The organism is Massilia sp. NP310 (assembly GCF_019443485.1).
GTDB classification, from domain to species: Bacteria; Pseudomonadota; Gammaproteobacteria; order Burkholderiales; family Burkholderiaceae_D; genus Telluria; species Telluria timonae.
Genome location: NZ_CP080379.1, coordinates 3,781,118 through 3,838,145 on the forward strand (window position 1 = coordinate 3,781,118; position 57,028 = coordinate 3,838,145).

The 57,028-nt window shown below is 66.0% G+C and carries 51 protein-coding genes (2 of these 51 cut by a window edge); 22 read left to right on the forward strand and 29 right to left on the reverse strand.

The genetic code is table 11. The annotated features are described in order from the left end of the window. On the forward strand, positions 1-354 hold the end of the coding sequence (locus KY496_RS16610) for a DUF72 domain-containing protein (protein ID WP_219861619.1). Its footprint begins 519 nt before the window's first position; only the last 354 of its 873 coding nucleotides appear in the window; the start codon falls outside the window, past its left edge; its stop codon occupies positions 352-354. Positions 355-363: 9 nt separating this feature from the next. Here the strand turns inward: KY496_RS16610 and KY496_RS16615 are convergent, their stop codons facing one another. From KY496_RS16615 to KY496_RS16625, 3 genes are read right to left on the reverse strand one after another with little or no spacing between them, the layout of a single operon-like run. Then, on the reverse strand, positions 364-618 hold the full coding sequence (locus KY496_RS16615) for a DUF6587 family protein (protein ID WP_005664775.1): 255 nt from the start codon (positions 616-618) through the stop codon (positions 364-366). 1 nt (position 619) lies between these two features. After that, positions 620-2,500, reverse strand: a complete 1,881-nt coding sequence (locus KY496_RS16620) for a ferrous iron transporter B (protein WP_219861621.1) — start codon at positions 2,498-2,500, stop codon at positions 620-622. A gap of 4 nt (positions 2,501-2,504) precedes the next feature. Then, positions 2,505-2,768 carry a FeoA family protein gene (locus tag KY496_RS16625; protein WP_040775774.1) on the reverse strand — a complete coding sequence of 88 codons (264 nt, stop codon included), beginning with the start codon at positions 2,766-2,768 and terminating at the stop codon, positions 2,505-2,507. Between the two features lie 235 nt (positions 2,769-3,003). Between KY496_RS16625 and KY496_RS16630 the strand changes: the two genes are divergently transcribed. The 3 genes from KY496_RS16630 to bfr all read left to right on the forward strand — a co-directional run bounded on the left by KY496_RS16630 (position 3,004) and on the right by bfr (position 4,726). After that, on the forward strand, positions 3,004-3,213 hold the full coding sequence (locus tag KY496_RS16630; protein WP_005664770.1) for a (2Fe-2S)-binding protein: 210 nt from the start codon (positions 3,004-3,006) through the stop codon (positions 3,211-3,213). A 189-nt stretch (positions 3,214-3,402) separates the two neighbouring features. Further along, the gene (locus KY496_RS16635; RefSeq protein WP_219861623.1) at positions 3,403-4,029 is read left to right on the forward strand and encodes a response regulator transcription factor; all 627 of its coding nucleotides are present in this window, start codon (positions 3,403-3,405) and stop codon (positions 4,027-4,029) included. A gap of 226 nt (positions 4,030-4,255) precedes the next feature. Beyond that, positions 4,256-4,726, forward strand: coding sequence for a bacterioferritin (gene bfr, locus KY496_RS16640; protein ID WP_071361177.1), 471 nt, complete (start codon positions 4,256-4,258; stop codon positions 4,724-4,726). 91 nt (positions 4,727-4,817) lie between these two features. Here bfr and KY496_RS16645 read toward each other — a convergent pair whose 3' ends face one another. Then, a complete protein-coding gene (locus KY496_RS16645; RefSeq protein WP_229520298.1) occupies positions 4,818-5,744 on the reverse strand; it encodes a PfkB family carbohydrate kinase in 927 nt (308 codons plus the stop codon). 14 nt (positions 5,745-5,758) lie between these two features. After that, complete coding sequence (locus KY496_RS16650) at positions 5,759-6,373, reverse strand: glutathione S-transferase C-terminal domain-containing protein (RefSeq protein ID WP_005664763.1); 615 nt, start codon at positions 6,371-6,373, stop codon at positions 5,759-5,761. A 157-nt stretch (positions 6,374-6,530) separates the two neighbouring features. On the opposite strand from KY496_RS16650, the gene purB reads away from it, so the two are divergent. After that, positions 6,531-7,922: an adenylosuccinate lyase gene (gene purB, locus KY496_RS16655; protein ID WP_219861626.1), complete on the forward strand. Its 1,392-nt coding sequence runs from the start codon at positions 6,531-6,533 to the stop codon at positions 7,920-7,922. Positions 7,923-7,960: 38 nt separating this feature from the next. Here purB and KY496_RS16660 read toward each other — a convergent pair whose 3' ends face one another. Next, entirely contained in the window at positions 7,961-9,880 is a 1,920-nt protein-coding gene (locus KY496_RS16660) for a TonB-dependent receptor plug domain-containing protein (RefSeq protein ID WP_370662491.1), read from the reverse strand. A 188-nt stretch (positions 9,881-10,068) separates the two neighbouring features. Between KY496_RS16660 and KY496_RS16665 the strand changes: the two genes are divergently transcribed. Genes KY496_RS16665 through KY496_RS16675 form a run of 3 tightly spaced genes read left to right on the forward strand, consistent with a single transcriptional unit; the run spans position 10,069 to position 11,774 of the window. Further along, a complete protein-coding gene (locus KY496_RS16665) occupies positions 10,069-10,617 on the forward strand; it encodes a cytochrome b (protein WP_219861628.1) in 549 nt (182 codons plus the stop codon). Next, entirely contained in the window at positions 10,614-11,168 is a 555-nt protein-coding gene (locus tag KY496_RS16670) for a YceI family protein (protein ID WP_219861630.1), read from the forward strand. The genes KY496_RS16665 and KY496_RS16670 overlap by 4 nt, the downstream gene beginning before the upstream one ends. Positions 11,169-11,204: 36 nt before the next feature. Then, on the forward strand, positions 11,205-11,774 hold the full coding sequence (locus KY496_RS16675) for a YceI family protein (RefSeq protein WP_219861631.1): 570 nt from the start codon (positions 11,205-11,207) through the stop codon (positions 11,772-11,774). Between the two features lie 146 nt (positions 11,775-11,920). On the opposite strand, the gene KY496_RS16680 is transcribed toward KY496_RS16675, so the two are convergent. Then, positions 11,921-13,243, reverse strand: a complete 1,323-nt coding sequence (locus KY496_RS16680; protein ID WP_005664751.1) for a hypothetical protein — start codon at positions 13,241-13,243, stop codon at positions 11,921-11,923. Positions 13,244-13,544: 301 nt separating this feature from the next. Here KY496_RS16680 and KY496_RS16685 point away from each other — a divergent pair, with 301 nt between their 5' ends. The 4 genes from KY496_RS16685 to KY496_RS16700 all read left to right on the forward strand — a co-directional run bounded on the left by KY496_RS16685 (position 13,545) and on the right by KY496_RS16700 (position 18,872). Continuing rightward, entirely contained in the window at positions 13,545-13,814 is a 270-nt protein-coding gene (locus KY496_RS16685; RefSeq protein WP_005664749.1) for a GlsB/YeaQ/YmgE family stress response membrane protein, read from the forward strand. 82 nt (positions 13,815-13,896) lie between these two features. Beyond that, positions 13,897-15,162 carry a cardiolipin synthase gene (gene cls, locus KY496_RS16690; protein ID WP_005664746.1) on the forward strand — a complete coding sequence of 422 codons (1,266 nt, stop codon included), beginning with the start codon at positions 13,897-13,899 and terminating at the stop codon, positions 15,160-15,162. A 294-nt stretch (positions 15,163-15,456) separates the two neighbouring features. Beyond that, complete coding sequence (locus tag KY496_RS16695; protein ID WP_219861633.1) at positions 15,457-17,616, forward strand: S46 family peptidase; 2,160 nt, start codon at positions 15,457-15,459, stop codon at positions 17,614-17,616. 161 nt (positions 17,617-17,777) lie between these two features. Further along, positions 17,778-18,872, forward strand: a complete 1,095-nt coding sequence (locus KY496_RS16700; protein WP_005664742.1) for an alpha/beta fold hydrolase — start codon at positions 17,778-17,780, stop codon at positions 18,870-18,872. Here the strand turns inward: KY496_RS16700 and KY496_RS16705 are convergent. Continuing rightward, entirely contained in the window at positions 18,835-19,509 is a 675-nt protein-coding gene (locus KY496_RS16705; protein WP_219861634.1) for a CatA-like O-acetyltransferase, read from the reverse strand. The two genes, KY496_RS16700 and KY496_RS16705, sit on opposite strands and share 38 nt — an antisense overlap. Position 19,510: 1 nt before the next feature. Next, positions 19,511-20,992, reverse strand: coding sequence for an APC family permease (locus KY496_RS16710; RefSeq protein ID WP_005664739.1), 1,482 nt, complete (start codon positions 20,990-20,992; stop codon positions 19,511-19,513). Between the two features lie 258 nt (positions 20,993-21,250). Here KY496_RS16710 and KY496_RS16715 point away from each other — a divergent pair, with 258 nt between their 5' ends. After that, positions 21,251-22,441: a globin domain-containing protein gene (locus tag KY496_RS16715; protein ID WP_219861636.1), complete on the forward strand. Its 1,191-nt coding sequence runs from the start codon at positions 21,251-21,253 to the stop codon at positions 22,439-22,441. Here the strand turns inward: KY496_RS16715 and KY496_RS16720 are convergent, their stop codons facing one another. The 10 genes from KY496_RS16720 to KY496_RS16765 form a co-directional block, all read right to left on the reverse strand. Then, positions 22,442-23,302, reverse strand: coding sequence for a head GIN domain-containing protein (locus tag KY496_RS16720; protein ID WP_005664734.1), 861 nt, complete (start codon positions 23,300-23,302; stop codon positions 22,442-22,444). 123 nt (positions 23,303-23,425) lie between these two features. Further along, positions 23,426-24,538, reverse strand: coding sequence for an NADH:flavin oxidoreductase/NADH oxidase (locus KY496_RS16725; RefSeq protein ID WP_005664732.1), 1,113 nt, complete (start codon positions 24,536-24,538; stop codon positions 23,426-23,428). A gap of 101 nt (positions 24,539-24,639) precedes the next feature. Further along, on the reverse strand, positions 24,640-25,626 hold the full coding sequence (locus KY496_RS16730; RefSeq protein ID WP_005664730.1) for a succinylglutamate desuccinylase: 987 nt from the start codon (positions 25,624-25,626) through the stop codon (positions 24,640-24,642). Between the two features lie 3 nt (positions 25,627-25,629). Continuing rightward, positions 25,630-30,321, reverse strand: a complete 4,692-nt coding sequence (locus KY496_RS16735) for an NAD-glutamate dehydrogenase domain-containing protein (RefSeq protein ID WP_219861638.1) — start codon at positions 30,319-30,321, stop codon at positions 25,630-25,632. 100 nt (positions 30,322-30,421) lie between these two features. Then, positions 30,422-31,762: an N-succinylarginine dihydrolase gene (gene astB, locus KY496_RS16740; RefSeq protein ID WP_219861640.1), complete on the reverse strand. Its 1,341-nt coding sequence runs from the start codon at positions 31,760-31,762 to the stop codon at positions 30,422-30,424. A gap of 2 nt (positions 31,763-31,764) precedes the next feature. After that, positions 31,765-33,261, reverse strand: a complete 1,497-nt coding sequence (astD, locus tag KY496_RS16745) for a succinylglutamate-semialdehyde dehydrogenase (RefSeq protein WP_219861641.1) — start codon at positions 33,259-33,261, stop codon at positions 31,765-31,767. Beyond that, entirely contained in the window at positions 33,254-34,306 is a 1,053-nt protein-coding gene (gene astA, locus KY496_RS16750) for an arginine N-succinyltransferase (RefSeq protein WP_005664722.1), read from the reverse strand. The genes astD and astA overlap by 8 nt, the downstream gene beginning before the upstream one ends. Next, positions 34,297-35,358 carry an arginine N-succinyltransferase gene (locus tag KY496_RS16755; RefSeq protein WP_005664720.1) on the reverse strand — a complete coding sequence of 354 codons (1,062 nt, stop codon included), beginning with the start codon at positions 35,356-35,358 and terminating at the stop codon, positions 34,297-34,299. The genes astA and KY496_RS16755 overlap by 10 nt, the downstream gene beginning before the upstream one ends. A gap of 115 nt (positions 35,359-35,473) precedes the next feature. Beyond that, the gene (locus tag KY496_RS16760; RefSeq protein ID WP_005664719.1) at positions 35,474-36,715 is read right to left on the reverse strand and encodes an acetylornithine/succinyldiaminopimelate transaminase; all 1,242 of its coding nucleotides are present in this window, start codon (positions 36,713-36,715) and stop codon (positions 35,474-35,476) included. A gap of 133 nt (positions 36,716-36,848) precedes the next feature. Beyond that, on the reverse strand, positions 36,849-37,787 hold the full coding sequence (locus tag KY496_RS16765) for a GlxA family transcriptional regulator (protein WP_005664717.1): 939 nt from the start codon (positions 37,785-37,787) through the stop codon (positions 36,849-36,851). 218 nt (positions 37,788-38,005) lie between these two features. On the opposite strand from KY496_RS16765, the gene KY496_RS16770 reads away from it, so the two are divergent. The 5 genes from KY496_RS16770 to KY496_RS16790 all read left to right on the forward strand — a co-directional run bounded on the left by KY496_RS16770 (position 38,006) and on the right by KY496_RS16790 (position 42,515). Then, complete coding sequence (locus KY496_RS16770) at positions 38,006-38,440, forward strand: MarR family winged helix-turn-helix transcriptional regulator (RefSeq protein ID WP_229409737.1); 435 nt, start codon at positions 38,006-38,008, stop codon at positions 38,438-38,440. Next, entirely contained in the window at positions 38,437-38,718 is a 282-nt protein-coding gene (locus KY496_RS16775; protein ID WP_005664713.1) for a hypothetical protein, read from the forward strand. The genes KY496_RS16770 and KY496_RS16775 overlap by 4 nt, the downstream gene beginning before the upstream one ends. Before the next feature lie 88 nt (positions 38,719-38,806). Continuing rightward, positions 38,807-39,640: an HDOD domain-containing protein gene (locus KY496_RS16780; protein ID WP_005664712.1), complete on the forward strand. Its 834-nt coding sequence runs from the start codon at positions 38,807-38,809 to the stop codon at positions 39,638-39,640. A gap of 264 nt (positions 39,641-39,904) precedes the next feature. Beyond that, positions 39,905-40,702, forward strand: a complete 798-nt coding sequence (locus KY496_RS16785; protein WP_005664711.1) for a glucose 1-dehydrogenase — start codon at positions 39,905-39,907, stop codon at positions 40,700-40,702. Next, positions 40,695-42,515: a glycoside hydrolase family 15 protein gene (locus KY496_RS16790; protein ID WP_219861643.1), complete on the forward strand. Its 1,821-nt coding sequence runs from the start codon at positions 40,695-40,697 to the stop codon at positions 42,513-42,515. The genes KY496_RS16785 and KY496_RS16790 overlap by 8 nt, the downstream gene beginning before the upstream one ends. A 381-nt stretch (positions 42,516-42,896) precedes the next feature. Here the strand turns inward: KY496_RS16790 and secF are convergent, their stop codons facing one another. The 5 genes from secF to queA all read right to left on the reverse strand — a co-directional run bounded on the left by secF (position 42,897) and on the right by queA (position 48,546). Beyond that, positions 42,897-43,919, reverse strand: a complete 1,023-nt coding sequence (secF, locus tag KY496_RS16795; protein ID WP_219861645.1) for a protein translocase subunit SecF — start codon at positions 43,917-43,919, stop codon at positions 42,897-42,899. A 15-nt stretch (positions 43,920-43,934) separates the two neighbouring features. Then, a complete protein-coding gene (gene secD, locus KY496_RS16800; RefSeq protein WP_219861647.1) occupies positions 43,935-45,809 on the reverse strand; it encodes a protein translocase subunit SecD in 1,875 nt (624 codons plus the stop codon). A gap of 56 nt (positions 45,810-45,865) precedes the next feature. Further along, the gene (gene yajC, locus KY496_RS16805) at positions 45,866-46,195 is read right to left on the reverse strand and encodes a preprotein translocase subunit YajC (RefSeq protein WP_005664704.1); all 330 of its coding nucleotides are present in this window, start codon (positions 46,193-46,195) and stop codon (positions 45,866-45,868) included. Positions 46,196-46,373: 178 nt separating this feature from the next. Then, positions 46,374-47,513 (reverse strand): tRNA guanosine(34) transglycosylase Tgt, encoded by a 1,140-nt coding sequence (gene tgt / locus KY496_RS16810; RefSeq protein ID WP_184239844.1) that lies wholly within the window; start codon positions 47,511-47,513, stop codon positions 46,374-46,376. Between the two features lie 10 nt (positions 47,514-47,523). Further along, positions 47,524-48,546 carry a tRNA preQ1(34) S-adenosylmethionine ribosyltransferase-isomerase QueA gene (gene queA / locus KY496_RS16815; RefSeq protein WP_219861649.1) on the reverse strand — a complete coding sequence of 341 codons (1,023 nt, stop codon included), beginning with the start codon at positions 48,544-48,546 and terminating at the stop codon, positions 47,524-47,526. A gap of 105 nt (positions 48,547-48,651) precedes the next feature. Between queA and recG the strand changes: the two genes are divergently transcribed. Together recG and KY496_RS16825 are read left to right on the forward strand one after the other, a co-directional pair. After that, a complete protein-coding gene (recG, locus tag KY496_RS16820) occupies positions 48,652-50,712 on the forward strand; it encodes an ATP-dependent DNA helicase RecG (RefSeq protein ID WP_005664700.1) in 2,061 nt (686 codons plus the stop codon). 31 nt (positions 50,713-50,743) lie between these two features. Beyond that, positions 50,744-51,127: a hypothetical protein gene (locus KY496_RS16825; protein ID WP_229520300.1), complete on the forward strand. Its 384-nt coding sequence runs from the start codon at positions 50,744-50,746 to the stop codon at positions 51,125-51,127. A 16-nt stretch (positions 51,128-51,143) separates the two neighbouring features. Here the strand turns inward: KY496_RS16825 and KY496_RS16830 are convergent, their stop codons facing one another. Further along, the gene (locus tag KY496_RS16830) at positions 51,144-51,881 is read right to left on the reverse strand and encodes an NYN domain-containing protein (protein WP_005664697.1); all 738 of its coding nucleotides are present in this window, start codon (positions 51,879-51,881) and stop codon (positions 51,144-51,146) included. 182 nt (positions 51,882-52,063) lie between these two features. Here KY496_RS16830 and KY496_RS16835 point away from each other — a divergent pair, with 182 nt between their 5' ends. Beyond that, positions 52,064-52,810 carry a hypothetical protein gene (locus KY496_RS16835; RefSeq protein ID WP_219861653.1) on the forward strand — a complete coding sequence of 249 codons (747 nt, stop codon included), beginning with the start codon at positions 52,064-52,066 and terminating at the stop codon, positions 52,808-52,810. A gap of 12 nt (positions 52,811-52,822) precedes the next feature. Here KY496_RS16835 and KY496_RS16840 read toward each other — a convergent pair whose 3' ends face one another. From KY496_RS16840 to pyrC, 4 genes are read right to left on the reverse strand one after another with little or no spacing between them, the layout of a single operon-like run. Then, on the reverse strand, positions 52,823-53,179 hold the full coding sequence (locus KY496_RS16840) for a glyoxalase superfamily protein (RefSeq protein WP_005664693.1): 357 nt from the start codon (positions 53,177-53,179) through the stop codon (positions 52,823-52,825). A gap of 10 nt (positions 53,180-53,189) precedes the next feature. After that, entirely contained in the window at positions 53,190-54,179 is a 990-nt protein-coding gene (locus KY496_RS16845; RefSeq protein WP_219861655.1) for a Gfo/Idh/MocA family protein, read from the reverse strand. A 14-nt stretch (positions 54,180-54,193) separates the two neighbouring features. Continuing rightward, positions 54,194-54,985, reverse strand: coding sequence for a DUF3025 domain-containing protein (locus tag KY496_RS16850; RefSeq protein ID WP_219861657.1), 792 nt, complete (start codon positions 54,983-54,985; stop codon positions 54,194-54,196). Positions 54,986-54,993: 8 nt separating this feature from the next. Continuing rightward, positions 54,994-56,043 (reverse strand): dihydroorotase, encoded by a 1,050-nt coding sequence (gene pyrC / locus KY496_RS16855; protein WP_071361144.1) that lies wholly within the window; start codon positions 56,041-56,043, stop codon positions 54,994-54,996. 310 nt (positions 56,044-56,353) lie between these two features. Between pyrC and KY496_RS16860 the strand changes: the two genes are divergently transcribed. Continuing rightward, a protein-coding gene (locus KY496_RS16860) for a dicarboxylate/amino acid:cation symporter (protein WP_219861659.1) crosses the window boundary here: on the forward strand, positions 56,354-57,028 show its 5' portion. Its footprint extends 594 nt past the window's final position; only the first 675 of its 1,269 coding nucleotides appear in the window; its start codon is at positions 56,354-56,356; its stop codon lies off the right edge, out of view.

The window sequence follows — 57,028 nt, forward strand, 5'->3', positions numbered from 1 at the left end:
TTTCGCGACCCCGCCTTCATCGCCCTGCTGCGCAAGCACAAGGTGGCGCTGGTGGTGGCCGACACCGCCGGGCGCTGGCCGCAGATCGAGGACGTGACGGCCGACTTCGTGTACGTGCGCCTGCATGGCGACAAGGAACTGTATGCGAGCGGCTACGACGACGAGGCCATCGAGAACTGGGCAAGGAAGATTCGCGCCTGGCGCGATGGGGGACAAGCGCAGGATGCCTGCCTGGCATCGAGCAAGGCGCCGCGCAAGCGCGGCAAGCGCGACGTCTACTGCTACTTCGACAACGACATCAAGGTGCATGCGCCGTTCGACGCGCAGCGCCTGATCGCGGCGCTGCGGGATTGAAGAGAAAACTCAATGCTTCTGGTGCAGCCTGATCACGCGGTGCTTGCCGGGCGGGTCCGGTTGCTTGGGTGTGCAACCGCTGCCGCAGCTGCCGCCGCCGCAACCGCCGCCGCCCGACTTGTCCAGCCAGCGCGCCAGGACGGACTTGCGGCCGCCCCGGGTCAGGTGCATGACCAGGCGCGCGCGCAGGCCGGCCGACATGTATTTCGCGCCCAGGTACAGCGCGGAGGCAAGCACGATAACGATGACGGCCAATTCCTGCATATCAGGCTCCAGTGATGGCGAGGGTGACGCGGTAGACGATGAAGGCCGCCACGTAGGCCAGGCCGAACATGTAGCCGGCCATGATCCAGGCGTACTTGCGGCTGCCGGTTTCGCGGGCCACGGTGGCCAGGGTCGGCAGGCAGTGCGGCGCGTAGACGTACCAGGCCAGCAGCGCCAGGCCGGTGGCCAGCGACCACGATTGCGCGATCAGCGGCGCCAGCGTGTCGCCGACTTCGTCGCCGCCCGACAGCGCGTACACGGTGCCCAGCGCGCCGACCGCCACTTCGCGCGCGGCCATGCCCGGCACCAGGGCGATCGCGATCTGCCAGTTGAAGCCGATCGGCGCCAGGATCACTTCCAGCGCGCGGCCGATCATGCCGGCCACGCTGTAGTAGATCGGCGGCTCGGCCGCGCCTTCCGGCGCGCCCGGGAAGCTCGACAGCAGCCAGAGCAGGACCATCATGGTCAGGATCAGCGTGCCGACCCGCATCAGGAAGATCTTGGTGCGTTCCCACAGGCCCGAGGCCAGGGCGCTCAGCTGCGGCCAGTGGTAGGCCGGCAGTTCGAGCATCAGCGCGTGCTGCTTGTAGGTGCTGCGGCGCTTCATGAACCAGGCCACGCCCATCGCCGACAGGATGCCGGCCATGTACAGGATGAACAGCACCAGGCCCTGCAGGTTGAGGATGCCGGCCACGGTCTGGTCGGGGATGAAGGCCGCGATCAGCAGCGCATACACCGGCAGGCGCGCCGAGCATGTCATCAGGGGCGCGATCATGATCGTCACCAGGCGGTCGCGCGGATTCTGGATCGTGCGCGCGGCCATCACGCCGGGGATCGCGCAGGCGAACGAGGACAGCAGCGGCAGGAAGGCGCGCCCCGACAGGCCGACGCTGCCCATGATGCGGTCCAGCAGGAAGGCCGCGCGCGGCAGGTAGCCCACGTCTTCGAGCAGCAGGATGAAGAAGAACAGGATCAGGATCTGCGGCAGGAACACCAGCACGCTGCCGACGCCGGCGATGATGCCGTCCACGATCAGGCTGTGCAGGATGCCTTCGCCGAGCAGGTCGCCGACGAATCCGCCCAGGGCGCCGACGCCGGCCTCGATCATGTCCATCGGCGTGCCGGCCCAGCTGAACACGGCCTGGAAGATCAGGAACATCAGCGCGGCCAGGATGACCGGACCCGCGATCGGATGCATCACGACGTTGTCGATCTTCTCGGTCAGGTTGCCGGTGTCCTTCGCGGTGGAGACGGCGGCGGCCAGGATGCGGCGCACCTCGCGCTGGGTCTCCTCGACCGGCACCGCGTCGATCGCCGACAGCGGATTGGCCTTGACCGGCGCGTCGAAACGCATGCGATCCAGCTCGGCCAGCAGGGCCTGTTCGCCGCCCGACTGGATGGCGACGGTCTCCACCACCGGCATGCCCAGTTCCTGCGACAGCTTCGCGGTGTCGATCTCGATGCCGCGCTTTTTGGCGACGTCGACCATGTTCAGGGTCAGCACCATCGGCAGGCCGAGACGCTTGAGCTCCAGCACCAGGCGCAGGTTCAGGCGCAGATTGGTCGCATTGACCACGCACAGCACCGCGTCCGGCGGCTGTTCTCCCGCGCGCAGGCCGGCCACCACGTCACGCGTGATGCCTTCGTCCGGCGTCTGCGCATTCAGGCTGTAGGCGCCCGGCAGGTCGAGCACGCGGAACGCCCGACCGGTCGGCGACTTGAAGCTGCCTTCCTTGCGCTCGATGGTGACGCCGGCGTAGTTCGCGACCTTCTGGCGCGAGCCGGTGAGACGGTTGAAGAGCGCGGTCTTGCCGCAGTTGGGGTTGCCGAGCAGTGCGACCAGCGGGGTGCGGGCAGCCACTTGTTGTTCCATCACTCCCATGCGCTCAGTCCGCCTTGATCGAATTGATCGAGACGAGCGCCGCTTCGAAGCGGCGCAGCGCGAAGGTCGACTCGCCGACCTTGACCGCCAGCGGACCGCCCAGCACCCGCTTGAGCACGCGGATGCGCTCGCCCGGCACGAAGCCCAGCTCCATCAGGCGGCGCTGAATGTCGACGCCGCCCTGCGCATGCGGCGCCAGCTGGACTACGGTGGCACTCTGGCCCGCTTTCAGCGAGTCGAGGGTGGACAGGGTGGGGGCTAGGGTCATGGCAGCTTCCAGATGGTTGTTGCGCTTATGAGACAGCGACAGGAATAATGCCGACATCATAGCTCTAAATGCGAATTATTTCTATTTGCAGCTTGTCATTGCCAGATCGAAAAGCTCAAAAATAGTGCACACGGCACGCAGAATTCGCTTGATTTCGCGGCCGAGTTTACAGAAAATAGCAACGCAAATGAGAATGATTCGCATTTTTGTAGCATAAACAGCAAGGGTAGTTTCGATGATCGTCTGTGTCTGCAACAACATCTCCGACCGTGAAATCCGCCAGGCGGCCGACCTGGGCATCTCCTCCATCGCAGAACTGCGCAAGGAACTGGGCGTCGGCACCATGTGCGGCAAGTGCGTCAGCTATGCGCGTGAAGTCCTGCACGAGCACATCGACAGCAAGACCACGATCACCGAAGTGCGCCGCATCCCGCAAGCGGCCTGAATTTCCGGATCTCCTCTCTCCTGCCCCGCCACGTCGCGGGGCTTCTTTCGTCCGCGGCCTGCGCTTAAAAAGTCGTTCATCGCGGCCGCTATACTGGCCGGTCAACGACTCCCGGGTACGCCCCATGAACATCCTGCTCGTCGAGGACGACGCCATGCTGGCCGCCGCCATCCGCGAACGCGTGCCCAGATGTCCGAGCGCATCGCCGGCCTGGATGCCGGCGCCGACGACTACCTGGTGAAACCCGTCGAATTCAGCGAGCTGTGGGCGCGCATGCGCGCCGTGACCCGGCGCAGCGTAGGCAAGACGGTGCCGACGCTCGCCTGCCGCAACGTGGTGCGGGACGTGGCACGCCAGGCCGTCACCTGCGACGGCCAGCCGGTGACCTTGAGCGCCTGCGACTACCGCACCCTGCTCGCCTTCATGGAGCGGCCCGGCCACATCATCGCGCGCAGCCACCCAGGCGTCGCGCGAGACGGCGGCCAGGGCCCGCGACAGGTCGGTCACGGTGACGCCCAGCGCCGCCATCGCCGCCGGATCGACCTCCACCCGCACCTCGCGCTCCACGCCGCCCATCAAGACGCGGCAGGGTGGCGTCGAAGCGCGCCAGCAGCGCGCCGCCGCCGTGCCTGTGCCGATGGCGAAGAGACGCCGGGTGGGTGTGTGGAAAAGAAACCTGGGACGTGGAGGCATCGGCGACATGGACGCGGGAATACGGATGACGCCGGCCGCAATCGACGGGCGTACCGCGGCGAACCATGGAAGGGCGAATCATGCCAAGCAACGATTAATGGTTTTTTAATGGATGAGGGATGATAAAAACAGATGCGCACGATGAAATGAGAAGCGCTTTCATTTTCATTTTCGCGGTAGCGAGAAGCGTTTTCAACATGGAGTGAGAACGGTTTCTATTACGGCGTATTTCGTGGCTTTTTCTTCGATTTAATGCGCTTTTTTCGCGAAATTTCTCTCTTTTGAGGGCATATCGTGGCGGCTTGTTTGCTATCATGGAGCCCATTCAAAATCATCAGGGGCACTCCAAATGAAAGGCGATCAAAACGTCATCCGTCTGCTGAACGCACAGCTGACCAACGAACTCACCGCAGTTAATCAGTATTTCCTGCACGCGCGCATGTACCGCCATTGGGGCCTGGAAAAACTGGGCAAGAAAGAATACGAAGAATCGATCGGCGAAATGAAGCACGCCGACAAGCTGATCGACCGCATCCTGATGCTGGACGGCCTGCCGAACCTGCAGGCGCTGCACAAGCTCCTGATCGGCGAATCGACCCAGGAAATGCTGGAATGCGACCTGAAGCTGGAACGCGCCGCGCAAGTGACCGTCAAGGAAGGCATCGCCGCCTGTGAAGCGGCCGCCGACTACGTGTCGCGCGACCTGTTCCTGATGATCCTGGAAGACACCGAAGAGCACATCGAGTGGCTGGAAACCCAGCTCGACTTGATCGTCAAGGTCGGCATCCAGAATTACCTGCAGAGCCAGATCGCGTCGTGATCACGCCTTGATCGCGTCGTGATCAACCGAGGGCCGGCTTGCGCCGGCCCTTTTGCATTGGCGCTGCATTGCGCGCCCTCCAGCCCGGTCTTCAGCGCCAGCGCGTCATCCACTTGTCGTAGAACCCCATATCCCTCGGCACCGCGCCGGGAATCGCGCAGATCGCGCCGGCGAATTCGTTCGCGCGCGACAAGGCGGTTTCCAGCGGCCAGCCACGCATCCGTCCCAGCAGGAAGATCGCCGCGAAGGCGTCGCCCGCCCCCACCGTATCGATCACGAACGGCGGCGCGGGATGGTCGCGCTGGGTCAGGACCCGGCCCTCGCTGTCGAAGTACACCGAGCCGCGGTGACCCAGGGTGACGATCAGGGCGTCGAGCGAGAACATCTTGAGCAATGCCTGGCACGAGGCATGCACCTCGCCGGCCGCCAGCGGCGGATCGTCGGGCTTGATCTGGAAGTACCAGCCGAACAGCGCCTGCAATTCTTCTTCGTTGACCTTGACGATGTTCGCCGCCTGCAGCGAGCGGGTGACGCCGCGCTCGTCGTACTGGCCGTCGCGCAGGTTCAGGTCGAGGAAGCGCACAGCCGTGCCGGCGGCGCCATCCAGTACGGCTTCCAGCGCGCCGCGCGACACCTCGTTGCGCTGGGCCAGCATGCCGAAATAGACGATACCCGGGGTGACGCCTTCGGCACTCGCCACGGCCGCGGCGCGGTCGATGAAGTCGTAGGCCTGGTTCGGCAGGATGGTAAAACGGTGGCCGCGCGGGCCGCGCTCGACCAGCACGCGGCCGGTTTCTTCCAGCGGGTCGATCTGCAGCCCGGCCTCGCTCATGGCGAAGCGCTCGAACTCGGCGCGCACCAGCTGGCCGCTCTTGTCGTCGCCGATGCGGGTGATGCTGAGCACCGGCGCCATGAAGGCGGCCAGGTGGCGCGCCACGTTGAACGGCGCCCCGCCGACGACCTGCTCGGCCTGAAAATCGTCGACCAGCGCTTCGCCGAACACCACGGCGGTGGACATGCCCGGCGTGCCGCTCATGCGAGGAAGGGGACGGTGTCCTTGAACGACTGGCGCTCGGACAGCTTGTCGAACAGGCGGGCCAGGTTCGGGTAGTCGCCGCGCCAGTCGATGTCGGGGAAGCGGAAGGCGATCCAGCCCAGGGCGCAGCCGACGGCGACGTCGGCCAGCGAATAGTGGTTGCCGGCGCTGAAAGCCGACTCGCCGAGGCGCTCGGACATCACGCGCAGGCCGGCGTGCACCTTGCCCCACTGGCGGGCTATCCATTCGGGGCTTTGCTGGGCTTCGGGGCGCAGGGTGGTTTCCAGGCGCACCAGCACGGCCGCATCGAGCACGCCGTCGGCCAGGGCTTCCCAGACCTTGACCTCGGCCCGGTCGCGCCCGTTCGGCGGCAGCAGCTTGCAGACCGGAGTGAGCGTGTCGAGGTATTCGGCGATCACGCGCGAGTCGTACAGGGTGCTGCCGTCTTCCATCACCAGGCATGGAACCTTGCCCAGCGGATTCGTCTGCTGGATGGTGGTGTCGGCGGCCCAGACGTTCTCCTGGATGAAGGAATAGTCGAGCTTTTTATCCGCCATCACGACACGGACCTTGCGGACGTAGGGGCTGGTGACAGAACCGATGAGTTTCATGGGAGGTCGCAGTTGGGAATCGAAGCCCAGTATAGCATCGGGCCCTGCCGCAAAACCTGCGCTGTCGCCGCCCCAACACACTCCCGCACCGCGGCATGCGCAAGGGCTCGCCGCCCGTCCGGTGGTAAAATCCGCGTTTTTGACCGGACCGCCCGCCATGACCTCTACCGCCCTGTCCCCCGCAGTTTCCCCGACATTGTCGGCCCTGTCCCCGCTCGACGGCCGTTACGCTTCGAAAACCGACAAGCTGCGCCCGATCCTGTCGGAAACGGGTTTCATGCACCACCGCGTGAAGGTCGAGATCGCGTGGCTGCAGGCACTGTCGCAGGCTGGCTTTGCCGAGATCAAGCCGTTTTCAAGCGAAGCGATCGCTCACCTCGACAAGATGGCCTCCGAGTTCGGCGAAAAGGATGCCGCGCGCATCAAGGAAATCGAGGCGGTCACCAACCATGACGTCAAGGCGGTCGAATACTGGCTCAAGGAGCAGGTCAAGGACGTGCCTGAACTGGTCGCGGCCAGCGAGTTCATCCACTTCGCCTGCACCTCGGAAGACATCAACAACACCTCGCACGGCATGATGCTGAAAAGCGCGCGCGACAGCGTGCTGCTGCCGGCCCTGCAGGCCATCATCGCGAAACTGACCGAGATCGCCCACGCCAACGCGGCGCTGCCGATGCTGTCGCGCACCCATGGCCAGACCGCCAGCCCGACGACGCTCGGCAAGGAATTCGCCAACGTGGTCGCGCGCCTGCAGCGCGCGGTCAAGCGCATCGCCGACGTCGAAATCCTGGGCAAGATGAATGGCGCGGTCGGCAACTACAACGCGCACCTGTCGGCCTATCCCGAATTCGACTGGCCGGCCTTCTCGAAGAACGTGATCGAACAGCGCCTGGGCCTGACCTTCAATCCGTACACCATCCAGATCGAGCCGCACGACTACATGGCCGAGATGTTCGACGCCATCGCGCGCACCAACACCATCCTGCTCGACCTGAACCGCGACATCTGGACCTACGTCTCGCTGGGCTACTTCAAGCAGAAACTGAAGGCGGGCGAGATCGGTTCGTCGACCATGCCGCACAAGGTCAACCCGATCGACTTCGAGAACTCGGAAGGCAACCTGGGCCTGGCCAATTCGGTGCTGCGCCACATGGCCGACAAGCTGCCGGTCTCGCGCATGCAGCGCGACCTGACCGATTCGACGGTGCTGCGCAATATCGGCGTCGGCTTCGGCTACGCCCTGCTGGCCTACGACAGCTGCCTGCGCGGCCTGAACAAGCTGGAGGTGAACGCCGCCCGCCTGGAGCAGGACCTGGACGCGAACTGGGAAGTGCTGGCCGAGCCGGTGCAGACCGTGATGCGCCGCTACGGCATCGCCAACCCCTACGAGCAGCTGAAGGAACTCACCCGCGGCAAGGGCATCACCCGCGACGCGCTGCGCGAGTTCATCGAGACCCTGGCCGTGCCGCAGGAAGCCAAGGACCTGATGCTGGCGATGACGCCGGCGAACTACACCGGCCTGGCGGCGAAGCTGGCGGCCGACATCTAAGCCGTATCATGCGATGCCGCCGCTCCGGCGGCATCGCCTCAGTAATCCCACCTCAGCTTCACGCCCACCCGGCGCTCGAACTGCGCGCGGTACATCGCCGTGCCGAACTCGGCGTGCCCGCCATTCAGGTTTTCGCCATACACCGACAGCGCCAGGCCCGGCCGCAGGCGCCAGCCGAAGCGCGCGTCCAGCGCCGTATACGCAGGCACGCCGACCGCCGCCAGCTCGGCCACCCGGCGCAGGCTGACGTCGATCTCGCGCGCATCGTCGATGTTGTAGCTCGAACGCAGTTGCAGGGTGTACGTGGGGTCGCGCCGCGCCTCCAGCACGCTGCCAATGTCGTTGCTTTCCGGCTTGGTGTACAGGCGCTGGTGCAGCGCCGTCCAGCCGGCCGACAGGCGCCAGCGCGGCATGGCCTGCCAGCTGCCCCAGGCTTCCACGCCAGTGCCATAGCCTTCCATCAGGCTGGCGAACACCAGGTAAGTGCGGGTCGGGTCGAATTCTTGCGTGCGCAAGTGCTCGTAGTCGTGGTGGAACAGCGTGACCGAATACGACAGCGCCGGCGTCGGCTGGCCGCGGTAGCCGAGCTCGATCACGCGCGCCACTTCGCTGCGCACCCGCGACCCGCCCTGCAGGATGTAGGGCGGCTGGCCGGGCACCCAGGCGTCGACGTCCAGGCGCGACGGCGCGCGCACCGTGCGCGCCAGGGCCGCCCACAGCGCATGCTGGGGCGACAGCCGCCATGACAGCCGCGCGCTGGGCAGGAACTCGGTGCCCGTGTAATGGTTGTACTCGGCCCGCCCGCCCAGCACCAGGCGCCAGTCGTCGCGTAGCAGGATCTCGTCCTGCACGAACAGGCTGCCCCAGCGTTGGGTGGTGCGCCCCGGCAAGAAAGCGACGTAGGGGCTGTTGTCGACCCGGTCGCGCGAATGCCGGTAGTTGGCGCCCCAGACGACGCCATGGCGGCCGTGCGCCGGCAGCGTGTGCTGGAACTGCAGGTCGGCGGTGGTGAGGCGCTCGGCGAACAAGGGCGGCGCCTCGCGCAGCGTGTGGTCGAGATAGGCCTGCACGTCGACGCTGCCGCCATCGTCCAGCACCCGCTGCCAGCGCGCCGTGAGGTTGGCGCCATCCGAATGCACCCGGCCGAAGCGGTTCGGTCCGCCCGGGGTGGCGATCTCGCCCGGCGCCGGCTGGTCGAGCCGGCCCTGGTAGACATTGCCCAGCACCGTGAAGCGGTCGGCGCCCCGCTCCCAGTCGGCGCGCACGCCGGCCATGGCGCGGCGATAGCCGTCGTCGATGCTCCCGCCGACGCCATCGCCGTCGGCGCGGCGCGTGAACTTGCCGAAGGCGCGCCAGGCGACGCCGTCCCCGCTGGCGCCGCCCTGGCGGAAGGCGGCGCCGGCGTCGCCGTCGTTGGCGCCGTGCGCCGCCACCATTGCGCCCTGCGTATCGCGCGCGGAGCGGGTGGTGATGTTGATGACGCCGTTGACCGCGTTCAGGCCCCACAGCACCCCGCCCGGCCCGCTGACCACCTCGATGCGCTCGACGTCTTCGAGCAGCACGTCCTGCGCGTCCCAGAACACGCCCGAGAACAGCGGCGTGTACACCGAGCGGCCGTCGATCAGCACCAGCAGCTTGTTCGACACCGCGCTGCCGCCGCTGTTGAGCCCGCGCGCACTGATGGAATAGGCATAGCCGTTGATGCGCGCCACGTGCAGATTGGGCGCCAGGCGCAGCGCCTCGGGCAGCGAATCGGCGCCGGAGCGGCGGATGTCGTCGGCCGTGATCACGAACACGGCCGCCGCCGCATCCTGCAGGCGCTCGGGCCGCTTCGAGACCGAGGTGACCTGGATATTGGCCAGCTCCTCGATCGACAGGTCGGCCAGGTCTTGCATCTGCCCGCCAGGCGCCGCCGTGGCGGGCAATGCCAGGCAGGCGGCTGTGCCCGTGGCCAACACAAGGTTCCGGCAGCAATAAGTAATAAACGCGCTCATGACCGGATTTTACATTCGGTCGAGCCGAATGGTGCATGATTTACAAGTCCGTGCTAGTGTTTGCGACAGAAATTCAAGCCCGGCAGCACGGGTGATCGCTTTTTTGCTATAGTTGGTTAGTTCTAACTCGTACTAGTTACCTGAATACAAACATGCGCCGCTATACGATGCCCGCAATCGTGCTGCACTGGCTGATCGCCATCGCCATCATCGGCACGTTCACGCTCGGCCTGGTCATGACCGACATCCAGGGCATCAGCATGGCCAAGATCCGCTACACCAACTGGCATAAATGGGCCGGCGTCACCGTGCTCGGCCTGGCCGCGCTGCGCCTCCTGTGGCGCCTGTTCAACCATCCGCCGCAATACGCCGACCAGATGCCTGCATGGCAGCGCGGCGCCGCCCACGGCCTGCACGTCCTGCTGTACGTGCTGATGTTCGCGGTGCCGCTGTCGGGGTACTTCTTCAGCCTGGCGGCCGGCTTCCCGGTGGTGTATTTCGGCGAAATCCCGCTGCCGGTGCTGATCGGGCCCGATCCCGAGCTGCGCGCCGTGCTGCGCGGCGTGCACTACTGGCTCAATATGCTGCTGGCCGGCCTGGTCGCCCTGCACGTGCTGGCCGCGTTCAAGCACCTGCTGGTCGACCGCGACGGCGTGATGCAGCGCATGCTCCCCATCCCTACCCCGAAGGAAAAACGATGAAACCATTCAAGGCCCTGCTGGTGGCGACCCTGGTCGGCGCCAGCGCGATCGCCGCCGCCGTCCCACTGAAGACCGATGCGGCCAAGAGCAGCGTCTCGGCCGTGTTCAAGCAGATGAACGTGCCGGTGGAAGCGCCGTTCCGCAGCTTCAGCGCCGCCATCGACTACGACGCGGCCAAGCCGGCCGCCTCGAAGGCGAACGTCGAGATCAATACCGCCAGCTTCGACATCGGCGACCCGATGTACAACAAGGAAGTCGCCAAGAAGGAATGGTTCAATTCGGCGCAATTCCCGAAGGCCAGCTTCGTGTCCACCAGCATCGTGCCAAGCGGCGCCGGCAAGCTGAACGTGTCGGGCAAGCTGACCCTGAAGGGCAAGACCGCGGACGTCACTTTCCCGCTGGCGGTCAAGGCCGAAGGCGGCAAACAGGTATTCGAAGGACAACTGCCGATCAAGCGGCTGGCCTTCAACATCGGCGAAGGCGAGTGGAAGGACACGAGCATGGTCGCCGATGAAGTCGTCATCAAGTTCCGCGTCACCGCGGCGCCTTAAACTTCACCACCACACCTATCAAAGGGACATCACCACATGAAGATCAAGCACCTGATCGCGGCCGCCGCCGCCCTCGCCGCCAGCACCGCCTTCGCCGCGCCGGTCACCTATGACATCGAACCGAACCACACCTATCCGAGCTTCGAAGCCGACCACATGGGCCTGTCGGTATGGCGCGGCAAGTTCAACAAGTCGAGCGGCAGCGTGACCCTCGACCGCGAAGCCAAGACCGGCTCGCTGGACATCACCGTCGACATCAACAGCATCGACTTCGGCCACGAAAAGATGAACGAGCACGCCAAGAAGCCGGACATCTTCGACGCCGCCAAATACCCGACCGCGACCTTCAAGTCGAAGTCGATCAAGTACACCGGCGACGTGCCGACCTCGGTCGACGGCGAGCTGACCCTGCACGGCGTGACCAAGCCGCTGATCCTGCAGATCAACAAGTTCAAGTGCATCATGCACCCGATGCTCAAGAAGGAAGCCTGCGGCGCCGACGTGGTGGGCACCTTCAAGCGCGACGACTTCGGCATCAGCTTCGGCCTGCCGAACTTCTCGCCGGAAGTGAAGCTGGCGATCCAGGTCGAAGCCGTCAAGCGCTGATCATTAGGTAAACGCTAGCTGTAAACAACGTCGTCCCCGCGAAGGCGGGGACCCAAGTGCTGCATGCGTCGTCGATACGCTTGCAAACTTAGGTCCCCGCCTGCGCGGGGACGACGTGCTTCTAGCGGTGCTTCTTACCGAGGCAATTAACGCCCGTCGCGGTCGAAATCGCCCGGAATCGCGCGCTCGACGCGGTGCCAGCCGGCGCGGGTGGCCGACTTGGCCTGCTCCCACTTCAGCCGCGAGTTGCCCTTCGAGCGTTCCCACTCGCCGGCCAGGTGGCTTTCGTTGGCGTCATAGCCGCCATCGTACTTGCCATAGCTGTTGTAGCCCAGCGCATAGGCCGGCGCGTAGTCGTCGTAGGTGTAGCCCGGCGAGTAATAAGGCTGGGTCTGGTACTGGGTGCGCCAGTACTCGTTTTCCTCGTGCGGATTGACCATGTGGCCGACGCCCTTGCCGGCCGCGCCGCCCGCCAGGCCGCCGATCGCCGCGCCCGCCGCCACGCCCAGCGGGCCGGCCGCGGCGCCGATGATCGCGCCCGCGGTGGCGCCGCCACCGGCGCCCACGCCCTGCGCCAGGTTGTGGTCATGCAGTTCGTCGGTGGCCTTCGGATTGACGACCTCGCCGGCGCCACGGCCGGCCGCGCCGCCAGCCAGGCCGCCGACCACGGCGCCCGCCGCCATTCCGATCGGGCCACCCACGGCGCCGACCGCCGCACCGGCGGCTGCACCGGTGCCGGCGCCCACGCCCTTGGCCAGGTGGTGTTCGGCGAGATCGTCGCCGGCCTTCGGATTGACCACTTCGCCCACGCCCTTGCCGGCGATGCCGCCCGCCACGCCGCCGACCACGGCGCCGGTCACGGTGCCGATCGGACCGGCCACGGTGCCGACCGTGGCGCCCAGCGCCGCACCGCCCGCGATGCCCAGGCCGGCGCCGATCACGTGCGAGCCGCCCTGCTTGGTCCACGATTCCTGGATGTGGGCCGCGTCTTCGTCGGAGCGGGTATGCACGCCCATCACGATGCCGCCGTTCTTGATGCCTTCTTCATAGTGCTTGGCGCGTTCTTCGGGGATGCCGGCGCCGATCAGCGCGCCGATCAGGCCGCCCGTGATGCCGCCCGCGCCGGCGCCGGCCAGGGCCGCCGCCAATGGACCGGCGACGACCACGCCCAGGCCCGGCAGCACCAGGGTGGTGCCGACCGCTGCGATACCGGCCAGCACGGCGCCGATGGTGCCGCCGATACCGGCGCCGATGCCGGCGCCTTCGGCCGCCTTGCTGCCCAGTTCCGTATCCTTATCGGCGAAGTGGGTCTGGCGGGTGGTGTCGGACATCATCAGGTTGACGTCGTCGCGGGTATAGCCGCGATCGGACACGGTGCCATAGGCGCGCTCGGCGCTGGCGCGGTCCGGGAACAGGCCCGTGACCATGCGCTGGTTCTGGTTCTGACGAGTGGTGTCGTAGCTGCTCATGACGAATCCTTTCTGGTAGTTGGGGTGGCCAGGCGCTGTGAAGCGGCGCTGCCAGGGACATCCACCTTATGCCGCTCGTCTTTATGGCTCTGTTCGTTCACGCACGCTTGCGCGCTGACCCGCCGCATTCCCCGGTGGAGCCTGGCCGACAACGGACCGGTGCATGAACAGCGATGCAAAAACGCTATCTAACGTGAGTTGCCGCACCGACCTGATGGGGGAGCATCTCTAGACTTTTTCCCATGGTCACGGCAATTGTTGGGCCTGGGGGTATGTCTTTTTACTTGAGGAGGAAGCAACCATGTTATTCATCATCTGGATCGTCGTCGGCGGCATCCTGGGCTGGCTTGCCAGCATGGTCATGAAAACCGACGCAGAGCAAGGCATCATTCTTAACGTTGTCGTAGGTATCGTTGGCGCCTTCCTGGGCGGCTGGCTGCTGTCGCCGCTGTTCGGCACCGGCACCATCAACTCGGACGACTTCAGTGTCGCTTCGCTCCTGGTCTCGTTCCTGGGCGCGGTCATCCTGCTGGCCATCGTGAATCTGCTGCGTCGCGGTCGCGTTCGTTAATGAGTGCGAAACACCGCTCCTAAAAACCAACGCCACGCGCGTTGGTTTTTTTTCCTTCGTGGTTTTATTGATGAGCCCAAAAATGTTCTGGACAGTGTTGATCACGATCGCCGCCACGCTGGTGCTCGGTGTGCTGGCGCTGAATTTCATGCCGAGCGAGAAACAGATCGAGCGGCAACTGACACGGCAGTACGACACCCACGACCCGCAATTTCGCCGCTCGATGGGTGTGCTGCTCGGTCCCCCTATACTTGAAGGAAACAAGGTCGAGGCCTTGATCAATGGGGACCAGATCTTCCCCGCCATGCTGGCCGCGATCCGCCAGGCGGAAAAGTCGATCAACCTGGAAACCTATATCTACTGGTCGGAATCGATCGGCAAGGAATTTTCCGAGGCGCTGTCCGAGCGCGCCCGCGCCGGCGTGAAGGTCCATGTCATGCTCGACTTCATGGGCAGCATGAAGATGGACAATGCGCTGGTGGATGACATGAAGAAGGCCGGCGTGCGCGTGCAGCGCTATCACAAGCCGGTCTGGTGGAAGCTGGCGCGCATGAACAACCGCACCCACCGCAAGCTGCTGGTCATCGACGGCAAGATCGGTTTTACCGGCGGGGTCGGCATTGCCGACCAGTGGCGCGGCAATGCAGAAGACGAGAATCACTGGCGCGACAGCCACTTCAGGATCGAAGGCCCGGTGGTTGGCCAGATCCAGGCGGTGTTCAACGACAACTGGACCAAGGCTACCGGCATGGTGCTCGATGGTCCCGACTACTTCCCGGCCCTGGAGCCGAAAGGCACGATGCCGGCCCAGATGTTCTCGAGCTCGCCGACCGGCGGCAGCGAGAGCATGCACCTGATGTACCTGATGTCGATCACCGCCGCGCGCGAGACGATCGACCTGTCGGCGGCCTACTTCGTGCCGGACGACCTGACCATCCGCACCCTGATCGCGGCCGCGAAACGCGGCGTGCGGGTGCGCCTGATCACGCCGGGCCCGATCATCGATTCCGACCTGGTGAAAGCCGCCTCGCGCGACCGCTGGCCCGAGCTGCTCGACGCCGGCGTGCAGATCTCGGAATACAAGCCGACCATGTACCACGTCAAGACGCTGATCGTCGACAAACTGCTGGTATCTGTCGGTTCGACCAATTTCGACAACCGCTCGTTCAGCATCAACGACGAGGCCAACCTGAACGTGCTGGACGAAGGCTTCGCGGCGCAGATGAGCGAGATCTACGAACAGGACTGGGCGCGCGCCACGCCGGTGACCGAACACAAGTTCGCACAGCGCCCGTGGTGGCAGCGCATGAGCACCTGGGCGGTGTCGCTGATCGACAAGCAGCTGTAGTAAACACGGCGAAACGAGGCTAAAACGGAATTTGCTTGCGCGGCCGAAATAGCGGTTGACGATCCTGCATGGGATTACCATACTCATGGACGCTCCAGAACCTGTTTCGGCAGGTGGGGGGAAGCTGATGGCGATGCATGGCAAGTGTGGGCAAGGCGCGAGGAGGCCGCATGGCGGCGCCATGCAACGACGAGCAACGCCGCCCACGCTTGCCAGGCGCGCCAGCAGCGACTCCTACCTACCGAGACAGGTTCTTAGTTCATGAGTTTCCCTTCCCAACCAGATCACACGCGCATGAAACAGACTCTTCTCTCGCTCGCCATCCTGAGCAGCTTCGCCGCCCACGCGGACGAAGGCATGTGGATGCCGCAACAGCTGCCACAAGTGGCCAAGCAACTGAAAGCCGCCGGCCTCAAGCTGGATCCAGCCAACCTGACCAAGCTGACCGAGTTCCCGATGGGCGCCATCGTCAGCCTGGGCGGCTGCTCGGCTTCCTTCGTGTCGCCGCAAGGCCTGGTGGTCACCAACCACCACTGCGTCTACAACAGCATCGCCGTCAATTCGACGCCGGAGCGCGACCTGCTGAAGAACGGCTTCCTGGCCAAGACCATGGCCGAGGAACTGCCGGCATCGCCAGGCAGCCGCATCTTCGTCACCGACGAAGTCACCAACGTCAGCAACCAGGTCATCACGCCTGAAGTGGCCAAGCTGACCGGCAAGGCCCGCATCGACGCCATCGAGAAGAACCAGAAGACCCTGGTGGCGGCCTGCGAACAGGATGCCGGCTACCGCTGCACCGTGGCCAGCTTCTACGGCGGCCTGGAGTTCTACCGCCTGAAGCAGCTCGAGATCCGCGACGTGCGCCTGGTGCACGCGCCGGCCGACGGCGTGGGCAAGTTCGGCGGCGACACCGACAACTGGATGTGGCCGCGCCACACCGGCGACTACGGCTTCTACCGCGCCTACGTCAGCAAGGACGGCAAATCGGCCGAGTTCTCGAAGGACAACGTGCCGTACAAGCCGAAGCACGTCATCAAGCTGGCGCAAGACCACGCCAAGGAAGGCGACTTCGTGATGGTGCTGGGCTACCCTGGCCGCACCAACCGCCACCGCCTGCCGTCCGAAGTGGCCTTCACCTTCGACTGGAACTACCCGGCCTTCGTGCAAGCATCTAGCGAGACCCTGGCCATCATCGACCGCGAGACCAGGAACGACCCGGCCGCGCGCCTGAAATACGCCGGCCAGATCGCCGGCGTGAACAACTACTACAAGAACCGCAAGGGCATGCTGGTCTCGTACCAGAACAGCGACTTCTTGCAGCGCAAGACCGCCGAGCACAATGCGCTCAAGGCCTGGGTGAACGCCGATGCGTCGCGCAAGGCCCAATACGGCGCCGACATCGAAGCGGCCGAAAAGCTGATCGCCGAACGCGACGCCGGCACCAGGAAAGGCTTCTTCCTGACCTACGCGCAGCCGAAGTTCCTGAGTTCGGCGCGCACGTTGTACCGCCTGGCCAACGAGCGCGCCAAGCCGGACACCGAGCGCAAGACCGGCTACCAGGACCGCGACCTGCCGCGCCTGACCTCGGTCATCGAAGGCCAGGACCGCACCTACGACGAAAAAGTCGACAAGGCGCTGGTGCTGAACTTCCTGAAGCAGTACAACGCGCAGCCGGCCGCCGAGCATGACGCGGCCTTCGACGCCGCCCTCGGCATCAAGCCGGGCATGAGCGAAGCCGAACTGAAGTCGGCGCTGGACCGCATCTATGCCGGTTCCAAGCTGGCCAGCAAGGAAGAGCGCACCGCGTGGCTCAAGAAATCGCCGGCCGAGTTCAAGGCCTCGAACGACAGCTTCATCAAGGCCGCGGTCGCGATGTACGACGCCGACATCAAGGACGAGGAAAAAGGCGAGGAAGCCGCCGGCAAGATCCAGCAAGCCTACGGCAACTACATGAAGGCCAAGATCGCCTACATGAACAGCCGTGGACAGGCGGTCTACCCGGACGCCAATTCCACGCTGCGTGTTACCTTCGGCAAGATCGCCGGCCGTGACGTGGGCGCCGACGGCACCACCGGCTGGACCGCCTTCACCACCGTGGCCGGCGTGACCGCCAAACACACCGGCGAAGGCGAGTTCGATGCGCCGGACAACCAGCTGGCCGCGATCCAGGCGAAGAACTTCGGCAAGTATGCCGATCCGAAGCTCAAGACCCTGCCGGTCAACTTCCTGGCGACGCTGGACATCACCGGCGGCAACTCGGGTTCGGCCGCGCTGAACGCCAAGGGCGAGCTGATCGGCCTGGCCTTCGACGGCACCCTGGATTCGATCATCTCGGACTGGGACTTCAACAAGGCCATGACCCGCTCGATCCAGGTCGACACCCGCTACATGCTGTGGAATATGAAGGAAGTCGACAAGGCGGATAATCTGCTGAAAGAGATGAACGCGCTGTAATCGTTCTTTCTTCCTTCAAGGGCCGCGTCACCGCAAGGGGCGCGGCCTTTTTCATGGCGTTTCGCGCAGTCCATTCCGCCGTTTCGCCCGCCTGTCGCGCACGCCGCGACGCGCCGCGGGCCGCTCGCTACACTCGGTTCAAACAGTTTCGGGAGAGCGAGATGAAGAACACCCTGGTGTGCTGCCTGGCCGCGCTGGGCATGCTGTGCGCGGACGCCTCGGCACAGGACAGTAGCGATGCGAAGCGGCTGGCCGGCGCCCGCGCCGCGGTCGAAGACCTGCAGCGCATCGTGGCGCCGCACGGCGTGCAGGAATCCTATACAACCCGCATCGGCGGCATCGACCAATGGATCAATGTGCGCGGGCAGGACCGCGCCAATCCGATGATCCTGTTCGTGCACGGCGGCCCGGCTTCACCCATCACGCCGACCATGTGGCAGTTCCAGCGCCCGATCGAGGAGTTCTTCACGGTCGCCAACTACGACCAGCGCGGCGCCGGCAAGAGCTATGGCGAGACCGATCCCGCCATCGTGGGCGAGACGATCCGCATCGAGCGCTACGTCGACGACCTGATCGAGGTGGCCGAACACCTGCGCGGGCGCTACGGCCAGCAGAAGCTGGTGCTGATGGCGCACAGCTGGGGCACCGTGATCTCGATGGCGGCGTCGTTGAAACGCCCCGACCTGTTCCACGCCTACGTCGGCATCGGCCAGGTGATCAGCGTGCGCGAGAATGAACGCATCAGCTTCGAATATGCGCTGGAGCAGGCGCGCATCCACGACGACAGGCAAGCGTTGAAGGAGCTGCAGGCGATCGCCCCCTACCCCGGCAAGCGGCCGATCACGCGCGAGCGCATCGTCGCCGCGCGCAAGTGGCCGCAGCACTACGGCGGCCTGTCGGCCTGGCGCAGCGAATCGACCTATTTCTTCAAGGGCCCGCTGCTTTCGCCCGACTACACGATGGAGCAGGTCAAGGCCATCGACGCCGGCAGCCTGCTCACGCTGGGCCGGCTGCTGCCCGAATTCGTCGAGGTCGATTATTCAAGCGTGAAAGCGTTTCCGATCCCGGTCGTGATGTTCCTGGGCCGGCACGACTACACGACGCCGACCGCGCCGCTTGAGTCCTGGCTGGCGCAGGTGAAGGCGCCGTCGAAGCGCGCGGTCTGGTTCGAGCGTTCGGCCCACATGGCGCCGTGGGAAGAACCGGGCAAGACCCTGGTCAGCCTGCTGGAATACGTGCGGCCGCTGGTGAAGTAGAGGCCATCATCGCGGCCAGCTCGGACACGATCTGCTGGCCCAGCTGGTAGATGTGGAAGCCGTCGACGAAGCCGTGGTGGGCCTGCACCGAGAACGGCAGCACGAGCTTGCCGTCCGCCCCGTCGCGGAAGCGTCCCCAGGCCAACGAGGGAATATCGGAGCGGCCGACGCGGGTGGTCGGATGCTGGATCGCCGTGAACTCGAGCCACGGGATGCAGGTGACGAACACCTGGTCCTTGGCCTCGCGCGGCGACAGCGTGGCGTAGCGCTGGTTCAGCCCGGTCACGTTCGACGCGGCAATGCCGGCCGCACGGCCGCGCGCGACGAATTCGCGCAGGTCATCCGACCAGTCGAAGGTCGCGAAATTGAGGTCGTCGTCGAGGTTCTTGACGGTGAACGACGGGATCAGGCGCTCGATGCGGATCACTTCGTCGTCGTGGATGCGATAACGGAAGTTCTCGATCTTCAGGACCGAGCGCAGCACCGCGCACAGCAGCACGTGGAACGGCGCCAGGTCCTGCTGCTTGCACCACGGGCGAAAGTCCGGCAGCTCGAGCGGAAAGCACAGGTTGACCGACGGGCTGTCCATGCCGTCGAACAGCGCGAAACGGTCGCGCCGTCGTTCGAACTTGTTCATCCTACTTTGCCTTGTTCAGGCGGCTGTTGCGCATGCCGTATCCGAAATAGGCCACGACCGCCACTGCCATCCAGATGAAGAACACCCGGAAGGTCGCGGGCGACAGGTCTTTCATGATGTACAGGCAGGCCAGCACCGACAGGCCCGGGATCACGTAGGGGCCGAACGGCACGCGGAAGCCCGGCGGCGCGTCCGCGCCCTGGCGCTTGCGGATCACCGGCACCGCGATCGAGACCACCATGAAGGCGGTCAGGGTGCCCATGCTCACCATATCCCACAGGAAGGTGGAGTCGACGCTGCCGGCCACCAGGCCCACCACCACGCACACGATGATGGTGTTCTTCACCGGCGCCTGGGTGCGCGCGCTCACCTTCTGGAACACTTGCGGGATCAGGCCGTCGCGGCTGATCGCGTACAGGATGCGGGTCTGGCCGTAGATCGTCACCAGGGTCACCGAGAACACCGAGACCACGGCGCCGGCCGACAGCACCAGCGCCGGCCAGGCCTGGCCGGTCACGTTCTGCAGGATCACCGACAGGCCGGCCTGCTGGCCTTCGAACATATGGGCCGGCTGGGCGCCCATGGCGGCCACCGCGACCAGCATGTAGAACACGGTCACGATGATCAGCGCGGCCAGGATCCCGATCGGCACGTTGCGGCGCGGGTCCTTCACTTCTTCGCCGGCGGTGGCGATGGTGTCCAGGCCGATGAAGGAGAAGAACACGGTGCCGGCGGCGGCGGTCACGCCGGCCATGCCGGCATAGCCCGAGGCCTCGTTCATATTGAAGAAGGGCTGGAAGTTGTTGGCGTCGAATCCGGTGAAGGCGATCGCGGCGAAGAACACCAGGATCGCCAGCTTGATGATCACCATGATGGCGTTGGTGGTGGCCGACTCCCTGGCGCCGCGCACCAGCAGGAAGCCGCACATGATCACCAGGAGGATCGGCGGCAGGTTGATGTTCCCCGGATGGAAGGTCACGTTATGGTGGTCCGAGACGAACATCGGCGAGCGCAGTTGCTCCGGTATCTGCCAGCCGAACGCGTTCATCAAGAAGTTGTTCAGGTAGTCGGACCAGCCGATCGAGGTCGCGCTGGCCGCCAGCCCGTATTCGAGCAGCAGGCAGGCGGCGACGATGAAGGCCGCGAATTCGCCGACGGTGGCGTAGGCGAAGGAATACGAGGAGCCCGAGGCCGGCACGCGGCCGGCCAGTTCGGCGTAGCACAGCGCGGTCAGGCCGGCGGTCAGCGCCGCCAGCAGGAACGACAGCACGACCGCAGGGCCGGCCTTCGGCACCGCTTCGACCATCGTGAAGAAGATGCCGGTGCCGATCGTGGCGCCGACGCCGATCATGGTCAGGGGGAACAGGCCGAGCGAACGATGCAGGCCGGGCACGGCGCCGGCGACGCCGACGCTGGCGGTTTCCTCGTGATGGCGTGCTGCCGATTTGGTACGTAACAGCTTCTGGCCCAGGGTCTGGTTCACGGCGAGTCCTTCGATGCGCGGTAGTGATCGCGGCGACGGCCGCAGCTCAACAGTCTCAAAAACGAAGTTGCGATTATAGGTGAGTCCGCCTCCCTCGCAATAATTAGTTTAAACAAGGAGTTTAAATAAGCTGCATTTGCAGAGCATCTTTGATAGAATTCTTCCGTCGACTTGCCGTTGCCCGCACGCGAAGACCCACAGGCGGGCTTTTTTCAGCCTTCAAACATGCGTTTAAATTGCATCTATTAAGGAACTTCCATGATTTCCGCCGCTTCCCGCCCCTATATCGACGCTTCGGTTCCCGTCCTGCGCCAGCACGGTCCTGCCATCACGACCACCTTCTACGCCAGTATGTTCAAGGCCCACCCGGAACTGCGCCAGCTGTTCAATATGGGTAACCAGGCCAGCGGCGTGCAGCAGCAGTCGCTCGCCTCGGCGCTGTTCGCCTATGCCGCCAACATCGACAACGCCGCCGCCCTCGGTCCGGTGGTCAGCCGCATCGTGCACAAGCACGTCTCGGTCGGCCTGACCGCCGACAAGTACCCGATCGTCGGCTTCCACCTGCTGGGCGCGATCAAGTCGACCCTGGGCGACGCCGCCGTCGAACCGTTGATGAAAGCCTGGGAAGAAGCCTATGGCTCGCTGGCCAAGGTCTTCATCGACGCCGAAGCCAGAATGTATGCCGACGCCGGCATCGAGCCTGGCCATCTGCGTCCGATGCGCGTGACGGAAGTGGTACGCGAAAGCGAGAACGTGCTGTCGATCCGCTTCGTGCCGCAGGATGGCGGGCCGCTGCCGCCGTTCAAGGCCGGCCAGTACGTGAGCGTGGAAGCGATCTTCGACGACGGGTTCAGGCAGCTGCGCCAGTACAGCCTGTCGGATGCGCATGGCGTCGATTCGATGCGCATCTCGGTCAAGCGCGAGGAAGGCAAGGCCGACATCCCGGCCGGCGCCGTGTCGAACTGGCTGCACAGTAAGGTGAAAGTGGGCGACATCCTGCAGGTCAGCTACCCGTTCGGCGACTTCCTGCCGGATACCGAGTCCGACGAGCCGGTGGTGCTGCTCTCGGCCGGCGTGGGCATCACGCCGATGATCGGCGCGCTGAACCGCATCGCCCTGGTCAATCCGCAGCGCCGCGTGATCTTCGCGCACGCCGCGCGCTGCGCCGCACACCATCCGCACCAGGCCGACGTCGCGGCGGCCCGGGCGCGCATGCCGAACCTGGAAGTGGTGACCTTCCATGAAGAGGGCGACGCTCCCGGCACCCTGCCCGGCTTCATGGACCTGGCGCGCCTGCCGGCGTGGCCGCGCAGCGAGACCAATGTCTATATGTGCGGCCCGCTGCCGTTCATGCAGGCGCAGTGGAATGCGCTGCTGGAAGACGGCGCCCCGGCCGAACGCCTGCACCGCGAAGTGTTCGGCCCGGACCTGCTGGACAACCTGATCTGATCAATCCAGCAGGTGCACCCGGTCGCCGGTGATGCTGCGCTGGGCCGGGTGGCCATACACGCGGATGCCGCCCGAGCCCGAGGTGCGGGCGAACAGCGACTGTTTCACCGTGGCGCGGATGCCACCCGAACCGCTGGCGCCGAGGTCGGCGTCCTCGGTTTTCAGGTCGGCCAGGTCGACGCTGGCCGAGCCGCTCACGCGGGCGCTCAGCGAGCGCACCGCGCCGCTGGCGTCAAGCGAGCTCGATCCGCTCAGATCCAGGCGCGCATGATCCCCCTTTACCTGCCCCAGGCGCATGCGGCTCGATCCCGACAGGGTCGCGTCGATGCCGTCGCTCTGCAGCCGGCTCGCGTCGAGCAGGCCCGAGCCGCTGGAGCGCGCATTCAGGTTGCCGACCTTGCCGCTCAGGCGCACTTCGGACGAACCGCTCTTGCGTACGTCGAGCGGCGTTCCAGCCAGATCGCTCACTTCGACGCGGGTCGCGCCGGAAGCGCGCACCTCGGAAAGGCGCGGCACGGTGTACACGATGCGCAACGGAGTCTTGCTGCGCAGGCTTTTTTCGGAATAGATGCGCAGGGTGTCGCCCTCGGTCTCGGTGCGGATCAGCGGCAGCAGGTTGCTATCCGCCTCGACCACCAGCGACGGCGCCGGGCCGACACGTACCTCGACCGGCAGCGAGCCGCTCACGCTGATGGCCGGCAGTGCGCCAATCGCGCGCTGGTCGCGCGCGGCGACGCCGTTGCCTTCCTTCGCATCGCTGCTCCACGCGGTATGCACGCGGGTCTCGCCGTCGCCCGGAGCGACGATGATGGCGCAGCCGGTGAGCGCTGCAAGGGAGGCAAGGGCGATAAGGGTACGCATGGCAGTCCAATCAGGTTGTTGTTCGAGTGATGGCACTCTAGCAAGCCCCCTGCCCCGTCGCCATCTGCATGCGACGAACTGCGATAAAGCCGCGCTGGACTGCAAAAAAACGGCGTGAACGGATCAGCGCTGGCGCAGCCGCGTATCGCCGAACAGTTCCTTGTGCTCGCGCGGCTGCGAACGCCAGTACTGCGGCGGCGCGAACACCTGGTCGCCCAGCTCGGCCGCCGCATGCCACGGCCAGCGCGGGTCGTACAGCATGGCGCGCGCCAGGCCGATGACGTCGGCCTGGTCGCGCTGCAGCATGTCCTCGGCCTGGCGCGCCTCGGTGATCAGGCCCACGCCGATGGTCGGCAAGCCGGTCTCGCGCTTGATGCGTTCGGCGAATTCGATCTGGTAGCCCGGCCCCAGCGGGATCTGCTGGAGGGGCGAGACGCCGCCGGTCGAGACGTGGATGAAGTCGCAGCCCTGGGCCTTCAATGCGTGGGCGAAGCGCACGCTCTGCTCCAGGTCCCAGCCGCCCTCGACCCAGTCGGTGGCCGAGATGCGCATCCCCACCGTCATCCCCGGCACCGCCCCGCGCACGGCGGCCAGCACCTCGAGCGGGTAGCGCATGCGGTTCTCCAGCGAGCCGCCATACGCGTCGTCACGGTGGTTGGCCAGCGGCGACAGGAACTGGTGCAGCAGGTAGCCGTGGGCGCCATGCAGCTCGATCGCGTCCAGGCCTAGCGCCTGGGCGCGGCGGGCGGCGGCCACGAAGGCGTCCTTCACCCGCACCAGGCCGTCGGCGTCCAGCGCCAGCGGCACGGTCTCGCCGTCGGCATGCGGCGCCGCGGACGGGGCCTCCGTCTGCCAGCCGCGCGGCTGGTCGGGCGGGATGTTGGCGCCGCCTTCCCATGGCACTTCGCTCGACGCCTTGCGCCCGGCGTGGGCCAGCTGGACCGCGACCTTGATCGGGGAATGGCGGCGGATCGCGGCGATCACCGGCGCCAACGCGGTGGCGTGATCATCGGACCACAGGCCCAGGTCGTCCGGAGAGATGCGGCCTTCTGGGGTGACGGCGGTGGCTTCGATGATCAGGAGCGCGGCGCCGGACAGGGCCAGGTTGCCGAGGTGGATCATGTGCCAGTCGGTGGGCAGGCCGTCGACGGCCGAGTACTGGCACATCGGGGCGATGGCGATGCGGTTGGACAGCTCGAGAGTGCCCAGGGAATAGGGAGAGAACAGCTTGCTCATGGTGCCTCCTGCTTTTCAAGGAGGTCCAGTCTAGCCCGCCGGAAGGATTCGTGCAGAAGGCAAGAGAGCGAGCCGCGGCCCGCTCTTCTGTGCACTGCGCTTCAGTGAATGCGCACCACCATGATCCCGGCGCGCAGTCCTACTCGCACGTCGGGGTTGGGGAACACGACCAGTTCCTCGTCATGCTCGACCGTATAGACCGTGTCGCCATCCAGCGCGATCACCTCCCCACGTTTCATCGGCGTGAAGTTCCAGGTCTCGCGGCCCACGCGCATGCTGAACGCATCGGACAGCTTCATGATCGAGCGCGCCGTCGCGAACACGTGCGGCGCCGCCTTCGCTTCACCGGCAGGCTGCCCGCGCAGCAGGCGCTCCAGCGCCTTGGCCGCATCGGCGAACTGCGACAGGTCGTTCTGTCCCAGCGTGCCGACCCGCCCCAGCTCGACCGTGGTGCCGGCCGCGCCGAGGTGCTCGGACGTGAAGTAGCTGTAGGTGCCGGCGGAAGCCGGATTCATGATGATGGCCTGGATCCCGGCCTCGCCCATCCACGCGATCAGGCTTTCGCGGGCCCGGTCTGCGATCAGCTCGGGCACGATCGCGAACATCGGATAGTGCGAAGGCCGGATCGCCGTGTGCAGGTCGAGATGCCAGCGTTGCGGTCCGCTGCCTTCGAAGAAGGCGCGCGTGACGTCGATCAGCACGTCGGCGCGGCCGGCCTCGAAGGTCCCGGCCAGCGCACCGCGCTCGGCACGGAACATGCGGTTCAGGTCCGCATCGACGAAGCGCTTGGCCAACCGGATGGCATCGATGTTCCCGACGCACAGCATCAGGTCCACCGCCAGCGCTTCCGGCGTGCGCGACAGCGCCTCGACCAGCCAGGCGACCATCTCGATCGGCCCGGTCTCGTCGCCATGCACGCCCACCGACACCAGCACGCTGGGACGGCCGGCATCCGGCGTCGCCGCCTTGACGGTCAGCACGCCGGACGCCGGCTGCGCGACCGCAAAGCCGGCGCTTTCGAAGCGCTGCGCGACCGAGGCGAAATCCGCCTCGGCCAGCGCGCGCACTGCTTCAGGCAATGCGCTCACGATTCAGGCCGCCAGACGTTCCGGACTCAGGCCTTCGGACAAGGCCCACACGTCCAGCATCGCCTGCTCCAGGTCGGCCGGCTGGGCGAAGCCGGTCAGGCCGCGCGCGGCCATCACTTCCTCGACCGCCGCTTCCATATTGCCATCCTGGCCCGCACGCTCGATCACCTGCAGCAGCAGGCGCTGCTGGGCGCGGCGCAGCGACTGCAGCGCATAGTTGCGCAGCTGTTCCTGCGACTTGCTCTGCGCCGGCAGCTTCAGGCCCAGTTCCAGCGTATCGATGCCGACCTTCTGGCGCAGCACGGTGCCGATCTGCAGGAACTGCAGCAGGGTCATGCCGCCAGGGCGCTGCACCGACACGGCGGCGAACAGGAACGAGGCCTGCGATTCGATGATCTCGACCGCCTTCCAGACCGCCGCGAACGGCACCGGCAGGCCGGTATGGCCGTCGGCTTCGGAACGGATCTGCGGCGCCTGGCTCTGATCGGCCTCGGCGAACAGGGTCGACAGCTCCTTCAGGCCTTCCGAGTTGGCCGGCAGCGACAGCACGCCTTCGACCACGGCGCGCAGCATGGCGCGGCTGCGGTTGTCGACCGCGACCGAGACGTCGCGCGGCACCACCAGGGCGTCTGCGTCGAGCGCCTCGAATACCGGCGCCAGGTGCAGCGCCGCCCAGGCGCGGGCCCAGGCCTTGACCACTTCGGTCTCGTCGATGCGGTGTTCCAGCGCCAGGTCGCGCAGCATCAACGGGCCGCAGCGGTTGACCGCCTCGTTGGCCAGCACGGTGGCCAGGATGGTGTTGGCCAGCGGATGGTCCAGCGGATCGCGGGTCGCCACCAGCTGGGCCGGGAAGTAAGGACGCAGCAGCGAGTCGGCCCACACCTCGTCGGTCAGCGGCAGCGCCGCCAGCGTGCGCTTGAAGCGGTTCTTGACGTTGGCGATCACGACCGCCAGCTCCGGCGCCGTCAGGCCCAGGCCCAGCGACTTGCGGCGCTGCAGTTCGGCATCAAGCGGCAACTGCTCCAGCTCGCGCGAGACCGCGCCTTCGGCTTCCAGGTTGCCGATCAGGGCCATGTAGCCGTCGACCACCGCGCTATTGGCCTGCGCCTGCACTTCGCGCGTCAGCAAATGGGTCTGCAGCGTATTGTCGCGCAAGACCAGGCGCTCGATCTCGCCCGTCATCTCGTTCAGGATGCGGTTACGGTCACTTTCCGGCAGCTTGCCGGCGTTGACTTCGGTGTCGAGCCAGATCTTGACGTTGACTTCGTGGTCCGAGCAATCCACGCCGGCCGAGTTGTCGATCGCATCGGTGAAGATGCGGCCACCGGCGAGCGCGAACTCGATGCGGCCGGCCTGGGTCGCGCCCAGGTTGCCGCCCTCGGCCACCACCTTGCAGCGCAGTTCATTGCCGTTGACGCGGATCTGATCGTTGGCGCGATCCTTGACTTGCGCGTGGGTTTCGGTCGAGGCCTTGATGTAAGTGCCGATGCCGCCGTTGTAGAACAGGTCGACCGGCGCCTTGACGATGCGGTGCATCAGTTCCTGAGGCGGCAGCGAGGTCTCCTCGATGCCCAGCACTTCGCGGATCTGCGGCGACAGCTCGATCGAGCGGGCATTGCGCGGGTACACGCCGCCGCCAGCCGAGATCAGGTTCTTGTCGTAGTCTTCCCACGACGAGCGCGGCAGCGCAAACATGCGCTCGCGCTCCTTGAACGACACCGCCACGTCCGGGGTCGGATCGAGGAAGATGTGGCGGTGGTCGAAGGCCGCCACCAGCTTCAGCTGGCGCGACAGCAGCACGCCGTTGCCGAACACGTCGCCCGACATGTCGCCGACGCCGGTCACGGTGATCGGGTTGTTGGCCAGGTCGTGGCCCAGTTCGTAGAAGTGGCGCTTGACCGCTTCGAACGCGCCCTTGGCGGTGATGCCCATCTTCTTGTGGTCGTAGCCGTTCGAGCCGCCCGAGGCGAAGGCGTCGCCCAGCCAGAAGCCACGTTCCACCGCGATGCTGTTGGCGATGTCGGAGAAGGTCGCGGTGCCCTTGTCGGCAGCCACCACCAGGTAGGGATCGTCGCCGTCATGGCGCGCGGTCGCAGCAGGCGGAACGATCTCGCCCTGCACGCGGTTGTCGGTCACTTCCAGCAGGCTGGCGATGAACAGGCGATAGACTGCCTCGCCCTCGGCCGCCACCACGTCGCGCGGGGCGCCGGCCGGCATCTGCTTGCACACGAAGCCACCCTTCGAGCCGGCCGGCACGATGACGGCGTTCTTGACCATCTGCGCCTTCACCAGGCCCAGCACCTCGGTGCGGTAGTCTTCCATGCGGTCCGACCAGCGCAGGCCGCCGCGGGCGACCGGGCCGCCGCGCAGGTGCACGCCTTCGAATCGGCGCGAGAACACGTAGATTTCGCGGTAGGGACGCGGCTCCGGCGCCAGCGCCAGGTTGCTGGTGTCGACCTTGAAGATGATCTTCTCGCCGCTGTTCTGGAAGTAGTTGGTGCGCACGGTGGCCAGCGCCAGGTCGACCAGCGCGCCCATGATCTCTTCGGTGTCGGCGTGGTTCACGCTCGGCAGGCCGGTCTTGAGGGTGGTCAGCTTGCTGCTGCCTTCGTTGCGCTGTTCATCGCTCAGGGCTGGATCGAAGCGCATGATGAAGCCGGCGACGAATTCCTTCACCAGGGCCGGCTGGGTGCGCAGGGTCTCGGCCATGTAGCGCACCGAGAATTTCGAGCCCAGCTGGCGCCAGTAGCTGATGTAGGCGCGCACCAGCTGCACTTCGCGCAGCGACAGGCCGCCTTCGATGGTCAGGCCGTTCATGCGGCCGTCTTCGGCTTCGTCGTTGAACAGGGCACTGAACAGCTCTTCGGCCACGTGGGCGATGCCCGGCTTGGCCAGCTTGGCGGCGCTCTCGGCGTCGACCGTCAGCGCGGTCACGTAGCGGCGCACGCCGTCCAGGCCGGTGTGGCGGTAGGTCTGCTCGCGGTCGACCGCGATGCCGGCGTTCTGCAGCGCCGGCAGGATGCGCGACAGCGACGGCACGGTCTCGCTCGAATACAGGCGGATCGAGGCGCCGGCGGCGTCATCGTTCTCGATGCGCGCGGTCACGCGGTCCGGACGGCATTTGGTGAGCAGCGCATGCACGTCGCGGAACGCGGTTTCGGGCGCGGTCGCGGTGACGAAGTTGACCGGCAGGGTCGGCACGATCTTGCGCATCAGGCTGCGCTGGCGGCTTTCGTCGACCGAGTTGATCAACTCGGCGAAGCGGTCGTGCCAGCCATCGAGCACGCCCAGCAGCGGACGCTGGATGTCGGTTTCCAGGTCGAGCGGATAGCGCGCGGCGTGCGCGATCAGGTAGACGCGCGCCAGCGGGCCGTCGGCCACCAGGGTCTGGACGTCGACGTCGCGCGCGCCCGAGCTTTCCTTCAGGGCGCCGGCCAGGCTGGCGGCCACCGCGGCGGAAAAGCGCTCGCGCGGCAAGTAGACCAGCACGTTCAGGTGGCGCTGGTAGACGTCGCGGCGCGCGAACACCTTCGCGCGCGGCTGCTTGTACAGCGAGACCACGGCGCTGCAGACTTCGGCCAGCCATTCCGGCTCGGCTTCCAGCGCTTCGGTGCGCGGCAGCGATTCGAGGATCTCGATGAATTTCTCGGCGCGGAAGCCTTCCTGGCGCACGCCGGCGATCGACAGCACGCGCGCCACGCGGCCGCGCGCGAACGGCAGGCGCGCCAGCGGGGTCGAGGTGGCGGCGCGGGTGAACAGGCCGATGAAGCAGTGCTCGCCCAGGATCTTGCCTTGCGCATCCAGGTCGCGCACGCCGATGAAGTCCAGCGGCGCGTCGCGGTGCAGGGTGCCGGCCACGTCGGCCTTGACGATCGACAGGTTCTCGGCGCGCAGCGACAGGGTTTCGAAGTCGCCCGGAATGCTGGCCAGGCAGGTGCCGTAGACCGGGTGCGCGGTATCCTGCAGCACGCCGATGCGGCTCGGGATGTCGCGTTCGAGTTCGCGCGCGCCCGGCTTGACGACGTAGTAGGCGTAGCCGAACGGCTCGTAGCCTTCGTTCTTGGCCCACTCGAGGAAGGCCGCGACTTCCTGGCCTTCCGGGGTGCCGGTGGCAGCGGCGGCGGCGGCCACGGCGGTCATGCGGTCGCCCATGGCGACGGCGTCGCGCTGCACGGTGGCGGCGTCGTTGGCGACCATGCGCAGGCGCGCGGTCAGCTTGTCCAGTTCTTCGAACTGCAGTTCATCGTTCAGCAGGCACAGGACGATCGATTCCAGCGGGCTGCCGGCTTCGCCGACCGCCACCACCACGCCCTGCCCGTCGCGGCGCACCGGCAGCACGGCGTTCATCACGCCGGCGGCGGTCAGGCGTTCGCGGCGCAGCGCCATGACGAAGGAGTCGACCAGGTAGGGACGGTCGTCGTTCAGAATCAAGAGTGCGGTGGCGATGCCGCCGCGGCCGTCCGAGTAGCGCATGGTGGCGATCTGGGCGCCGGGGCCGCTGCGCTGGGCCAGTTGCGAGAACCCTTCCACCAGCACCGGCGCCAGGCTTTGCGGCGCGGTGCCGGCCAGGTCTTCGTCGTCGAGCGATCCGATCCAGGCGGCGGTCAGGGCATTGACCTGGGCGCTGTCGGCGGACTGGTTGGCGTTGACCAGCGCGAGCGTCTGGTTGCGCAGATCGTTGGGCATGTCTTTCATCTTGCTTCTCCAAAGTTGTGTGCCTGGTGCGCCGCAAGCTCGTGGCCCAGCGCTGCCCTGCTTATCTAGGGCAGGGATCTCCCGCCCGAATACTACATCGTTACCAATCGTACAGCCCCGGCAATCCGAGGATGCGGGTGAGTTCTTCCAGCGCCGTCGCGCATTCGATGGCCAGCTGCGGATCGGCCAGGTCCTTCGGCTCGATGCGGTCGCGGTAATGTTGCTCGACCCAGCCCACCAGCCGCGCATACAGCGCCTCGGTCATGATCACGCCCTGGTGCATGGCGGCGGCTTCTTCGTCGGTCAGCACCACGCGCAGGCGCAGGCAGGCCGGTCCGCCGCCGTTGCGCATGCTCTGGCGCAGGTCGAATTCGACCAGCTCGTCGATCGGGCCGCCGCTGGACACCAGGCCGGCCAGGTAGTTGGACACGGCCGGGTTCTCGCGGCACTCGTGCGGCACCACCAGCGCCATGCGGCCGTCCGGCTTGGACAGCAGCTGGCTGTTGAACAGGTAGCTGGCCACGGCGTCGGCCACCGGCACCTGGCCGCTCGCCACGCGCACCGCCTGCAGCTCGGTATCGACGCCGGCCAGGGCCCGGCGCAGCGCGTCCAGGGTGCCCTCTTCGTCGGCAAACGCCTGCTCATGGTAGAACAGCACGTTGCCGTTGCCGACCGAGATCACGTCGTTGTGGAACACGCCCTGGTCGATCACGTCCGGATTCTGGGCGGCGAACACGGTGCGCGCCGGGTCCAGGCCGTGCAGGCGCGCGATCGCCTGCGACGCCTCGAGCGTCTGGCGCGCCGGGTATTTCCTCGGGGCCGGGGCGGATGGGTCGAACTCCACGCGGCCATAGACGAAGAATTCGACGCCGGGCGCGCCATGGCTGGCGGCGAAGCGCGTGTGGTTGGCGGCGCCTTCGTCGGCGAACGCCGGTACCGACGGCAGGGTGTCGTGCACCACGAAATGGTTGCTGTCGGCGAAGATCGCGCGCAGCGTGCGCGTGGCCTGCAGGTGCTCTTCGGAGCGGTGCAGCTTGTTGTTCAGGTTCGCTGCGGTAAAGTGCACGCGGCCGTCGAGCGAGTCGGCCGAGGGGCTGACGGTGCCGGCGTTCGCGGTCCACATCGGCGCGGCCGACCAGGCGCAGGCCAGGATCACGGGCGCTTCGCGGTAGGCGCGCGCCAGGACGTCGGCATCGGTACCGGAGAAGCCCAGGCTGCGCAGCAGGCGAAAGTTCGGACGGCCCTGCGGCGGCATCACCGCCTGGGCGAAGCCGCGCGCTGCCAGTTCGCGCATCTTGGCCAGGCCCTGCAGCGCGGCCTGGCGCGGGTTCGAGGCCGAGCGCACGTTGTTGAACGAAGCGACGTTGCCGAACGAGAGGCCGGCGTAGTTGTGCGACGGGCCGACCAGGCCGTCGAAGTTGAATTCACGGGCGTCACGCATGCTCAGGCTCCTTGCGCCGGGAAGGCCAGGCCGGGCGACAGCTTGGCCGGCATTTCCAGTTCCGCAGTCTCGATCGAGGCCACCGGGTAGGCGCAGTAGTCGGCCGCGTAATACGCGCTCGGACGGTGGTTGCCCGACTTGCCGACGCCGCCGAACGGCGCCGAGCTGGCCGCGCCCGTGGTCGGACGGTTCCAGTTGACGATGCCGGCCCTGGCGCGCACGGCAAACCGCTTCCACAGTTCTTCCGACGGCGACAGCAACGCGGCAGCCAGGCCGAATTCGGTGGCGTTGGCCACGCGCAGGGCTGCGTCGAAGTCGTCCACGCGGATCACCTGCAGCAGCGGGCCGAACCATTCTTCGTCGGGGATGCCTTGTGCATCGGTGGTGTCGACGATGCCGGCGGTGACGAAGCCGGCGTCCTTGTCCAGCTGGCGCATCTGCAGCAGGATTTTTCCACCTTTCGTCGCCATGTCGGCCTGCGCCTGCACCAGGCGCGCCGCGACGGCGCTCGAGACCACCGGTCCCATGAATGGCTGCGGCTCGGCATTCGATGGACCGACCTGCAGGTTCGCCGCGACGTCGACCAGGCGCTTCAGGAAGGCCTGGCCCGCTTCGTTGTCCTGGATGACCAGGCGGCGCGCGCAGGTGCAGCGCTGGCCGGCCGAGATGAAGGCCGACATCACGGTGTGGTGGACGGCGGCGTCGATATCCAAGGGGTTGTCACTGAGATCCCACACCACCAGCGGATTGTTGCCGCCCATTTCCAGCGCCAGCATCTTGCCCGGCTGGCCACCGAACTGTTTATGCAAGGCGGAGCCGGTCTGGCTGCTGCCGGTGAACAGCACGCCATCGACCAGCGGTTCCTGGCCCAGCGCGATGCCGGTCTCGCGGCCGCCGTTGACCAGGTTCAGCACGCCCTTCGGCAGGCCGGCCTTCTCCCACAGTGCGACGGTCTTCACCGCCGTGCGCGGCGCATACTCGCTCGGCTTGAACACGACGGTATTCCCGGCGATCAGGGCCGGCACGATGTGGCCGTTCGGCAGGTGGCCGGGGAAGTTGTACGGGCCATACACGGCGAACACGCCGTGCGGACGGTGGCGCAGCACGGCATTGCCGTCCGCGACCTTGGCCAGGCTTTCGCCGGTGCGCGCGCTGTAAGAAAGGACAGAAATGTCGATCTTGTTGGCCATGGTCGCAACCTCGGTGCGCGCTTCCCACAGCGGTTTGCCGACTTCCTCGGCGATGGTCGCCGCCAGCTCCTCGGCGTTTTCCTTCAGCAGGTCGCGAAAACGGATGGCGACGGCGATGCGTTCTTCGAGCGGGCGCAAGGCCCAGGCTTCGAAGCTGTCGCGCGCCGCCTGGGCCGCGCGCGCCACGTCTTCCTGGGTCGATTCGCTGCTGGTCCAGGTCTGGCGGCCGGTCGACGGATCGACGGTGGCCAGTTCGCGACCGCTGCCGGCGAGCCACTCGCCGTTGATGTAGTTCGAGAGATTAGCCATGGGAAGTCTTCCTGGTATTGAGTGTCAGGGTGCGCACGTTGTCGCCCGCGCTGCAGCCCAACTGGGCCAGTTCCTCGGGCTTGAGGACCACGCTGGTGGCGCCCGGCACGGCGCGGGTCAGGATCATCCGGAAATCGCCGAGGCGGGTGTTCGACACCAGCATGTGCTCGGTGTCCGGGGCAGCGTCATGGTCTTCGACCGGCAGCCCTTCGGCCGCCACCGCCAGCACGCTGTCGCGCACCGCGCGCAGTTCGGACACGCGGCCCTGCAGCACCGGACCGGCGTCGAAGATGTCGACGTAGCCCTCGTAATGCATGCCTTCCTGCTCCAGCAGGCGGCGCGCCGGCTGGGTCGAGGTGTGCACCTTGCCGATCACGTCGATCGCCGATTGCGGCAGGTAGTCGACGTACAGCGGCTGGCGCGGCATCAGCTCGGCGATGAAGGACTTCTTGCCGATCGCGGTCAGGCCATCGACGTGGTTGAAGTCCATCTTGAAGAAGTGGCGGCCCAGGCCTTCGTAGAACGGCGAGTCGCCCGCCTCGTCCTGGTAGCCGCGCATCTCGGCGATGATCTTTTCGGTGAACAGGTGCTGGAACTGGGCGATGAACAGGAAGCGGCTCTTGGACAGCCACTTGCCGTTGAAGCCGGCGCGGTACTGCGGCAGCAGGAACAGCGAGCACAGTTCGGTCGAGCCGGTGAGGTCGTTCGACAGGTACAGCGTCTCCATCCGGGTGAACACGTTCAGCTCGCGGCTGCAGTGCACCAGGGTGCCGATGCGGTAGTTGTAAAACGGCTCGGTCAGGCCGACCGCGCCCTTGATCGCGCACACGCCGGCGATGCTGCGGTCCTGGGTGTGCTCGAGCACGAACATGTAGTCGCGCTGCTCGGGCGGGATGGTTTGGGCGAACGAGGCCTCGGAGGTGGCCAGGCGCTGGCCCAGCATCTCGGGATCGGGCTTCAGCGTCGTCATGCCGCTGCCGGCCTGGCGCGCCATCTCGATCAGGGCGTCCAGGTCGGAGGTCTTGGCGGAACGGATCACGAGCATGCGGGTTCTCCCTGGATGCGCACGCACACCACTTCGTCGCCCGGCGCCACGCCCAGCGCCTGCTGGACGTCACGCGGCAGCGCGATGGTGTGCGCATGTTCGATCGGCGCCGTGCGCACGGTCACGGCGCGGAAACCGTTGTCGACGGTGGCGACGGCGTAGTCGACAGGCGCCACATCGGGAGCAGGTTCATGCCCCTGAGCAGGCCCCGCGCCCACGCGCAGCTTGTACGAGGCGCAGAACGAGCGCAGCGCGTTCTTGTGCGCCTGCAGGATCGGGCCGCCGTCGAAGATGTCGATGTATTCGTCGGCTTCGAAGCCTTCTTGCGCCAGCAGGTCGAAGGCCATCTGGCCGCCGGGATGGATCTGGCCCAGCGCGGCCTGGGCGTCGCCCGGCAGCAGCGGCACGTAGACCGGATAGTGCGGCATCAGCTCGACGATCAGGGTGCGGTTGCGGGCGCCCTCGATCAGGCGCTCGGCCTCGAGGAAATCCATCTTGAAGAACTTGCGGCCCAGCGCATTCCAGAACGGCGACTGGCCGTCGGCATCCAGGCGCCCGGCCAGCGGCACGAAGAAGCGGTCGCCGAAGCGGTGCGGCGCCAGCATCGCATACAGCAGGCGCGCGCGCGACAGCAGCGCGGCCTCGACGCCGGCGCTGTCGCGGTGGCGCAGGAAGAAGCCGGACAGCTGCGAATAGGCGGTCAGCTCGGAGCACAGGGTCAGCGCGTGCACGCTGTGGCTGATGTTCAGGTCGCGCGAGACCTGCTGGATCACGTCGTTGCGGAACGCGAAATAGGTGCCGTTCGAGCCGGCCGAGGCGTGGATGATGGCGGTGCCGACCACTTCGCGCGAACGCAGGTCTTCCAGCACGAACAGGTACGACTCTTCGCTCGGGATATCGACCTGGGCCGCGAACGAGGCGATCGAGCGCTCGACCGCCGCGACTATGCCTTCACGCGTGCGCGGGAGCGTGTGCACGCCCGGCATCGAGATGGCCGCCATCGCTTCCAGCGCGCCGATATCGGCGCGATCTACCGGACGGACAACATACATGTGTACTCCCTGGTGATACGTAAGTGGAGGCAATCAGTGAAGACAGTAAGTAAGGACAATGCCCGCAGCCGGCCCCGCCCTTCCGGGCGGGCCGGCCGCGACCGGGGTGTGGCGATCAGGCGCCGGCGAATTCCGCCACCGCCGCGCGCATCAGGCGGTCGGCTTCGACGATCTGTTCGTCCGTCACCACCAGCGCCGGCGCCAGGCGCACGACGTCGGGACCTGCGATCAGCAGCATCAGGCCCAGCTTCTCGCACAGCTTGGTGTAGTCCTTCGAGCGGCCCTTGAAGCCTTCGGCCATCGGCAGGCCGATGAGCAGGCCCATGCCGCGCGGCTGGCCGAACACGTTCGGATAATCCGCCGCCAGCTGCTGCAGATTGGCCATGACCTTGGCGCTGGCTTCCTTGACGCGGCCCAGGAAGGCCGGCTGGTTGATCAGCTCCAGGACCTTGAGGCCGACGCTCGACGCCAGCGGGTTGCCGCCGTAGGTGGTGCCGTGGGTGCCGACCGCCAGGTACTGGCCGATCTCGGTGGTGGTCAGCATGGCGCCGATCGGATAGCCGTTGCCCAGCGCCTTGGCCGAGGTCAGCACGTCCGGCACCACGCCCATCTGTTCATAGGCGAACAGCGAGCCGGTGCGGCCCATGCCCGACTGCACTTCGTCGAACACCAGCAGCGCGCCGGTCTTGTCGCAGAACTCGCGCAGCGCCTTCAGGTAGTCCGGGTTGCCCGGGATGACGCCGCCTTCGCCCTGGATCGGCTCGACGATCACGGCCGCGACGTCGTCGGTGATGGCGGCGCGCGCCGCCTCGATGTCGTTGTACGGGATGTGGGAGAGGTCTTGCGGCAGCGGCTCGAAGCCTTCGGTGTACTTCGGCTGGCCGCCGACCGAGACGGTAAACAGGGTGCGGCCGTGGAACGACGACAGGCAGGACACGATGCGCGACTTGTGCGGGCCGAACTTGCCGTGCGCGTACTTGCGCGCCAGTTTCAGGGCCGCTTCATTGGCTTCGGCGCCCGAGTTGCAGAAGAAGGCGCGTTCGGCGAAGGTGGCATCGATCAGGGCCGAGGCCAGGCGCAGCACCGGCTCGTTGGTGTAGCCATTGCCGATATGCCACAGGGTGTTGAGCTGCCTGGTCAGCGCTTCGTTCACTTCCGGATTGGCGTGGCCCAGGGCGGTGACGGCGATGCCCGAGGTGAAGTCGAGGTAATGCTTGCCTTCCTGGTCCCACAGGTCCAGGCCCGACGCGCGTACCGGCACCATCGCGGCCGGAGCGTAGGTGGGGACCAGGACCTCGTCGAAGGTCTGCCGGGTGACAGGCAGCGTGGCGATACCCGAATCAAGCTTTGCGTTCATGGCTTCTTTTCCTCATCCAATCAGTGTGGGTGGTGCGGGGTGAGTTCACCGCATGATCGGGCCATTATAGAAACGCTTCCTGACAACTTCTTTTAGAAGTGCGACAGGCATTTTCATTTTTGACGCTGCTTGACTATTGAGCAAGTTTCCGCTGGCGTTCTTCCCTTGGTGTATTACCAAACAGCGCGCCGAATGCCGTCGAGAAATGCGATCCGGAAGAAAAGCCGCACATCAGCCCGACCTGCACGATCGAGTGATTGGTGTCGAGCAGCAACTGACGCGCGCGGCGCAGGCGCAGTTCGAGGTAGTAGCGCGACGGCAGGCTGCCCAGGTATTGCTTGAACAGGCGCTCCAGCTGGCGCCGCGAAATGCCGGCCAGCTGGGCGATCTCGTCGGTCGAGAGCGGCTCTTCGATGTTCGCTTCCATCAGCGCCACCGCCTCGGACAGCTTCGGCTGCAGGGCGCCGAAGCGGGCCTGCAGCGCCACCCGCTGGCGTTCGTCCGGGCCGCGCACCCGGTCGATGCACAGGGTTTCCTTTACTTGCGCCTGGGCCGTGGCGCCGAACAGCAGCTCGACCAGGGTCAGGGCGAAGTCGATGCTGGCCGCGCCGCCGCAGCAGGTGAGGCGGTTGGCGTCGAATTCGTACAGGTGGGGCGTGAGCAGGGCCTGCTCGGCCTGGGCGTTCACGTCCGGATACAGGGCCCAGGGCAAGGCGGTGCGGGCGCCATGCAGGACGCCGGCGTCGGCCAGCCACAGCACGCCGGCGCCGACGCCACCCCAGTATGGCGCGGCGCGGCAGCGTTCGATCAGCGCGCGCAGGTTGGCCGGGCGCAGGGCCGCCTCGGACTCGTCGGCCACCAGCAGCACCAGGTGCCAGTGGCGCCCGGCATCGCCCATGAATTTATCGGGACCGCGCACGTCGACGTGCAGGCGCTCCGGCCCCAGCACCTTGGCCGCCAGCCGCAGCGGCTGGTACAGCCCGGACCAGGTCAGCGCATCGGGCTCGCCGGCGTTCACCAGCAGGATGCGCAGCGGCCGCTCCTGCGCCAGCAGGGACAGGTCAGGCTGCATCGCGGCGGGTGACGGATGCCATTGGAGCGGTGGATGCGCGGCGGGCGTGATGAAAGAACATGGTCGTCTATCATACCGGAGATCAACCAGCGCGTTTCGAGCCAGCTATGCCTCCTGCAGAATCTTGCGTAGCGGGCAACGGAAGGCGCGGCGGACGGCTATAATCCCGGCCCATGGGGGAACGATATCTAAAAAGCGTCCGGCTGCTGGCCGAGTGCATGCAAGGCTTCGAGCGGGTCTCGGGCGACGCGGTGCGCCAGAACGGGTTGACGCATGCGCAGTTCGATATCATCGCCACGCTGGGCAATACGACCGGCATGAGCTACAAGGAACTGGGCGAACGCACCCTGATCACCAAGGGCACCCTGACCGGCGTCATCGAACGCCTGGAGCAAAAAGGCCTGGTGCTGCGCGAGCGCAGCTGCGACGACAAGCGATCGTTCTTCGTGCGCCTGACGCCTGCCGGCGACCAGGTGTTCTGCGATGTGTTCCCGAAAGTGATTGCACGTGGAAAAGAATTGTTCACCGCCTACAGCGATGCCGACTTCGCCGCGCTCGAAGACGCGCTCGGCCTGCTGCGCGCGCGCATCCGCGGCAACGACGATGGCGACAGCCCCACTCCCTCCCCATTCCACCTGAAGGAAACGCCTTGAAAACCTCTCTCATCGACGGCAAGAAGCCAGCCCATTTCGACAAGCACATCATCGGCAACATCCTGCTCGACGTCGCCCCACTGGACGAAGTGCGCGAGGAACCGATGCTGATCGGCGTGCGCAACGAAGCCGGCGAGATCTATCGCCTCATCGGCGCAACCAAACTCAACAGCTACATGAACGCGGTCGAGGAACTGCTCGACCTCGGCCTGGTCGACGAACTGGAAAACCTCGAAGAACAGAAGGAAGGCTGCGACGCCATTTTCGGCGAAGAGTAAGCACCTGGATGCCACGGCTCCATTGAAATCGATACCGTAGGGCAATATTTTTGCAAGCAAGGTGTTGTGTTAGGGGTATAATTTTTTCATGGACCAGGTCTCCGCACTCGACAGCATCGCCGCCGAAGCCAGCCGCGGCGAACTTGCTTTCCCCACCAGCGTCAACGCCACGCTGACCCTGCAGCGGGCGCTGGGCGAACCCGACTGCCATATCGACGCCGCCGCCCGCCTGGTGCAGGCCGAGCCGCTGCTGGCGGCGCGCACGGTCGCGATCGCCAACTCGGTGGCCTATAACCGCAGCGGCAACGACGTCACCAATGTGCGCGCGGCGGTCCAGCGCGTGGGCTTTCGCACCCTGGGCGCCCTGGCGGCCTCGGTGATCGTGCGCCAGCTGGCCAGCGAGATCCGCGATCCCGGCCTGCGCCACAAGGCCGACCAATTGTGGGCCCACTCGGCCCACGTGGCGGCCCTCAGCCAGGTGATCGCGCGCCGCGTGTCCTTCGTCGATCCCGAAACGGCGCTGTTCGCCGGCATCGTGCACGAGGTCGGCGGCTTTTATCTGCTGTCGCGCGCCGAAGCCCTGCCCGGCCTGCTGGACGACAACCTCGATGCCTGGCTCGACCATGGCGAAGCGGCCATCGGCCGCGGCGTGCTGCACAAGCTGGGCGTCCCGGCGCCGGTCATGAGCGCGATCGAAGCGCTGTGGGACGGCATGCGCGCGCTGCCGCCGGAAACCCTGGGCGACACCCTGTTGCTGGCCAACGACCTGTCGCCGCTGCCGTCTCCGCTGTTCGCGCCGCCTGGCGCCACCACCCATGCCGCGGCCGCGACCATCGACTTCGTGTTCGGCGAAGGCACGCTCAAGGGCGTGCTGGAAGAGTCGGGCGAGGAAGTGAAGAGCCTGACGTCGGCGCTGCTGTAAGCGAGCAAAAAAACGCCCGCTCGGTGAGGAGCGGGCCAAGTCCAAAACTAGGGATGTCCTGAAAGAGACAGGTCCATCTTATGCTTGCGGCGTAGCGCACTCCGTACGTTCACGCACACTATCGAACAAGCGCCGCATTCCGTTTGCCTTGCACCAGACGCCCGTCCAGGCGTGCATGTTCCATCCCTGCTTTCTGCTAAGGTCGTCCAGCCAGGACGCGACCGCAGAGCGCGTCCGGCGCAATCACGCTCTGGAGGACATCCCATGCAAATCAGCCTGAACGACCAGGTGGCGCTCGTGACCGGTGGCGACTCCGGCATCGGCCGCGCCATCTGCATCGCCTACGCCGCGGCCGGCGCCAAGGTGGTGGTCAACTACAACAGCAGCCAGGACAAGGCCGACGAAGTCGTACGCCAGATCAAGGAAGCCGGCGGCCAGGCGCTGGCGGTGCAGTGCAATGTGTCCAGCGAGGACGACGTCGAGCGCCTGTTCGCGCAGACCGACCAGGCCTTCGGCGGCCTCGACATCCTGGTCGCCAACGCCGGCATGCAGAAGGATGCGCGCATCGCCGACATGTCGCTGGACGAGTGGAAGGCCGTGCTCGACGTCAACCTGACCGGCCAGTTCCTGTGCGCCCGCGCCGCGGTGAAACGCTTTCGCCGGCAGGGCAACCGTGGCCGGATGCGCGCCAACGGCGTCATCCTGTGCATGAGCTCGGTCCACGAGACGATTCCCTGGGCCGGCCACGTCAACTATGCCGCGTCCAAGGGCGGCATCGGCATGTTCATGCGCTCGCTGGCCCAGGAAGTGGCGCAGGAACGCATCCGCGTCAACGGCATCGCGCCCGGCGCCATCCGCACCCCGATCAACGAAGACGCCACCGAAGGCGAGGCGGGCAAGAAGCTGCTCGAGCTGATACCGTATGGACGCATCGGCGAGGTCGACGACGTGGCCAGCCTGGCGTTGTTCATGGCCTCCGACCTGGCCGACTACATGACCGGCGCCACGGTCTATGTGGATGGCGGCATGGCGCTCTATCCAGGGTTCGAAGACAATGGCTGAACCCAACGCAACGCGCCCGCCACGTCCGATCGGCGAGCATGGCGCCATCGGCAATATGGCCACGATCGCGCTGGTGGCGCTCGATGGCACGGTCGACTTCCTGTGCTGGCCCGACTTCGACAGCCCCAGCATCTTCGCCGCCCTGCTCGACCCCGAACAGGGCGGTCACTTCACCATCGCGCCCGAGATGGATGACATGCGCGTGGTGCAGACCTATGTGCCCGACACCAATGTGCTGCTGACCCAGTGGCTGGGCGAGACGTGCAACGTCGAACTCATCGATTTCATGGTCGGTCCCGAGGAGCTCGGCCATGGCGCGGCGCGCCTGGTGCGCCGGGTGCGGGTCAGCAGCGGCGAAGCCCGCATCCGGGTCGATTGCCAGCCGCGCTTCGACTACGCGCGCCAGCGGCCCGAAGTCACGGTGGGGCAGGACCACGTGCTGTTCGCGGCCAGCGGCGCGCCGCGCCTGCGCCTGTCGGCGCCGGTCGAATTCACCGCGACCGACGGCGGCGCCGGCGCCTCCATCGTGCTGCGCGACGGCGACGTCATGGATTTCGTGCTCGACGAAGATGGCGACTCGGCGCTCGATGCCGGCGCGCGCGACGCCCTGCTGGCCGAGGTCGTGCGGCGCTGGCAGGACTGGACCCGGCGCTCGACCTATAAAGGCCGCTGGCGCGAGGCGGTCAACCGCTCGGCGCTGGTGCTCAAGCTGATGACCTCGTGCCGCCACGGCTCGATGGTCGCGGCCGCGACCTTCGGCCTGCCCGAGGTGCTGGGCGGTTCGCGCAACTGGGACTACCGCGCCACCTGGATCCGCGACGCCTCGTTCACCGTGTACGCGCTGATGCGGCTCGGCTACGTCGCCGAGGCCAAGGCGTTCACGCGCTGGTCGGCCGAGCGGCCGAAGCACGATTCGACCGACGCCCACCTGCGCATCATGTATGCGCTGGACGGCAGCCCGGTAGGAGAAGAAATCGAGCTCGACCACCTGGCGGGGTACGCCGGCTCCAAGCCGGTGCGCATCGGCAATGCCGCCGCCACCCAGCTGCAGCTCGATATCTTCGGCGCCCTGCTCGATTCTATCTATCTGAGCAATAAATATGGCGAAGCGATTTCGCATGCCGACTGGATCGGCGTATGCGAGGTCGTCAATTACGTCTGCGAAAACTGGCAACGTCCAGACGCCGGCATCTGGGAAGGCCGCGAGGCGCCGCGCGAACACCTGCATTCCCAACTCATGTGCTGGGTGGCGGTCGACCGCGCGGTGCGCCTTGCGAGCAAGCGCTCGCTGCGGGCGCCGTTCGAGCGCTGGATCGCGGCGCGCAACGAGATCTCGCGCTACATCTGGGACACCTTCTGGAACGAAGAGCTTGGCCACTTCGTGCGCAGCAAGGGTTCGCGCGACCTGGACGGCGCGCTCCTGATGATGCCGCTGGTGCGCTTCATCGGCTCGACCGACCCGCAGTGGCTGGCCACCCTGGACGCGATCGGAGACCAGCTCGGCGACGATGCGCTGGTGCTGCGCTACGACCGCGACGACGGCCTCGAAGGCCAGGAAGGCGCGTTCGCGGCCTGCTCCTTCTGGTACGTCGAATGCCTGGCGCGCGCCGGCCGCATCGACCAGGCCCGCAACAATATGGAAAAGCTACTCGCCTACGGCAACCACGTGCACCTGTATGCGGAGGAATTCACCAATCAGGCCGAGCTGCTCGGCAACTTCCCGCAAGCTTTTACTCACCTGGCCCTGATCAGCGCCGCGACCTATCTCGATGCGGCGCTCGACGGCAAGATCGAGCATCCCTGGCAGTTATAGATACTGCGGACAAAAAAAACCCGCGCCGTTGCCGGTGCGGGTAAAGTCCAAAACTAGGGATGTCCTGAAAGAGACGAGTCCATCTTATGCGAGCGGCGCCCCACCCTCGGTGCGCCATTTCACATTTAACATGTCTTTTTTACATTTCGGTTTCCAGGGCTGGAAACGCCGGGCAAAAAAAACCCGCCTCGTTGCGGAAGCGGGTGAAGTCCAAAACTAGGGATGTCCTGAAAGAGACAGGTTCACTATAGGGGTGCGCGATAGCCTACTCCGTGCGCTGCCACACACAACACTGTCAAATTCGCCGCGCAACGGATCCGCATCAAACAAAATGCCGCCGCAGCAGGGCCGGGGCGGCATTTTTCATGCGGAGCGGGTAGCTCAGACCACCGCGCCGTCGGTCTCGTCCTTTTCCTTGATCGGCTTGATCAGGTCTTCGCGCTTGACGCCCAGCCACATGGCCACGGCCGCCGCCACGAACACCGACGAATAGATGCCGAAGCAGATGCCGATGGCCAGTGCGATCGCGAAGTAATGCAGCGCATAGCCGCCGAAGAACAGCATCGACAGCACCATCATGAGGGTCGAGCCGTGGGTGATGATGGTGCGCGAGATGGTGCTGGTGATCGCGTGGTCGATCACTTCCGAGGTCGACATCTTGCGCTGCCTGCGGAACATCTCGCGGATACGGTCGAAGATGACGACCGATTCGTTGACCGAATAGCCCAGCACCGCCAGGGTGGCCGCCAGCACCGTCAGCGAGAATTCCCACTGGAAGAAGGCGAAGAAGCCCAGGATGATGACCACGTCGTGCAGGTTGGCGACCACGGCGGCGACGGCGAATTTCCATTCGAAGCGGATCGCCAGGTAGATCATGATGCCGACGATCACCATGATCAGTGCGTTCAGGCCGTTTTGCGCGAGTTCTTCGCCGACCGACGGACCGACGAATTCCACGCGCTGCAGGCTGATCAGTTCTTCACCGGAAGCGCTGGCGCAGCTGGTGTGGTTGACGACTTCACCCTTTTCGGTCGTGGTCTGGCTCTGCTTCGGCGCACCGCCGTCGGCGGCGCAGATGGCGTTGAAGACGCGCCCCGAGGTACTGGCCGCTTCCGTGCCTTCCAGGATCGGCAGGCGCAGCATGATGTCCTGGGCGGTGCCGAAGCTGGCCACCTCAGGGTGCGAATAGCCCATGCCGCGCAGCGTGTCGCGGATCTTTTCCTGGTTGGCCGCATGCGGATAACGCAGCTCCATCACGGTACCGCCGGTGAACTCCACCGAGAAGTTCAGGCCTTTGCTGAACAGGAAGAACACCGCAGCGACGAAGGTCAGCACCGAGATCGCATTGAGGATCAGGGCGTGACGCATGAACGGGATGTCCCGTTTGATCTTGAAAAATTCCATGTCAGTCTCGAGTCCTTACTTCTTGGTGGGCGACATGCCCGGCTGCCAGACCGTGCCGATCGAAATCTTGGTCAGTTTCTTCTTGCGGCCGTACCACAGGTTGGCGAAGCCACGGGCCACGACAACCGCCGAGAACATCGAGGTCAGGATGCCCAGGCAGTGCACGACGGCGAAGCCGCGCACCGGACCGGAACCGAAGATCAGCAGCGCCAGGCCGACGATCAGGGTGGTCACGTTGGAGTCGACGATGGTGTCCCAGGCGTGCTTGGAACCGGCCGCGATCGCCGCCTGCGGCGGGGCGCCGGCGCGCAACTCTTCGCGGATGCGCTCGTTGACCAGCACGTTGGAGTCGATCGCGACGCCCAGCGCCAGCGCGATGGCGGCGATGCCCGGCAGGGTAAGCGTAATACCCAGGATCGACAGCAGGGCCAGCAGGAACAGCACGTTGGCCGCCAGCGCCAGCGCCGAGAACACGCCGAACAGGTGGTAGTAGACGATCATGAAGACCGCGATCGCCACGAAGCCCCAGATGGTCGAGTGCAGGCCGCGTTCGATGTTCTCGGCGCCCAGCTGCGGGCCGATCACGCGTTCCTCGACGAATTCCATCGGCGCCGACAACGCGCCGGAGCGCAGCAGCAGGGCCAGTTCGTTGGCGTCCTGCGAGGTGCCCATATTGGTGATCTGGAAGGTCGAACCCAGTTCGCTCTGGATGGTCGGGGCCGACAGCACGTTGTAGACGCCCTTCTCTTTCAGCAGGATCGCCATGCGCTTGCCGACGTTGTCGCGGGTCGCCTGGCGGATGCGGCGGCCGCCGTCGCCGTTGAGGTCGATCGAGACGGCGGGCTGCTGGTTCTGGTCGAAGCTGGCGGTGGCGCTCGAGATGTAGTCGCCGGTCAGGATGATGTCGCGCGACAGCACGACTGGGGCGCCGCGGCCTTCGGTGAACAGCTCGGAATTGAGCGGGATGGCGGCCGACAGCTCGGTGCCCGGGGTCACGGTCTGGTCGACCATGCGCAGCTCGAGGGTCGCGGTGCGGCCGATGATGTCCTTGGCGCGCGCCACGTCCTGCACGCCCGGCAGCTGGACCACGATGCGGTCGGCGCCCTGCTGCTGGATGATCGGCTCGGTGGTGCCCAGCTCATTGATACGCTTGGACAGGGTCACGATGTTCTGCTTGACGCCGTCTTCGACGCTGCGCTTGATCGCGTCCGGCTTGAGGCTGACGACCAGCTTCTGGTCGGCGCCGTCGGCGGCGTCGGCGAAGTTCAGCTCGTTCGAGCGCGAGGTCAGCACATTGCGTGCGGCGGAGCGGGTCGCGGCGTCGCGGAAGCGCACTTCGATGGTGTCGCCCACGCGCTCGATGCCGGCGTGGCGCACGTTCTCGTCGCGCAGGTTGCTGCGCACGCTGGCCTGCAGCGCCTTGACCTTGTTGTCGATCACGTCCCTGGTATTGACCTGCAGCAGGAAGTGCACGCCGCCGCGCAAGTCGAGGCCGAGGCTCATCGGGCCGGCGCCGATCTTTTCCATCCAGGCCGGGGTATTGGTGACCAGGTTGACGGTGACGATGTAATCGGGGTTGGCCGGGTCGCGGTTCAGTTCGCGTTCCAGGGCCAGCTTGGCCTTGAATTGTTCTTCGGTGCCGGCGAAGCGCACACGCACCGACGTCGTGTGACCGGTGCCTTCGAGGGAGAGTCCGGTATGGGGAATGCCGGCACGCTTGAGCGCATCCTCGACCAGGGTGGTGGAGGCGCTGGTGATGTTCAGGGTCGAACGGCCCGATGTCACCTGCAACGCCGGCGTTTCGCCGAAGTAGTTAGGCGCCGTGTACAACGCGCCGAGCAGCAGCGCGATGACGATCATTAGGTATTTCCAGACGGGATAGCGATTCATAGTGTTCCGGCGTTCAGGTTGGGCAGTGCGGCTCGCGGGCCGCACGGAGCTTGCTCTTACAGGGCTTTCAGGGTGCCCTTCGGCAGCAGGGTGGTCACTGCGTTCTTCTGCACGGTGATTTCGGTGCCGGTGGCGATCTCCAGGGTCACGTAGGCGTCGGTCACTTTCGAGACGCGGCCCACGATGCCGCCAGCGGTGACGACTTCATCGCCCTTGGTCAGTGCATCCATCATCGCTTTCAGCTCGCGCTGGCGTTTCTGCTGAGGACGGATCATCAGGAAGTACATGACCACGAACATCAGGATCAGCGGCAGGAAGGTCGTCAGGCTGCCCATGATGCCTGGGTCAGCGGCGGCGGTTTGCGCGTAAGCGTTGGAAATGAACACAAGAACTCCGATTGTGAAGTTAAAAAAATAAGCGGTGTATTCTAGCATCGGCCAGTCGCCGAAAACCAAATCTGGAGGTAGGTGATCTTGCTTTTCGGTATTGCAAGAGCTTGCTAGAAATTAAATTCCGGCGCCGCCGTCAATACGGCAGCGCCCGGCTCAGCGGGTAAGCAAGTGCTTACACGCCGCGCGCGCGGCCCGCATTGAACTCGATGCGGAACTCGTTGAAACGGTCGGCATCGATGGCATCGCGCATTTCCTGCATGAGTTTGAGGTAGTAATGCAGGTTGTGGATCGTGTTCAGGCGCGCGCCCAGGATTTCGTTCGAGCGGTGCAGATGGTGCAGGTAGGCGCGCGAGAAGTTCTTGCAGCAATAGCAATCGCAGCTCTCGTCCAGCGGCGCCTGGTCGTCCTTGTAGCGCGCATTCTTGATCTTGACGTCGCCGAAGCGGGTGAACAGCCAGCCATTGCGCGCATTCCGGGTCGGCATCACGCAGTCGAACATGTCGACGCCGTTCGCCACGCCGTCGACCAGGTCTTCCGGAGTGCCGACGCCCATCAGGTAGTGCGGCTTGTTCTCGGGCAGGCGCGGGCCGACGTGGGCCAGGATGCGCTTCATGTCTTCCTTCGGCTCGCCCACCGACAGGCCGCCGATCGCCAGGCCCGGGAAATTAATGTCCTCGAGGCCGGCCAGCGACTCGTCGCGCAGGTGCTCGTACATGCCGCCCTGGACGATGCCGAACAGTGCGTTCGGGTTGCCGCCGCCGGTGAATTCGTTCATCGAGCGCTGGGCCCAGCGCAGCGACATGCGCATCGACTTGGCCGCTTCTTCCGCGGTGGCCGGACGGCCGTCGATTTCATAAGGCGTGCATTCGTCGAACTGCATCACGATGTCCGAGTTCAGCGCGCGCTGGATCTGCATCGAGATCTCGGGCGACAGGAACTGGCGCGAGCCGTCGATCGGCGAGGCGAACTTGACGCCCTCTTCCGTGATCTTGCGCATGGCGCCGAGCGAAAACACCTGGAAGCCGCCCGAGTCGGTCAGGATCGGCTTGTCCCAGCCCATGAACTGGTGCAGGCCGCCGAACTTGTTCATCACGTCGACGCCGGGACGCAGCCACAGGTGGAAGGTGTTACCGAGAATGATCTGCGAGCCGACTTCTTTCAGTTCGACCGGCGACATCGCCTTGACCGAACCATAGGTGCCGACCGGCATGAAGATCGGGGTTTCGATGGTGCCGTGGTTCAGCTTCAGGCGGCCGCGGCGGGCGTGCGACAGGCCGCTGGTGTCTTTCTTGAGCAGGGTGAATTCGAGCATCGTATTCTTTTCAGCGAGATTCGGTGGTAAGCAGCATGGCGTCGCCATAGCTGAAGAAGCGGTATTCGTTGGCGATCGCATGCGCATAGGCCTTGCGGATCGGTTCAAAGCCGGCGAAGGCCGACACCAGCATCAGCAGGGTCGACTTGGGCAGGTGGAAGTTGGTGACCAGGCGTGTGACGGTCTTGAAGGTGTAGCCGGGCGTGATGAACAGCGCGGTATCGGCGCTGCCGGCGACCAGCTCGCCGCTTTGCGAGGCCGATTCCAGCGCGCGCAGGCTGGTGGTGCCGACGGCGACCACGTCGCGGCCCGCCGCTTTCGCGGCGAGCACCGCGTCCACCGTCTCTTGCGAAATGGTGTACCACTCGGTGTGCATCTTGTGCTCGCTCAAATCCTCGACCCGCACCGGCTGGAAGGTGCCGGCGCCGACGTGCAGGGTGACGTAGGCGAACTTGACGCCTTTTTGCGCCAACTTGTCGAGCAGCGGCTGGTCGAAGTGCAGGCCGGCCGTCGGGGCGGCGACCGCGCCCGGCTCTTTCGAGTACACGGTCTGGTAGCGCTGCTCGTCGAATTCGTCGGCGCTGTGCTCGATATACGGCGGCAGCGGCAGGCGGCCGTGGGCTTCGATCAGTTCGAACACGTCGCCCTCGAAGTGGAGCGTAAAGAATTCGCCGGCGCGTTCGCCGGTGGTGACGTCGAAGGCGTCGGCCAGGCGGATGCGGTTGCCCGGCTTGGGCGATTTGGAAGCGCGCACCTGGGCCAGCACGGTGCGGTCGTCGAGCACGCGCTCGACCAGCACCTCGACCTGGCCGCCGGTTTCCTTGACGCCGAAGAAGCGCGCCTTGAGCACGCGGGTATTGTTCATCACCAAGAGGTCGCCCGGCTGGAGCTGGTCGACGATGTCGGAGAAGTGGCGATCAAGGATCTGATCACCGTCGAGCTGCAACAGGCGCGAGGCGCTGCGATCGGGCAGCGGCAGCTGCGCGATGCGCTCGGGGGGCAGCTCGAAGTCGAAATCGGAAAGCGAGTACATTATTCTCAATTCTGGGAAAATAAGCGCTGCCAGCTTTACAATACAGGCTCCAGCGCTGATGGCGAACCTTCTATTTTACGCCAGCGAGCGCCATTTTGCCGCGATATGCCCGCCTCCAAGACCACAAATCCACCGAAGACCCTCGAAAGCAAGCTCGCCCGCCTCGGACTGCGCAGCGACATGGACCTGGTATTGCACCTGCCGATGCGCTACGAGGACGAGACCCAGATCGTGTCCATCCGCGAGGCTTGCCTGCGCGGCGGCCACGTGTCGCAGGTCGAAGGCGTGGTGACCAAGAACGAAATCTCGTTCAAGCCGCGGCGCCAGCTCCTGGTGACCATCGCCGACGAATCGGGCGATCTGCTGCTGCGCTTCATGAACTTCTATGGCAGCCAGGTCAAGCAGATGGCCGAAGGCGTGCGCATCCGGGCGCGTGGCGAACTGAAACACGGCTTCTTCGGGGCCGAGATGGTGCACCCCGCTTATAAAGTGGTCAACGAAGGCGCGCCGCTGCCGAATTCACTCACGCCCGTCTACCCGGCCGGCGAAGGCCTGTCGCAGACGGTGCTGCGGCGCGCGATCGCCGATGCGATGAAGCGGATCGACTGGAGCGATACCGTCCCTGCGGGCATCCGCGCCAAGATGGGACTGATCGACTTCGAGCCGGCCGTGAAGCTGCTGCACTATCCGCCGGCCGACGTCGACGAACATGCGCTGGGAGAGAAGTCGCATCCGGCCTGGGAACGCATGAAGTTCGACGAGCTGCTGGCGCAGCAGCTGTCGCTGAAACGGGCGCAGCGCGCGCGGCGCGAAAAAGGCGCGCCGCATCTACGTGCAGTGGGCAAGTTGTCGGAAGCCTTCCTGGCGGCGCTGCCGTTCAAGCTCACCGGCGCCCAGCAGCGCGTGGTCGAAGAGATCCGCACGGACCTAGCAGAAGGCTATCCGATGCAGCGCCTGCTGCAGGGCGACGTCGGCAGCGGCAAGACCGTGGTCTCGGCGCTGGCCGCCGCGCAGGCGATCGACAGCGGCTACCAGGCGGCGCTGATGGCGCCGACCGAGATCCTGGCCGAGCAGCATTTCAGGAAGATCGCGGCCTGGATGGAGCCGCTCGGCGTGAAAGTCGCCTGGCTCACCGGCAGCCTCAAGAAAAAAGAGAAGGCCGCCTCCAACGAGTTGATCGAGTCGGGCGAGGCGAACCTGGTGATCGGCACCCATGCGCTGATCCAGGACACGGTGCAGTTCGCGAAACTGGGCCTGGTGATCGTCGACGAACAGCACCGCTTCGGCGTCGGCCAGCGCCTCACCCTGCGCAACAAGGGCAGCGACGGCCTGGTGCCGCACCAATTGATGATGTCGGCCACCCCGATCCCGCGCACGCTGGCGATGACGTATTACGCCGACCTCGAGGTGTCGGTGATCGACGAGCTGCCGCCGGGCCGCAGCCCGATCGTCACGCGCGCGATCGACCAGATGCGGCGCGACGAAGTGATCGAACGCGTCTACGCAGCGGCGCTCGAAGGCCGGCAAGTGTACTGGGTCTGTCCGCTGATCGAGGAATCCGAAGCCCTGCAATTGCAGACCGCGACCGAGACCTACGAGACCCTGGCCGAATCGCTGCCCGAGCTGCAGGTGGGGCTGGTGCATGGCCGCATGAAGCCGCTCGAAAAGCAGGAAGTGATGGATGCGTTCACGGCCGGCCAGGTGCACGTGCTGGTGGCGACCACCGTGATCGAGGTCGGCGTCGACGTGCCGAATGCGTCCCTGATGGTGATCGAGCATGCCGAGCGCTTCGGCCTGTCGCAGCTGCACCAGCTGCGTGGGCGCGTGGGTCGCGGCTCGGCGGCCTCGGTGTGCCTGCTGCTGTATCAATCGCCGCTGGGCCAGGTGGCCAAGCAGCGCCTGATGACGATGCGCGAGACCACCGACGGCTTCGAGATCGCGCGGCGCGACCTGGAGATCCGCGGCCCGGGCGAATTCCTGGGCGCGCGCCAGTCGGGCCAGGCGATGCTGCGCTTTGCCGACCTGGAGCTCGATGGCTGGCTGGTCGACCGGGCGCGCGACGTGGCGCAGTACCTGCTCGACGGCGAAAAGCCCGAGAAGATCGCGGTGGTCGATGCGCACCTGGCGCGCTGGCTGGGTGGGCGCGAGGAATTCCTGAAGGTCTGATCGAAAGAAGACGATGAAGCCGGAACAACCATTGAGTATCGATGAACTGCGCGCCCTGGCCTCGGCCTCGGCGCCAGCGCCGGACAGTTGCGCATGCGAGATCGCGAGTTACCCTGGGTGGACGCGCACGCCGGTATCGTTCCCGCAAGCGCAGATGCGCCCGGCCGGCACGCTGGCCGGCGATCCCTACCTTGATCCGACCTTCGCCGAATACCATCCGCACGGGACCAATTACTGGTCGCCGGACGCGCCGATCGCCCTCCACTATTTCCCATACAACCGCTGCGCGGTCCAGCAATGCCGCGTGTGCCTGCGCTACTGCCTCAGCTATGTGGAAGCGGGCGGCTACTATGTCGAGCCGCGCGTCCGCGCGCTCGACGTGCGGCATATCGTGGATGCGCCGGTCCCGGATTGAGCGTTCCGCGCCGGGGCTATACCGCGTGCAGGATGGCTGGCTGCGGGGCACCGTCCGACGCCAGGCCCACACGGCAGTGGCCTCCTTCGGTCTGGTGCATCCGCAACAGATCGTACGCCTCGAGCATCGTGCGCAGGTTCTTGTACCCATAGGCCGCGTGGGAAAAGCCGGGGTGAGCCGCCCTCAGATGGTTGCCCAGCGCGCCGAGATCGACCCGGCCATCGGGCGATGACAGCGCCAGCGAGCGTACCGCCTCGACCACGAACCTCGGCCTGCGCTTGACGGCCGCCACAGCCGCTGCAGGTGCCGGCGCGGCCTCCGGCGGCGCCGGCCGGGCCGATTCATGGAACCTGTCGCAGGCGTGGCGCAAGGCCGCCGGTGTTTTCGCCTCACCGAAGACATGCACGCTGGCGCCGCGCTCCTGCAGCTTGCGGCACAGGCCGACGAAATCGGAATCGCTGGTGACGATGACGAAACGGTCGGCGCGCCGGTCAAGCAGCATCTCCAGCGCATCCAGCGCCAGCGCGATGTCCGCCGTATTCTTGCCGGCCACATATTGGAATTGCATGCAGGGGGCGAACCCATGGCGCACCAGCACGTCCTGCCATTTGCTCGCCAGGGCCGTGTGGTTACCGTAACCCCGCCGCAAGGCCACCCGTCCGAGGGTCGATGCCAGCTGCATCGCCTCGCCGATCACGGTCGGCTGCGCATTCTCGCAGTCCACGAGGACGGCGACATTCTGGTCCGGGGTCATATGAGTTCCTTTTGGGCAATTGCGTTTCACTCTAGCAGGATCTCGGCTGGATAAACACGCCCTGCCTCACGATCCGCTAACGCTGTTGCGAGGAACGCACTGTGGGAATCGGTGAGACATCCAGGCTGCGAGGTCGGCTATCTTTGTTGTCTTCCCGACCAACACTGAACCCGGAACCTGCAATGCCACTCATCGGACTTGGACTGCACTTCCTCATCGCCCTCTTCTTCGCGATCCACGCCGTGCGCAACGGTCGCCAGCTGTACTGGCTGCTGATCCTGTTCTCGTTCCCGCTGCTCGGCAGCCTCGCCTACTTCGTCGTGGAATACCTCCCGGTCTCGCGCCTCGAGCGCCGCGGCCGCATCGCCGGGCGGGCCCTCCAGAAGAGTCTCGATGCTGGCCGCGACGTGCGCGACGCACGAAGCGCGTTCGACCTGACGCCGACCGCGCACAACCAGATGCGCCTGGCCGCCGCGCTGCTGGAAGCCGGCGAATCGGAGGAAGCGGTGCGCCATTACGACGCCTGCCTGAACGGACCGTTCGCGGGCGATCCCGAGGTCATCCTGGGCGCCGCGCGCGCCAATGCGGCGCACGGGCAGCCGGCGGCGGCGATTGCGCTGCTGGCGCCGCTGCAGGCGAAGCGTCCGGATTTTCGCGCCGGCGAAGTCGGGCTGGCGCTGGGCCGCGCCTATGCCGCTGATGGTCGGCAGGACGAGGCAGGCGCCGAATTCGAGGCCGTGGTCGAACGCTTCGGCAGCATCGAGGCGCGCGTCGAACTGGCGCTATGGGCGCTTGCCAACGGCAAGGAGGCGGTGGCGCAGCGCGAGCTGCAGGAGGTCAAGCATGCGCGCACGCACATGGAAAAGCATACGCGGGAACTGCACCGGGAGCTGTTCAAACGGCTGGATGCCGCCACCGCGCCAAAGTAGGATCCCGACCCGCTAGCCGGCAAAGGTCAGCCGGTTCCCGAACGGATCCTTGACGCTCAACTCGCGCGTTTCCCACGGCGTATCTTCGATCGCGGGCCGCGCATAACCATATTGTTTGGCAGCCAGCTCGGCATGCAGGTCATCGATGTCGTCGACCTCGATGCGCAGCGCCGCGCCGGGGCAGCAATCGCCGTGATGCTCGCTCAGGTGCAGCACGCAGTCGCCGCGCGACACTTGCAGGTAGAGCGGCATGCCGGGGCCGAAGCGGTGGTCCCAGTCGACCGTGAAGCCGAGGTAGTCGACATAGAACTCGCGCGCCCTGGCTTCATCAAAAATGCGCAGGATCGGCGTGACGCTCCCGAGCTTCATGACGCCCGCCTCAAGCGCGGTCGGCCGCGTAGCGCAGGCCGATCTGGCGCCGGATCTCGTCCATCACGCCCATCAGCGCCAGCGTCTCGTCCTGCGTCATCGACGGGCTTTCCAGCAGCCCCTGCCGCCAGCAGCGCTGGGCTTCGATCGCCTCGTGCACATAGCCGTTGCCGAGATACGGGGTCTCGATCGTGCGCTCGCTGCCGTCTTCGAGCTTGACGGTGACCGAGGTCGCGCGGTGGAACATGGTGTTCATCCGCACCTGGCCGCGCTCGCCCGACACGGTCAGCTCGGCCGGCGAGCGCGCCAGGAAGGAGCAGCTGCACACCGACATGGCGCCGCCTTCATGCTTGAGCGTGAAGCCGGTCTGCACGTCGACGCCGGTCGGTCCCATCTGGGCTTGCGCGCGCACTTCGAGCACGGGACCCAGGAGGCCGGCCGCGACCGACAGCGGATAGATGCCCAGGTCGAGCAGCGCGCCGCCGCCGAGATCGGGATTGAAGACGCGGTGCTCGGGACCGAAGGCGGCGGCGAAGCCGAAGTCGGCGACGACCTGGCGCGGAGTGCCGATCTCGCCCGAGGCCAGGATGCGCTTCACTTCCAGGTAGGCCGGCAGGTAGCGCGTCCACATCGCCTCCATCAGGAACAGGCGCTTCGAGCGCGCCAGGGTCACCACTTGCTCGGCCTCGCGCAGGTTCATCGTGAACGGCTTCTCGCACAGCACGCCCTTGCCGGCGCGCAGCGCCATCAAGGCGTTGCCGGCATGTTCCGGATGCGGCGTGCCGATGTAGATCAGGTCGATGCCCTCGGCCTGGGCCAGCAGCTCGCACGAGCCGTAGCTGGCCAGCGCGCCGAACTCCTCGGCGAAGGCCGCGGCCTTGTCCGGGCTGCGCGAGCCCACGGCGGCCAGCACGGCGCCCGGCACGTCCTTCAGTGCATTGGCAAAGGCGCGCGAAATCTTGCCCGTGCCGAGAATTCCCCAGCGTACCGCTTCAGCCATCGGCTTCTCCCAATTCAAGCCGTCCGCTTTGGACGGAACACAGTCGTATCCAGATAAAAGTCAGGGTCTTGTCCGGGCCACCAGTCTGGAATGCCCAGCACCTGCAGGGGCGTGAAGCCGCCCGGCGCCAGGGCCTCGCCCGCCAGGCCGGCCGCCACCTCGCGGTCGAGCCAGGCGCGACGCGCGTCCGGCGCCAGCGCAAAGTAGTCGTCGCCGGCGACCACCACCCGCGTATGCGCGGTGATCGCCTTGCGCGGCGCCACCAGCTTTTCCATCAGCGCGTGGCCGAACAGCCAGACCTCGGCGTCCCTGCCGAACAAGTCACGCTTATCGTACAGGGCCTCCAGCCAGCGGTGCGCACGCAAGTCCTCGACCAGCGCGCGCCCGGCGTCATTGTCGCGCACCACCAGCAAGGCCGCGTTCTCGTCGAAGATGGTGGCGGCGTCGCGCGCCGGCCCGCGCGACTTGCCGACGCCGGCCTGCGCGATCTGCGCCGCCTGCAACGCGTTCAGCGCGCGCTTGATACCCGGGAAGGTCTGCCATACCAGCGCATTGAAGAAATCGTGCAGGTTGTCGCGGGTCGGCACCTGGCCGGTGGCGCCGATGAATTCTTCATACGCCATCCCTTCCGGCAGCGCGGCTTGCGGCACGAAGGACAAGGGCATGCCGGCGCCATTACGCAGGTCGAGTTCGCGCGCCGCCGCGTTGAAGGCGTCGATGAAGCCATCCGGCGGCGGCGCGGCGCGCTCGAATGCCGGGCGCACCGTGTCGTACCACGGCTGCGCCCAATCGATCGGTGGCAGCACGGTAGTGCTTACACCATCTTCCAGTTGATGCTCTCGCCCGCGTTCAGCGGCACCAGCTGGTGTTCGCCCATCGGCACCGACTCAGGCAGGGTCCAGCTTTCGCGCTTGAGCGTGATGGTGCCCTCGTTGCGCGGCAGGTTGTAGAAGGCCGGGCCGTTGAAGCTGGCGAAGGCTTCCAGCTTGTCGAGCGCGCCGGCCTGGGCGAAGGCTTCGGTATACATCTCCATCGCGTGCAGCGCGGTGTAGCAGCCGGCGCAGCCGCAGGCGGCATATTTGGTGTGCACCGCGTGCGGGGCCGAGTCGGTGCCCAGGAAGAAGCGCTCGTCGCCGCTGGTGGCGGCGGTGACCAGCGCCAGGCGATGTTCTTCGCGCTTGAGCACCGGCAGGCAGTAGAAATGCGGGCGGATGCCGCCGCGGAAGATCTCGTTGCGGTTGTACAGCAGGTGGTGGGCGGTGATGGTGGCCGCGATCGGGCCCTCGGCTTCGGCCACGTACTGGGCCGCGTCCTTGGTGGTGATGTGTTCGAACACCACGTTCAGGGCCGGCATGTCCTTGCGCAGCGGGCGCATCACGCGCTCGATGAACACGGCTTCGCGGTCGAACAGGTCGATCTCGTTGTCGGTGACTTCGCCATGCACCAGCAGTGGCATGCCGACTTCCTGCATCACTTCCAGCGTCTTGTAGCACTTTTTCAGGTCGGTGACGCCGGCGTCCGAGTTGGTGGTGGCGCCGGCCGGATACAGCTTGACCGCATGGATGAAACCGGTGTCCTGGGCGCGGCGGATCTCGTCCGGATTGGTGTTGTCGGTCAGGTACAGCGTCATCAAGGGCTCGAAGCGCATGCCCTCCGGCAGCGCGGCCAGGATGCGGGCGCGGTACTCGAGGGCGGCGGCGGCCGTGGTCACAGGCGGGCGCAGATTCGGCATCACGATCGCGCGGCCGAACTGTCGTGCGCTGTGCGGCAATACGCTGGCCATCGCCGCGCCGTCGCGCAGGTGCAGGTGCCAGTCGTCTGGACGGGTGATGGTAATGGTGTCTGGGGTCTCGATGGTGGACATGGCGGCTCTCGAAAAACGAATGCCGTATTTTACCCGCGCGGCGGCCCCGAAGGTGCGTTTGACGCACCTCGGAACGGCGCCTGTATTGACCGGCCAGGCATGCAGGCGGGGTAGCCGGGATACCGTTACGTCAACCTTGTAAGCATGCTTGACAGCACTAACAGTGCCTAGGATACTGCGGAACTTGCCATAATCTTCAGAATCACCCGGCCTTCGGTCCTCGAAAACCGGTCACTGCCCGAACAATCCGCCAGCGACAGCGCGATGCGCCGTTGCCGGCCCTGCACAGGTCCACACGACAGGAAGCTTTATGAACAATCGAAACCGCCTGACTACCTTCATCATGATCGCCCTGGTGGTCGGCATCGTGGTCGGCTACCTGGTCAACGCCAATACGGATACGGCGGGCGCGACGAGCTTCTCCGACACGATGTCGCTGATCACCACGATGTTCCTCCGCCTGATCAAGATGATCATCGCGCCGCTGGTGTTCGCGACCCTGGTGGTCGGCATCGCCAGGATGGGCGACGCCAAGGAAGTCGGCCGCATCGGCGTCAAGGCGCTGGGCTGGTTCGTGATCGCTTCGATCATCTCGCTGTCGCTGGGCCTGGTCCTGGTGAACATCTTCCGTCCGGGCGACGCGCTGCACGCGGCGGGCATGATGCCGCCGGTCGACGCGACGTCGGGCATCACCAGCGGCAGCCTGACGATGAAGGACTTCATCACCCACCTGATCCCGACCTCGATCGTCGACGGCATGGCCAAGAACGAGATCCTGCAGATCGTGGTGTTCTCGCTGTTCTTCGGCACCGCGGCCGCCGCCGTCGGCGCGCGCGCCACGCCGATGATCGACGTCATCGACGGTGTCGCCCACGTGATGCTCAAGCTGACCGGCTACGTGATGAACTTCGCCCCGATCGCGGTGTTCGCGGCGGTGGCCGGCATCATCGCCAAGAGCGGCCTGGGCGTGCTGTCGACCTATGGC

Bases quoted from the DNA above. Each gene is read 5' to 3' on its own strand.
- KY496_RS16615 (WP_005664775.1), bottom strand. From the start codon at position 618: ATGCAGGAATTGGCCGTCATCGTTATCGTGCTTGCCTCCGCGCTGTAC.
- KY496_RS16620 (WP_219861621.1), bottom strand. From the start codon at position 2,500: ATGGGAGTGATGGAACAACAAGTGGCTGCCCGCACCCCGCTGGTCGCA.
- KY496_RS16625 (WP_040775774.1), bottom strand. From the start codon at position 2,768: ATGACCCTAGCCCCCACCCTGTCCACCCTCGACTCGCTGAAAGCGGGC.
- KY496_RS16630 (WP_005664770.1), top strand. From the start codon at position 3,004: ATGATCGTCTGTGTCTGCAACAACATCTCCGACCGTGAAATCCGCCAG.
- KY496_RS16635 (WP_219861623.1), top strand. From the start codon at position 3,403: ATGTCCGAGCGCATCGCCGGCCTGGATGCCGGCGCCGACGACTACCTG.
- bfr (WP_071361177.1), top strand. From the start codon at position 4,256: ATGAAAGGCGATCAAAACGTCATCCGTCTGCTGAACGCACAGCTGACC.
- KY496_RS16645 (WP_229520298.1), bottom strand. From the start codon at position 5,744: ATGTCCACCGCCGTGGTGTTCGGCGAAGCGCTGGTCGACGATTTTCAG.
- KY496_RS16650 (WP_005664763.1), bottom strand. From the start codon at position 6,373: ATGAAACTCATCGGTTCTGTCACCAGCCCCTACGTCCGCAAGGTCCGT.
- purB (WP_219861626.1), top strand. From the start codon at position 6,531: ATGACCTCTACCGCCCTGTCCCCCGCAGTTTCCCCGACATTGTCGGCC.
- KY496_RS16665 (WP_219861628.1), top strand. From the start codon at position 10,069: ATGCGCCGCTATACGATGCCCGCAATCGTGCTGCACTGGCTGATCGCC.
- KY496_RS16670 (WP_219861630.1), top strand. From the start codon at position 10,614: ATGAAACCATTCAAGGCCCTGCTGGTGGCGACCCTGGTCGGCGCCAGC.
- KY496_RS16675 (WP_219861631.1), top strand. From the start codon at position 11,205: ATGAAGATCAAGCACCTGATCGCGGCCGCCGCCGCCCTCGCCGCCAGC.
- KY496_RS16680 (WP_005664751.1), bottom strand. From the start codon at position 13,243: ATGAGCAGCTACGACACCACTCGTCAGAACCAGAACCAGCGCATGGTC.
- KY496_RS16685 (WP_005664749.1), top strand. From the start codon at position 13,545: ATGTTATTCATCATCTGGATCGTCGTCGGCGGCATCCTGGGCTGGCTT.
- cls (WP_005664746.1), top strand. From the start codon at position 13,897: ATGTTCTGGACAGTGTTGATCACGATCGCCGCCACGCTGGTGCTCGGT.
- KY496_RS16695 (WP_219861633.1), top strand. From the start codon at position 15,457: ATGAAACAGACTCTTCTCTCGCTCGCCATCCTGAGCAGCTTCGCCGCC.
- KY496_RS16700 (WP_005664742.1), top strand. From the start codon at position 17,778: ATGAAGAACACCCTGGTGTGCTGCCTGGCCGCGCTGGGCATGCTGTGC.
- KY496_RS16705 (WP_219861634.1), bottom strand. From the start codon at position 19,509: ATGAACAAGTTCGAACGACGGCGCGACCGTTTCGCGCTGTTCGACGGC.
- KY496_RS16715 (WP_219861636.1), top strand. From the start codon at position 21,251: ATGATTTCCGCCGCTTCCCGCCCCTATATCGACGCTTCGGTTCCCGTC.
- KY496_RS16720 (WP_005664734.1), bottom strand. From the start codon at position 23,302: ATGCGTACCCTTATCGCCCTTGCCTCCCTTGCAGCGCTCACCGGCTGC.
- KY496_RS16725 (WP_005664732.1), bottom strand. From the start codon at position 24,538: ATGAGCAAGCTGTTCTCTCCCTATTCCCTGGGCACTCTCGAGCTGTCC.
- KY496_RS16735 (WP_219861638.1), bottom strand. From the start codon at position 30,321: ATGAAAGACATGCCCAACGATCTGCGCAACCAGACGCTCGCGCTGGTC.
- astB (WP_219861640.1), bottom strand. From the start codon at position 31,762: ATGCGTGACGCCCGTGAATTCAACTTCGACGGCCTGGTCGGCCCGTCG.
- astD (WP_219861641.1), bottom strand. From the start codon at position 33,261: ATGGCTAATCTCTCGAACTACATCAACGGCGAGTGGCTCGCCGGCAGC.
- astA (WP_005664722.1), bottom strand. From the start codon at position 34,306: ATGCTCGTGATCCGTTCCGCCAAGACCTCCGACCTGGACGCCCTGATC.
- KY496_RS16755 (WP_005664720.1), bottom strand. From the start codon at position 35,358: ATGTATGTTGTCCGTCCGGTAGATCGCGCCGATATCGGCGCGCTGGAA.
- KY496_RS16760 (WP_005664719.1), bottom strand. From the start codon at position 36,715: ATGAACGCAAAGCTTGATTCGGGTATCGCCACGCTGCCTGTCACCCGG.
- KY496_RS16765 (WP_005664717.1), bottom strand. From the start codon at position 37,787: ATGCAGCCTGACCTGTCCCTGCTGGCGCAGGAGCGGCCGCTGCGCATC.
- KY496_RS16770 (WP_229409737.1), top strand. From the start codon at position 38,006: ATGCAAGGCTTCGAGCGGGTCTCGGGCGACGCGGTGCGCCAGAACGGG.
- KY496_RS16780 (WP_005664712.1), top strand. From the start codon at position 38,807: ATGGACCAGGTCTCCGCACTCGACAGCATCGCCGCCGAAGCCAGCCGC.
- KY496_RS16785 (WP_005664711.1), top strand. From the start codon at position 39,905: ATGCAAATCAGCCTGAACGACCAGGTGGCGCTCGTGACCGGTGGCGAC.
- KY496_RS16790 (WP_219861643.1), top strand. From the start codon at position 40,695: ATGGCTGAACCCAACGCAACGCGCCCGCCACGTCCGATCGGCGAGCAT.
- secF (WP_219861645.1), bottom strand. From the start codon at position 43,919: ATGGAATTTTTCAAGATCAAACGGGACATCCCGTTCATGCGTCACGCC.
- secD (WP_219861647.1), bottom strand. From the start codon at position 45,809: ATGAATCGCTATCCCGTCTGGAAATACCTAATGATCGTCATCGCGCTG.
- tgt (WP_184239844.1), bottom strand. From the start codon at position 47,513: ATGCTCGAATTCACCCTGCTCAAGAAAGACACCAGCGGCCTGTCGCAC.
- queA (WP_219861649.1), bottom strand. From the start codon at position 48,546: ATGTACTCGCTTTCCGATTTCGACTTCGAGCTGCCCCCCGAGCGCATC.
- recG (WP_005664700.1), top strand. From the start codon at position 48,652: ATGCCCGCCTCCAAGACCACAAATCCACCGAAGACCCTCGAAAGCAAG.
- KY496_RS16830 (WP_005664697.1), bottom strand. From the start codon at position 51,881: ATGACCCCGGACCAGAATGTCGCCGTCCTCGTGGACTGCGAGAATGCG.
- KY496_RS16835 (WP_219861653.1), top strand. From the start codon at position 52,064: ATGCCACTCATCGGACTTGGACTGCACTTCCTCATCGCCCTCTTCTTC.
- KY496_RS16840 (WP_005664693.1), bottom strand. From the start codon at position 53,179: ATGAAGCTCGGGAGCGTCACGCCGATCCTGCGCATTTTTGATGAAGCC.
- KY496_RS16845 (WP_219861655.1), bottom strand. From the start codon at position 54,179: ATGGCTGAAGCGGTACGCTGGGGAATTCTCGGCACGGGCAAGATTTCG.
- pyrC (WP_071361144.1), bottom strand. From the start codon at position 56,043: ATGTCCACCATCGAGACCCCAGACACCATTACCATCACCCGTCCAGAC.